The organism is Gordonia sp. IITR100 (assembly GCF_002009645.1).
Taxonomy (GTDB): Bacteria; Actinomycetota; Actinomycetes; order Mycobacteriales; family Mycobacteriaceae; genus Gordonia; species Gordonia hongkongensis.
In genome coordinates, this window is the sequence record NZ_MVKV01000020.1 from 1 (window position 1) to 56,750 (window position 56,750).

Sequence of the window (56,750 nt, forward strand, 5' to 3'; positions counted from 1 at the left end):
TGACGCTTCCGTCCCGCCATGATCCCTATCGTCCCTTCTCCGCCCTCAACAGGGCAATCAGGACTCTAGAACCACCCAGACCGGTTCACGGGGGACACGCCACCAACACCAGCGAGACGACTGCGACGGGGCGATGGTCGTTGCGCTTCCGACAGGTGAACCTGCTCGACCGTACCGAGACGGTCATGCTGGGGGAGTACGACGACGAGTACGTCGTCGAAGACGGCGAGTGGAAGATCGCCGCGTCGAAGCTGACTGAACGCTGGCGGATGCGGCAGCCACTGTCGCCTGACGTCGAGATCACTGAGGGGACGTTCGGGACCGCCGACGGCTGATTCGGGTGTCGCTCATAGCTCTTGACGTTGGCATTACAGATGCCTAGCAGGTGACCTCTATGCGGGCCGCAGGATCGCTACGAGGAAATCCGACTTGTCGGTGAACGGGCGGACGTCCCAGGACTCCAGGAGCAGGTCCTGAGCGAAGCCGGCGGTGGCTGCGTTCTCGAGGAACTCGTCGAACGCGTAGTCCCGGCCGGCGCCGAACCCGATTACTGCACGGCCGTCGTTGCGGAGATGTGCGCGCAGTCGCTCGAGGACGGTGACGCGGGTGCTCTGCGCGAGGAACGCCATCACGTTGCCGGCCGAGACGATGAGGTTGAACGGTTCGTCGATGCCGCGGGCGGGGAGGTCGAGTTCGGCAAGGTCGTTCACCAGCCAGCGCGGGCCTGGGTGGTCTTCTTCAGCGGCCTGGATGAGGACCGGGTCGACGTCGACGCCGACGACGTCGTGTCCGACCTCGGCGAGGTACCCGCCCACGCGCCCCGGGCCACACCCGGCGTCGAGGATGCGGGACCCGCGCGACGCCATCGCGTCAATGAGCCGGGCCTCGCCGACAAGGTCGTTGCCCTCACGTGCCAGGGTGCGGAAGCGTTCGACATACCAGCTGGAGTGGTTGGGATCCGCGGCGGACTTCTGCATCCAGATGCTCTGTTCGACCATGCCCGCATTCTGCCAAACGCCGGAATCATCGACCGAGCCGAAACGCAGCGGGGCGTTGGCCGACTGTCAGGTCACTTCTGGCGGAAGTGGGGCGCTGAACGCGGATGCCAAAGGAGACTCAGTACGGCGACTTCGATGACCAACAGCAGGAGGTCGAGCGTGCTGGTCACTGACCTGTCATAGGTTGCTACGGACGTGATCCCGGAGGCGATGCCTACCGCGCCGATGACAGAGGCCGCCACGCGCGCCCAGCGGAAACCGCGCAGGTTGGTGTACGCAAGCAGTAGCCAGAGTCCGGCTAGAGCGAGGCAGGACGCGACGATCAAACCGGTCGCGACGTTGGTCCCGGTCTCGCTAGAGACACCTAGTGCGTCAGAGCTCCGATAAGTCGATCCGTCACTGAGGAGAACGGACTGCCGCAGACGTGCTTCTTCCCTGACTGCGTCGACCAACGAGAGCGCGTGAAACAAGCCGATGAGCTGGATGCTCGCTCCGGTGATCATCAGTCCGGTGGCCAGCCACACTGGGGACGGTGTGGACGCGGAACGTGTTCGCAACACGCGTTGCGCACAATGCGTGTCAGTCGTCATGCGATGACAATAGGGCGGTTCGACGGCAGCGAGAGATTCTGCTGCACAGCGCATTGGCCCATGCTGGTCGGAACCGTGTGGGCGTCCCGAAGCTACGACTGCACGCCGGTGGCGGAACGTCACCGGAGTCCTCATCCGTTCCAGGTGGGTACTCAGGCCAGCATGAGTCTCGTCGATACGTCGGCTATCGCGGCATCGAACCGCTCGCGCCCGCCCGCGGTGTTCAAGCCGCGCATCGAACAGTGCGGAATCTTGCCTGGCGGCACGTAGATGCCGGCGCGCGTGATGGATGCACGACGCCAACCATCGCGAGCGGAACCACCGAGAAGCAGGACGATCTCAAGCTTCGGGAGCAGGTTCACCACTTCCCGGGTCCAACGGGCCCCGCGCGCCCGCTCCGCCGGGGTCGATCCACCGTTCTTCACACCGGCAACCGGGAATGGCACCACGTTCCAGTGGACGACATCACCCCAGTCGACTCCGTGGCGGGCATACGCCTCGCGGCAGTTCCGCGCGGTCCGGTCGTCGTTGTCCAGACTCAAGAGACATGAGCCGCTGGTCGATTCGGCCTTGGTCGACGGGTTGTCCAGCAGGACGAGCATGCGAGCGTTCACACCGCCGGTGTCGGGGTCGACGTAGGGCACCTCACCTCGACGTAGGCCTTCGGTGTCGACTACCCGATCGGCGAGTTCGTTGAGTGGCGCTACGTGGGGTTCCCGAATCCGCGCCATCTTCGCCGCGACCACATTGGGGTCCGCGTTGCGTCCGTTCACCGGCCCCATCGTTGACCCCTACGAGGCGATCGCAGGAAAGACGATCACCGAACCGTCCTTCTCCTGGACCATGTCGATGGTGACCTCCGACTGCCGTCCAGCAATCTGTGCTGTCTGCCCGAGATCGCGCAAGCGACGCGTTGTGTTCAGCAGTTTGTCCACCTCGCCGGAGGAGAACATGATGTCGCGGATGCCGTGAGACCGGTCAAGTTGCAGCGCTGACAGGCGAAGCAAGACGCCGTCAAGGCGGCGATCGATTGCTTCGATATCTTGTTGCTCCTTATGCAGCACCGCAGCGAAGCGTTCGAACGGATTCCCTTCCGACAACTGCGCGTGCTCCACCGCTTGGAGAACGATGACTCGCCGCTTCATCGCGATAGCAAGCTGGGCAAGCTCGACGTGGACGTAGAACTCGCTGTCTGCTGCCTCGACACCCGGGATCGCCTTCGCAAGGTGGTTCAGTTCGACCTTGTCACTGTCAAACGTCTGCAGGGCCTTCTCCCACCTGGCGATTCGGGATGCGGCTTTCGACACGGCGTTCTCGATCGCGAACACCGCGGAGTCCAGTCCCAGGGTCACTCCGATGCGCCCTTCGTCGAGCACGATCGAGGTCGCCTTCTGGATAGCACCCCGGCAGGCCTCCAACGCGTGCCGCTCGGACTCTAGATTGTCGGCGACAAGCTTCTCGAGTAGTTCAGTGATCCGTTCGAGGGTCTTTTGGCGCTGCTGGTCGGCGTATGCGCTCACGCCCACAGCTACAGCCATCAAGACCAGGGGAGCGGCGACGGTCAGCGCACCGGCGCCGGCGGCGGCAACTCCCGCCGTCGTCGCCGATCCTGTCGCGGCACCCGCCGCGGCGGCCTTTCCCGCAGTGACAGGTACGAAGGATGCTTGCGCGGCGATCTTGGACCCATTCGTGAGCGCGCTGTGCACGCCGCCCGCGACGGTCGACGACGCCATCGGCTTGACCATGCCGCCAGCTACCTGTGCCGCAACCTTGGTCGGCAGGACCATGCGGTACAGCGTTTCACCGCCGTCCGTAACGACCTTGGGCGTACTCTTCACCAGCTGAGACAACTGCTGCGCCAAAGGACTCACGCCGTGCAGGTGGATACCCTTCGACCGATCGAGTGACTCGGGCGCCGCATGAGCCTCCAGCGTCGTCAGGGGCGTCTCGCTGAACTCAGCGAGCGCACGGCGAAGGCCCGCGAGCCGATCAGGAGTCAGCGCTGTGTCGCTCAGGACTGCGGGGATATCCGCCTCATCTGTGGCCAGCGTCCACACCGGTACCTGGACGAGTTCGTTGGACATCGGACCTCCATCTGCGTGGGAACGAACCGAATGTATCGGACATGGCCGACACCGTCGCGGTTGGTCCGAACGGACTACAACGCCTCGCGTGTTGGATGGACACCCGTCACCAGGTCGCGGAAGCAGTAGGCCCGCAGACGAATCGAGTTCTGTGCCGAACTTGTGGTTCGAATCCTCGGTTCGCCTCCCGTCGGTTGGCCAACCGCTACAGTGACCGAGTTGTCCGGATGCGCCTTGCGCCCAGGGCCCATCCGCTGGCCGAGGATCCGCCTGCCGGATGCACCGGTCGAGCTGTCGAATGCGGGGTTTGCTGTGTCATCTGTAGGGCGAGGTTGGACGCTTGTCGACGTCGAGACGTCCGGATTGAGTTCGCGTCAGCACCGTGTACTCAGTTTGGCCGCGATCGCGTTGGACGCAAACGGACACGTAGTCGGCGAGTACTCGTCGTTGTTCAACCCCGGGTGCGATCCGGGTCCCGTTCACATCCATCGCCTTACGCGCGAGCGTCTCAACGGTTCGCCGACCTTTGACTCTGCACTGGAGCACCTACGCGAACTACTCGAAGGTCGGACGCTGGTTGCGCACAACGCGGTCTTCGACCACGGCTTCCTCGTCGAGGAGGCGCGACGAGCAGGGGCTACTCTCCCGATCACTCATCGTTTGTGCACCATCACCTTGACGCGGCGGCTCCAATTGGACGTCCCCAACGCCAAACTCTCGACACTTGCTCAACACCGGTCGGTCCCACAACGAGCCGCCCACGACGCCGGCGATGACGTGCGAACCTTGCTGGAGGTGTTTCGACGGAGTACCGGCCTTGCGAGCACTTTGGGATTGCCACTGCCCGTCGTCGCGTGCGGTGCTGCGACTCGCGCGTATCCAGACAAGGTCACCAGAGTGCCTTGTCCGTGGACCGACCCCGGCCGTTATGACTCGGCTGTGGGACTGATCCAGGGCACCAAAGTCGTGATCACGGGATCGACGCATGCGCCTCGCCTCGAGCTGGCTCGCCGTCTGGCCGATGCAGGATTGGACGTGATGAACGCGGTGAGCGGCAAGACGGGGTTGCTAGTCGCCAATCCCGGGGCACCGGACAGCCGCAAGTTGCAGCGCGCCCAAGAACTGGGAATCCCATTGGTTGATGAAGCGACTGCGATCTCGTTGGCCGAGCGCGTCGTGCCCGGCACACTGAAATCAGTTCCGGTGATAGAGGTCATTTCCTCGCCGGCCCGGACTCGCGAGACACCCCCGCCACGGGCGTCGAGTTCACTGCCATGGTCCGGTCGACGGGTTCTCGTGCTGGGAGGACTCCACAGCGACGCGACGGCGGTGCGGGCACGTCTTGTCCAGCTTGGTGCTGTGCCCGCCATCAACTTGACGGCCGCAGTCACGCACGTTCTTGTGCTGAGCGGGGGAGAAGCCGATGGTCGCTTTGCGAGAGCGCGGGATCGGGGTCTCCCGACCCTTGAGGCCCATCATGTCTCGGGTGTCGCGGACACCAGCGACCCTGCTATAGCTGAACCGCAGGGCGTCGATGACGGAAGCACGGAAACGAGTCCCGCGCCGACTTCGTTGTCCTCTGGCGCAGTCGTCGACATCCCGCAGGAGATGGATGGGTTTACAGTCAACGTCGCGTGGACGTCTACGCACGGCATCTCGTCCCGCGGCCCCGAAGTCGACGTCGTCGCATTCGAGTTGGCGGGTGACGGGAGAGTCCCGTCAGACGATGAGTTCGTCTTCTATAACCAACCGGCCAGTCCAGATGGTGTCGCACGACTGTCGATCGACGGTGACCGCGAGCAAGGCCTCAGCATCGACCTCGCCGCGGCTCCAGACGAGATCGAGCGAATCACGATTGGTGCCGCAATCGACGGCGACGCAACCTTCGGGGATGTCGGCGCTATCTCAGTGACTGTTGACGCAGCCGAATTCACCTTCGCAACAGCAGTTTTAGACGCCGCGACGACTGAACGATCGATGATCATCGCGGAGATCTATCGACGAAATGGCCTGTGGCGCTTTCGCGCAGTCGGCCAGGGCTACGACGACGGCCTCGCCGAGTTCGCAATTCGGCATGGGGTGGAGATTGAGGAGTGACAGCAATGGAGAAGGGCGATCCCGGCGCGCGTACGAGTTACTGACTGCCGCTAGAGCGACCACTCGCCCCCAGGCTCTGAACACCAGGGCCGCTAGGGCGGAATCTGATTCATCGTTGCTCTTAGGAAGTCTGTCGCGACTTCGCATACGGCCTGTGTAGGGGGCGGTTCCAGATCAAACCTGCTAACCGTAGTTACTACTACCGCGCTACCCGACTGAATGTAGACCGAGCAAGCTCCGGCACCGATCGAACTCACAAGGACTCGTCGCCCGTTCAGGGAAGTATCTGGAAACCAGGTCTTGCCTGCCAGATTCAGCGCCTTGTGCCCCGTCAACCCTTCGGAGCGACGAATGATGTCCCCCACGAACTGTGCAACGAAGGACATGTCGTCGTCGCTGTACTTCCATCGGCATCCTCTAGCCGTCTGGAAGTCGGATCCGGCCATGTCAGCTGCGGAATCTACAACTAGACCGAACTGACGCAGCGTTTTATTCGAAACCTGAGTACAGGGCTCGTAGGGTGACCCGTCATTATTGATGCTCCAGCGATTGGGAAACTTCGTTTCGAAGGGCAGATGCCTCCCGGCGTCATCAGTTTGCCTGATTGCCGCGGTCGGGGTTGATTGCACTGTTGACTGAGTGGATACCGATTGAGGTGCCCCACGGGTGGTGCACCCAACGAGGGCGGCACCAAGCATCAGGAGACAAATACTCCGGTACATACACCTACGCCTTCAGATCGCCGGCGCTTGCGCGTCGGTCTCGTCTATCGCCTGACCCGCGATCTGACACTGTTCGCCGAGAGCTCGAGCGAGCGTGGCCTGGCGCTTGCACTGGTCAGCGAGTGATGCGACCGCTGGAACCAACAGCCCATAGAACCGTTCTCCCTCGACGCAGTCACCGAAGTATAATTCCAGCACCTGGCGCTAGACATTTCTGCGACTTTTTAAGCCGGTCGTCCCTCGTTTTGTCAGCAAGAGCTCCCAAGGGCGACCGAATAGTTGCTGCGCAATCGGGTGGCCGGAATGCCTCAAATCGGAATCTGGTCGAGTGTCGCACGGAGGAAATCGACGGCAATGTCGCAAGTTTGGCGAGTCGGCGGCGGCGGGTCGGCTCCTAGCCGAAGCACCGAGGTAATGACGACGGCGTCTCCCGAACGAACTATGGCCCCGCACTCTGCGTCCATATATGACCCAACTAGGACGGGTCGGCCATCAATCTCCGTGTCCATAAACCATGTCGTGCTCGATGAGTACATCCCCTTGTATCCACCGAGACCCTCCGGTGGCCGGATCAAGTTGCCCACAGACTGGGCGAGTGAAGAACGACGATCATCTTGGAACCTCCACCGACATCCGCGGGCGGTCTGGAAGTCCGACGCAGCAACGTCCGAGACGGTCGACTCCTCTAGACCGAACTCACGGACAACGGTCACGGGAATCTGAGTACACGGTTCGTATGAACTGCCGTCGTTATTAATGTTCCATCGGTTCGGGAAATTCGTCTCGAATGGCAGCGTGCGTCCGAAGTTATCGGTTTGTCGGATCGGCGCAGACATGCTGGATGACGACGAGTCGGCGGACGATGGGACGGGCACCGGTGTTCCATTTACCGCGCAGGCGCCGAACATCGGACCGGCCAGTGCAACGATCGCTACTGCTACCGCACCCTCTCTAAGTTGCAAAGTCGGCCGCACCCTCCATATCAACCTGCTCGATTGATGTCGCGGCCGCACGGCATCGTTCGCCGAGCGCTGAAGCCCTGTACACGCCGCGGGTAAGGTCGCTCGACAGCTGAGCCGTCGCACGTGTCAGACCGTCGAAAACACCCTCACCTTCGCGACAGTCGCCAAAATAGTTCGAGCGAAGAATGCCATTAAGCCCCTCAAGGGCGGAAGTCAGATCGCTAGTTACCTGCTCAGCCACAGCAGCCCGACGCTCCCAGTCAGCTCGCTCTGATCGCAGTACAGTTCCTCGACCGTGCGGGCTGACGGGCGTTTCCGGGACGGCCTGGGGCAGCAGAGAGTCGTCGGCGAATGGCGTGCTCATGGGTCCCCCTCCCGGTGACGGACCCTTGCTGGGGCCGACTCGTCGAACAGACTAGTACGACGCGGGGTCATTGTGACGGGGGCCGCCGAGTTGTGGACGAACTCGCGACATGTGCGTAGTGGGGGGTTCTCGTCCACTCAACACAGGGGCTTAGAGCAGAAACGAGATTCCGGAGTCTTCGCGGACAGAAATGGGACGGCACCCAACCTGGCGTGTCACCGCGAATACGGGTTCAGCCGACCTGTGGACACCACCGCGAGAACTCCAGCTTCATGATCTAGCATCAACCGGCACACGGTGATGACTGCGGGGGAGTCCGGTGATGACGACATATGTCGATGAGGTGCGGGCGTATTTGTCCGGTTTCGGCGATCCACCTCGGCTTTACGATGCCCTCCGCGATGCCACACTCGCCGTTCCTCTCGACCTCCACGGACGACTGTTCACGCTGGTGGAGGCCGGTATCCCCTGGATGCTGGCGTTCACGACGCCGGAACGCCTGCGTGACTTCGCCGAGCTCACCGACCGCAGCCTGGACGAGGTCCGCTACCTCGACGTTCTCGGTCATGTGCTGATCGACCGAGTCCTCGACCAAGCCCCCGAACCCACCGGCCTAGTCGTCGATCCTGCGACACCTTCGGCGATGACGTTCCCGCCATCCCGCGAGCTAACACCGCACTGCTACTACGACGATGAGGGCGAGGTAGTCCGATGATTGAGAATCTGCGCGTCGACCCCGAAGTCCTGACAACGGCCAGCGCTGGTATCAACGGCGTGATCAACGGCCTCGCCGATACGGGCGTCGGTTCGGACTACAGTGCCGCGATCGGCCGCGGATACGGCGACCTCGACCTCAACGGTGGGACGATCGGCCATGCCGACCCCAAGAGCGGCCTCGAAGAGTACTGCTCCCGTTGGGAGTGGGGTGTTAGAGCGCTCGTGATTGGCGCGGCCCAGATCTCGATTGGCCTCGAACTCGGCGCTAGCTACTACGAACGCGAGGAGAAGTGGTCGGGTGACCAGCTCAAGAATTACGCGATGGATCTGTTCGGCGACCCCAGTCTTCAGCCGGAAGACATCGAAGGAAAGTCGTGGGACGAGCTCATCGAGCACAACCGCGATGCTCTCACCGACCCGAAATGGGCATTGACGCCGGAGGAGATGGAGAATCACAGGAAGTTTGCCGAGGAGAACAGAACGTCCTTCATCGAGGACCTGAAGACCTTCGGTCACCACTGGGTCGATCCGTCGTCGCTTATAACCGACACGATCGACGGCTTCGAGCGCGACGGGTTCACCGCAGACTCACCTAGCGGCCCTGGCGCCGAGGGTCATTCCGATCCTGCGCCGGACGGCAACTAGATGGGCCTGTTCGATCCACTCGAGGGCGGCAAGGAGTTCTTGGGCGGGTTAGTCGACGGCGCCACGGACATCATTGGCGGCGGCCTCCGCGCTATCGGTCTCGACAGCATTGCGACCGGCGTCGAGGACCTCGGGGACGAAGTCGCGGACTCCCTGGGCGCAATGCCCGACGAGGAGGAGCTGGGGAGAACAAAGGACCCCAGAGAACTGGTCCTCGGCGAACCCGCCGCGATCGCCTCTATGGCAGACAGGTTCAGTGGCTTCGCAGATAGCTTTGGCGCTGCTGGTGCAGGCTTAAGAGGGGTGTCGGTCGGGGACTGGTCCGGCACCGGCGAATCAGGGTTTCGTGACGCGATAGCGAGCCAGGTACCACAATGGTTCGCTGCAGCCGACGCCGCGAACAAGGCAGCTGCAGCACTGACCGGTTGGGCCGGCGTCGTCACCTTCGCGCAGCAAAAGGCCGCCGAGGCCATCCGAATCTGGGAAGAGGGCGAGCGCAAGCAGGACGAATGGGCCAAGAAGGCCACGATCTACAACGAGGAACTGGACGACTACCAGCACGATCGACGTGACACGCCGCCCACTCATCCGGGACCAAACCCGTTTCCCGGTTACAAAGCCGAGGCACAGCGAGTCCTGAAGATCGGACGAGACCATCGCAACTCGTCCGCCCCGGGCGTAAAGGCCGAACTAAGCGATGCGGCAAACATGGCGCCGCCGATGCCGTCGGCGTTGGACCAGGCCAAGATGGGCGCGAAAGACATTGCGACGGCAGGAATCACAGGTGTCGTCCATTACGGAGGCGGTCTAGCCGGCTCCGCGACCGAGCTTGTCAAAGGACTCACCATGCTGAGCCCGCAGAATCCTTACAACATCGCCAACCCGCATCAGTATCTGCGCAATTCGGCGAGCGTGATCATGGGCATCACCGACCAGGTTGCCAACCCTGACGAGTTCGTCCGAAGCCTCGCCGGAGGGGGATGGTCAACTGATCCAGCCGAGTCGCTGGGGAACTTGATCGGGACGGTGGCTGGATCTGTGGCACCGGTGCCGAAGGGTGCCAACGTCTTGTCCGGGCTGACGAAACCCGGTCGTCACGCGACCCCGTCACCCAGCCCCTCGCCGTCCAGACCAGACGCGCCCGCCGGGCGTCCGCTCCCGTCGCCCGTGCCGCAGGGATCGTCGCCGAACACGCCTGGCGCCAGCCCCAGTGCCGACCTACCTGGACGACAAGGTCCCGACCTCGCCGTCGACCACAATGCGCCTCCGGTCCCCAGAGCTGACGGTCCCGCGCCGGACGCTCCGGCCCCCGAACCACCTGCGCCCGCCGGCTCACCGAATCCAGCTACCACTCCCGACGCCGGCACACCATCGCCGGGCGCCGTCGACACTCCGCCCAGCGGGGGAGCGCCTGAACCGCCTGCACCACGCCCTGACGCAGCATCCCCGGACCAGCCCGTTGCCGGCGGACCTGTCGGCGGCCCCGGCCCGCACACACCCGGTCCCGAGACCCCCGCGCCCACTCCGAATCCCGAGCCCACTCCCTCGCCCGTTTCCGACGGACCGGGATCACCCACGCCGGGACCCACGGACAATCCCTCTGGACCACGAAACCTGGGCGACGACGACCCGCCCGGACCCAACCGCGGCGACACCACCACTCCCGCAGCCGCACCCGGTGGCGACCACTCACCCGGCCAGTCCACTCCCGGACACAACGCCGTCGACCGCGATGGCGCACCGAACCCGACGCACCATGAACCGTCGGTGCCCAAGCCCGACGAGCCCGTCGTCGACCGGAACCCGACCCGGCACGACGAGCCGACGAGCGGGCACCCGCCTAAAGCCGACGAACCAGCAAGTCCGACAACACCTCACACGCGACCCGACCCAGACGCGCCTGGTCCACGCCCCACGCCGGGGTCGATCCATCCCGACGCGCCGACGACTCGACCCGACGTCGTCGAGACCCCGACGCGCACGCCCGAACACGCTGACACCCCTGCAACCGGACCCGTAGCACCGGTCGCCGGGCACCCTCCGGTGTCGACGCCACATGCCACACCCGATCCCGCGCAAACGAAACCCGCTCCGACGCCGGCTGGTCCCGTCGCCCCGGCGCGTGCGGATGCTCCCACGACACCTCCGCGCGCACCCGATCACACCCCGGACCGCACGCCGCCTGCGCGCACCACACCGGAATCGACGACACCGCGCGACGCAGACCGCGGCCGCCCGGTTCCGTCGAACACCCATCACGTGCCCGAACCCGCCGCGCGGAACACGCCGGATACAACACCCAACCCGCCGCGCACCGGACCTGACGACCGGCCAATCCCGCCGACAGTGATTCCCGACCGCCCGTTCACACCGGAGCGCCCGTCACCGGCCGGCCCACGCCCGGCGAGCCCCGATGCACCGTCGTCTCCGCGCGACCCCGCCCCAGGTAATCGACCCGACGGCGACAACCCGGACGTCGATAACTCCGCCCCGGACAACGACACCGGCGAACCGATCGACCCCGCTCACCCCGAACGCACCGACGCGGGCTCGACGGAACGTGCCGACACCAGCGAGGGCAACGAGACGCCCGAGCAGTGTCGGAGCAACGGCGAACCCGTCAACGTCGCGACCGGCGAATACTTCCTTCCCCTGACCGACGTCGACCTTCCCGGCGTCCTGCCGCTCCGACTGACCCATCGACATCGGTCGCGGTATCGGTGGGGTCGATGGCTCGGACCGACGACACCGTCGACCTTCGACGCCCGCGCCATCGTCTCCGACGACCTGGTGACCATCGTCGACGCAGACGGCACGATGACGAATTTCCCGAAGCCGCAGAATGACTCCGTGTCGCGGAGCGTGAACGACACCGACTGGGAACTGCGAGCAACGGCGACAGACGGCTACCAGCTGACCCATGTCCGCACGCTCATCAGCTGGTTCTACATCCCCATCCCGGAGCTCAACGGCGTCGACGTCGCGGCCGGGAGCATCGCCGTCTCCGCGATGACCGACCGGCATCACAACCGCATCCGCTTCGTCTTCGACGAGCACGGAAGACCCTCGGCGGTTGAGCATTCCGCCGGTTACCGTATCGATGTGCAGTGCGACGGCGCTCGAATCCTCGGCTACCGCCTGGTTGCCGGGGTGGACGGCGTTCCGGCCGACCAGCAACTGTGCACCTTCACCTACCACCGCGGCCATCTAGCCGCGTCGACCAACGCCGTCGGAGCGACAACGCGTTTCGGCTATGACGACGCCGGGCGGATGACCTGGTGGCGCGACTCGATCGGGATGGAGTACTGGAACCGGTACGACGACCTGGGTCGTGTGACCATCCAGTCCGGCATGAACGGGGTGTGGTCCGGGCGGTTCGACTACCAGCTCCGGACGGCGGGCCCCGGGTCGATGACGACCTACACCGACGCCGTCGGCGCGACGACGCTGTACGGCATCGATGCCGACAATCGGGTGCGGCAGGAGATCGACGCGCTGGGTCGGATCACCAGGATCGACTACAACGACAGTCGACAACCTATGGTGCTCTCCGGTGCAGATGGACTCTCGACACGACTGCACTACAACGCTTTCGGTGATGTCGAGCGGATCGTCGGACCCGACGGCGCAGCGACGGAAGTGAGTTACGCGGGTCCGGGACGGCCGGATCGGATCGTCGAACCGGGCCCGGTCACCACGCGTATCGCGTACACCGACAGTGGAAGTCCGCTGACGGTGACCGACAATGCCGGCGCGGTCACGTCGTACACCTACGACGAACACGGCGCACTGACGTCGCTCACGGATCCCGACGGCGTGATGGTTCGCTACCGCAACAACGCGGCCGGACTACCCACCGAGATCATCGACATGCTCGGCAACACGACGCGGATCGCGTTCGACGCGTTCGGGCGGCCGGTCGAGGTCGTCGACGCCGAGGGCGCCAGAACCACCGTCGGGTACGACGCGATGGGCAACCGGACCAGTCTCATCGCTCCCGATGGTGGACAGTCGCGGTGGGAGTACGACGGCGAGGGCAATTGCGTCGCCTACGTCGATCCCGTCGGCGCGACCACGCGTTGGGAGTACGGCCACTACGACCTGCCGGTCGCGCGGATCGATGCGGATGGTTCGCGAACCGCGTTCACCTATGACACCGCACGACGGCTCGTCGCTGTCACCAACCCCGACGGTCTGGTGTGGAGCTACTCGTACAACCCGGACGGCTCGCTGCAGTCCGAGATCGACTTCAACAACGCGACAACGACTTACACTTACGACGCGGGCGGACGGCTCGCTACGCGGACGAACGCGGCCGGGCAGACTGTAGCGTTCGAGTACGACGCAGCCGGTCGTGTTGTCGCTGAACGCAGTTCGGACCCGGTCAGCCCCGACTTCGACGGGGAAGTCACCGAGTACAGCTACGATTCCGCCGGGCGACCGGAGAGTGTCGTCGGCGCGTTCGGGCGGTGGCACTCGACGTATACGTCGGCGGGAATGCCGCTATTGACCGGCGTGAACGACGGATCCGCGGACTGGGTGATCGAGTCTGGTTGGACGGGCGCGGGGCGTTCGGCATCGGTGACGACGCCGACGGCGGTACACACACGCTACGGGTACGACCCGCGCGGCGTGCTCGACTTCATTTCGACGGCGGGTCGTACGTGTGACATCACCACCGACGCGTCCGGTCGCGAGCAGCGCCGACGCTTCGAGGGCACGGCCATCGATTCGTCGTGGGATCCGGTCGGACGGCTCATCGGGCGGTCGATTGCGACGGTCTCTGTCAATCCTTCGACGCTGAACCTCGGTTCGAGTGGATCGGCCGGCGGGAGACCGGAACGCACCGTCGCACGAGCCGAGTACACCTACCGCGCCGACGGCATCCTGACCGCTTCGACGACGACGCTCGCCAATCGCGGCCGGACCGACTACCAGGTCGATGTACTTGGACGGATCACTGCGGCGGTCGGTGTGTCCAACTCGGAGCAATTGACCTACGACGCGACCGGCAACATCACCGATTACGGGATCACGGGCTCGCGTCCAGCGACCGCTCAGCCCGCGTCCCCTGAGGTGCTAGGCGCTAGCCGAGCCTCGAAGGGCCCCCGCTGGCAATACTCCGGCACCCTGCTCGTCGACGACGGCCGGACGTCGTACCGGTACGATCGCGCCGGCCGCCTCACCACGATGAGTCGCAGGCGATTGTCGCGCAAACCCGATGTGTGGCATTACGTCTGGGACGCTCACGATCGGCTACGCAGCGTTACCACTCCCGACGGGACGACCTGGACGTACACGTACGACCACTTGGGACGTCGACTGAGCAAGACCAACACGGCAACCGGAGCGGTCACCCGGTTCCACTGGCACGGCGAGCAGCTGGTCGAACAGACGGAGTCAGTGCCGGATGCACCGGACGCCGGAAGAAACGCTGGAGTAACGGCGACTACCTGGACGTTCGCGCGCTACGCGTACACACCTATGGCGCAGACACGCAGTACAGAATTGATCACCGCCACGGAAGATGCTGACTCAAGAAACCGCGCACCCGACGCCGACGTGAGCCTGAGCCTCGGGTCACCTACGGTCGCGCCGTCCAGGCCGGTCGAGTGGACCCAAACCGAAGTCGATCGAGAGTTCTTCGCGATCGTCACTGATCAGATCGCGACACCGACAGCACTTATCGACCCGCGCACCGGGGAAGTCGCCGGGCACGCGGCGCGAACGCTCTACGGCGAGAGCACGTGGGTTGGCTTGTCAACGCCGTGGGCGTTCCCCGGTCAGTACGCGGATGATGAGAGCGGCCTTCACTACAACCGGTACCGGCACTACCATCCCGGAAGTGGGCGATACATAAGTCCAGATCCGCTGGGATTGGCACCTGCGCCGAATCCGCACACCTATCCCGCGAACCCAGCGTCAAACTGCGACCCAACAGGCTTGACGCCTTGCGATGGTGCCGAGACTGTACGTAAATATGGACCGCACGAGGTTGGTCCCCTTCCACCAGACACGGTTCAGACGTTTCGTGGAGGTGTGTACACGGAGAAGATCACAACGGAACCCCTGATCCTGCACCGCGCCCACACCGCTGGGAAGAGCCGTGTCGGCGGTTTCTGGTCGCGAGATATGCCACAAGGGCCAATGCAGACGCAAATGGACAGCGCCTTGAATCCGAAGTGGGGAAACCAAGCAAACGCGGTGAGCTCGATCGAAGTTCCCGTCGGCACAAGGTTCTTCGAGGGTTCAGTCGAGTTGCAAGAGTTGGGTTCGACCGGAACCCATATTCCTTCCGGGGGCGGCGTGCTACTGGGTGGAGGCAACCAGATCGTATTCGCGCCACGCTTCCACGTGCCTGAGGCATGGTTGCAGTAAAGTGATTGGTCGAAGTACAGGAGAGTGCAAATGACAATGACGCTGGCTGATGCCGCAAAGAGAGCGATTGAAAGTTTCTTTTCGGCATACGAATCCGTGGTTATCAACATGAAGTTGCCGGATGGCAACTTCGGAAAACCTTTTGACAATTACTACAAACTTGAATCAGTAGACACTGATAACAACCAAGTTAACGTCGGCTTGGGGTACGGTCTGGTATTGCATCTCACCCCTACGGGCATTGCTTTCGGTCATGGATTTTTCGATTTGAAGGTAGTTGCCAGCAACATTCTCTTAGAATCAGAAGATCTACGACTCCGATACGATTCAGGAATTGTGACTTTTGAGGTGTATCCCGACGATTCGTCGTCGATCGGAGCGAGAGACGCAGCTCTGTCCACCCTGGAAGATGCGGCTTCGAACTTCCAATAGTCTGGGGGCCGGGTGGTGATGTAGAAGCAGATCATGGATCAATCCGCGTCGCGTGTCAATCTGTCTGTGGCACGAGCTGATTGCCGACCAAGACATCGAGTGGGGGCGCGAACGGACCCGCTGAAAAGGCTACGCTGGAACGTGTCGGTTCCGCCTTGGGCAACGCGACATGCTCCGCGGTCCCGGCGCGCGACCAGACGAGGTAGCGTGCGGAAACGCTAGCGTGCTCACCTATAGGACGGTCACCGACTGCGACGTGGCCGCCACGTCACATAAGAAGGCGTGATCACATAGCCGAGAACAAACCACCCCCAGACCTTCAACTCATCCAGGCGATGAGCGACGTAATGCTGGACCCCGAAAGCCCAGCTGCGGTCGCCAACCTCGAAGCCGAGATACTAAAGCGCAAGCTGTACGAAAACGACGTCTACGAAGACCTCATCTTCATCCTGTCGCTGTACGAGATGGGCGGCACCACCCCATACTCGTGCATTGAGCAGGTGCGCGACGAAGTTCGCAAGTTTCTCGACTGAATTCGGCCGGAAGGCGGATAGGAACCCTTCGCGCTATGCGCGACTAAGTCCTACGAATCTGGCTGTGAGACAAACAATCCCACCGAAAAAGTCGGTGGGATCGTTAATAAGACCAGACGAGTAATCGTCACGGGTGAACGCCACGCTTGTTGAGCCAGGCCTGGGGATTGATCTTGGTGCCGTTGGCATCCCAGACCTCGTAGTGCAGGTGGGGTCCGGTGGACTGGCCGCGGTTGCCGACGGTCGCGATCTTCTGGCCGGCGCGCACATGCTGGCCGGGGTGGACGAAGCTCTCGTTGACGTGTCCGAAGACGCCGACGGTGCCGTCGTCCTGCTTCACGCGGACCCACTGGCCGAAGCCGGATGCCGGGCCGGACTCGAGGACGACGCCGTCGGTCACGGCGTAGATGGGCGTTCCGATCTTGTTGGCGATGTCGACTCCGTTGTGATGGGTGCCCCAGCGCGGGCCGTAGCCTGAGGTCACGGTGCCGCTGACCGGCTTCACTGCCTTCTTGATGCCGGGGAGCTCCAAGCTGCCCGGGCCGAACGCCGACGGGGGCAGAACGTCGCGAGCGAATTTGTCGAGCTCAGGCGGCAGGACCACGCCGGCCGGCAGCTTGACGTTCTCGGGCAGCGCGATCTTCGGCGCAGGCGGGGGAGCGGGCTGCGCCGCTGCCTGCGCGGCGGTGCCGGCACTCAGGCCGACCGCGCCGACGAACGCGGCGAACGCGCCCGTTCGCAGGGCCGTGCGGGTGGTGGAGTGCGACGTGGCACGATGGCGGCCGGGCCGCCGGGTGCGCGAGGTCGAGTCGAGCAGGGCGCGAGTGGCGGGGCGCGTCGAAGAGTCGGCGTTCAGTTGGTGAAGAGGCAAAGCGTTGTCCATCTCAGATTGGGTAACATTTTGGTATCGGCAAGGACACGGCGAAGTTACCTTCCCTGACATAAGCAGACACTGAGAGTCGGCCCAGGACTCCTACAAAGCCCCAGGTGAGACCCCGAACGAGATCCCGGTCACAGGGGTCGGCGAAACGGCGTGGCACCGTGGAACCATGCCCGAGCCCGAACACACTCCCGACGGCCACCACATCATCGTCAACGGCCGCAAGTGGCGGGCGACGGATCCGCTGATCCCGGACGACCGCCGATCCGAATTGCAGTCGATCCTCATGGCGTGGCGCCGCGACGTGAAGCGAACCAAGGGCGCACCCGAGTCTCGCCAGGGCGTCCAGGCTGCGAAGGTCGCGTTGGGTGAGCGCGGAACCCCGTGGTGGGAGCAGACCGACGAGGAACGCCGCGAACGGTGGGAGACCGAGGTCGAACGTCCCGGCGACTGACCGGCCCTACCGCGGCAGCAGCGACTCCGCGGCGTAACGGCCGGCGCGTTCGAAATTCTCGCTCACGTCGAAGCCGGGGTCGATCTGGAAGTACCGCATGCTCGACACGTAGATCGCCGCGACCATCTGGGCGAGAAACTCCGGCGGATGATCGGTGCGCACGTCCTGCTGTTCGATGCCGCGCTCGATGAGCCGCAGCACCTCCGAGGTGAACACATGGCTGCGTTCGCCGAGCGTCCCCGACATTGATGAGATCCGCTCGATTTCGCTCGTCACCGTTCGCATGTAGTCCGGGTCGGCGACCGACGACCGTGCGAAATCGACGAACACACCCACCACCCGCTCGTACGTACTCAGCGGTTTGTCGAGCATCGCGTCGACAACATGCGAGAACGTCCCCATCAACTGCGCGTAGAGATCGGTGAGCAGGTCGTCCTTGCTCGGGAAGTAGTTGAAGAACGTCGCCCGCGACACCTCGGCACGCTCGGCGATCGACTCCACCGTCGCGGCGCTTCCCTCAGACGCCAGCAGTTCGCGCGCAGCGGTCAGCAGGCGCTCACGCGTCTGCTGCTTGTTACGTTCTCGGCGGCCGAGGGCCGGCGCTTCGGTCACTGTGGTGCCTTCCGTACGGGCGGGGCGACCCCGACCGACCAATTCTTGCATTCCGCCACCAAAGTTTGGATGGTCGTCTAACTTTTGCCTCTGAGTCCAGTGTGAGTTCGTCGGCTGCACGCCGGTGGGGTCACGCGAGTCGACCGCGGGGGGGTCTTCCGGCACCGGGCCGACAGTTCGTGCTGCCGTGCGAACCGTCGACCTACCAGCGCCGAGACTCAGTGCAGGACAGAATCTTTCGAAACCATCAAGCAACGACGACCAGCCGGTTACAGTCGCCACCGAGTCATCAAATCCGACATTTCGACCGACCTCCACGCCCGGGGGCGGCGGCTCGTCGTATCTCGATCGAAGGGGATCGCATGAAATCACCAAGTGCACTCAGGCGTGTGCTTCGGACCGCGACAGTGATCGGCTGTTCCGGGGTGCTCGCGCTCGGGGCGCTGACGGCCTGCGCCGACGACAGCTCCGAGAGCCCCACCGCGGGCGAGACCAGCCAGCTCCCCAGCAATCCGGCGACCGGCGATCCGGTCAAGGTCGGGCTGATCGTGCCCGAGGGCGGTGCGGTGACCACGCCGATGGTGCGCGAGGGCAGCGAAGCCGCCGTCGAATATCTGAACAACAACGGCGGCGGCATCGGCGGCCACCAGATCGAACTGGTGGTGTGCAAGCAGCAGGAAGAGCCCGCCTCGGCCACCAAGTGCGCGAATCAGATGGTGGAGCAGCAGGTTTCGGTCGTCGTCTCACCGCTGGGCGCGCAGGGCGCGGTCATGCTGCCGATCATCGCCGGCGCGAAGATCCCGTTCGTCGCACAGGCCCCCGTGTCACAGGCCGAGATGGCCACCCCCGGCTCGTTCATGCTCTCCGGCGGAATCGTCGCCGTTCTCGCGGGACAAGCCGCGACCGCAGCCAAGGACGGACTCAAGAAGGTCACGCTGATCATCGGCGATTCCGGTGACGCGGCCGCGTCGGTGAAAGCCCTGGGCGACCCGATGTTCCAGCGTGCCGGCGTCACCCTCAACGTCGTCACCGTGCCGGTCGGCGCCGCCGACCTGACCCCGCAGATCACCGCCGGCCTCGCCGACAACCCGGATGCCGTCAGCATCCTCGGCGACACCCGCCAGTGCATCTCGGTCCTCAAGACCCTCCAGACCGTCGCACCCGACGCTTCGAAGTACCTGATCGCCAGCTGCCTCGACAAGCCCGTCCTCGACGCCGTCGGCAACGAAGCGGTCTCCGGCGCCAAGGCGTTCACCACGGTCAACCTCAGCTCCGACGACCCGAGCGTCACCCAATACCGCAGCGTGATGGCGCAATACGCGCCCGACACCGACCCGGCCGGCCTCGCCTACATCGGATACCAGGTCATGACCGCACTCGGCGAACTGAACGGACTCGAGGGCACCGTCGACGCGCAGACGTTCACCACGGCACTGTCGCAGGCGAAGGATGTCCCGCTACCGGCCGCACCCGGCATCACCTTCACCTGCAACGGCCAGGCGTTCCCGCCGCTGACGTCGCTGTGCAGCAAGGCGATCCTGGTCAGCGACGTGACCGCCGACGCGAAGCTCGAGAACACCGTCGTCACCAACAACTAGTTCCTCCACAGATCGGGGGCCGCATCGACGCGGCCCCCGATCGCCGCACCTCCATGTGGGAGTTCCATGACCGACCATCTCGCATTCCTGGTTCTCGGCCTCGGCAACGGTGCCGTCTTCGCCGCCCTCGGCCTGGCTCTGGTGATGACGTTCAAGAGTTCCGGCGTCGTCAACTTCGCCACCGGCGCCGTGGCGCTGTACGCCGCCTACACCTACGCCTTTCTGCGCCAGGGGGAACTCCTCAACCCGATACCCGGCTTCCCGGCGACGATCTCACTCGGCTCCGACCTGGGAGTCGGTGCAGCGCTGCTCATCTCCGTGGTCGTCGCCGCAATCCTCGGTGTCATCCTCTACCTGCTCGTGTTCCGTCCGATGCGTGCGGCGCCGGCTCTGGCGAAGGCGGTCGCCGCGATCGGTCTGATGCTCGTGATCCAGGCGCTCATCGCGCTGCGGGTCGGCGAGAACGCACCGAGCGTCGGACCTATCTTCAAGGTCGACACGTTCACGATCGGTTCGAGCGCCGTTCCGACGGACCGTCTGATGCTCGCGGTGGTCATCGTGGGACTCGCGATCTGCGCGGGACTCGTGTTGCGCTACACGCGCTTCGGCGTGGCGACCGAGGCAGCCGCCGAATCCGAGAAGGGTGCACTCGTCACCGGCCTCTCACCGGACCGGATCGCGGTCGCCAACTGGGCGTTGTCGTCGGCAACTGCCGGTCTCGGCGGCGTGCTCATCGCACCGATCGTTCCACTCAATCCCGTGGCCTACACGATGTTCATCGTGCCGGCCCTCGCGGCGGCGCTGGTCGGCAACTTCACCGCGATATCGATCACCGTCGGTGCCGGACTCGTCATCGGCATGCTGCAGTCCGAGGCCACGAAACTGCAGACCACCTGGGACTGGATGCCCGACGCCGGTGTGGCCGAGGCGGTCCCGCTGATCCTCATCATCGGCTTCCTCCTCATCCGCGGGCGTCCGTTGCCGGGCCGTGGCGCGGTCACCCGCAACGACCTCGGCCGGTCACCGCGTCCGAACAGTCTGGTAATCCCGGGGATCGTCGGTGTCGTCGTCGCGGTACTGGCACTCGTCACCACCTCCGGCAGTCTCCGGCTCGCCGTGATCGCCACGATGATCTACGGCATCATCGCGCTGTCCCAGGTCGTCGTCACGGGTTACGCCGGACAGGTCTCGCTCGCCCAACTGACGCTCGCCGGCGTCGGTGCCTATGCCCTCAGCCGGCTCACCGAAGACCTGAACATCCCGTTCCCGCTTGCCCCTCTGTTGGCGGCCTGCGTGGCGATGGTCATCGGCGTGATCGTCGGCCTGCCCGCTCTTCGGGTGCGCGGGCTGCCGCTCATGGTCGCGACGCTCGCCCTCGCCGTGTTCTGCGAGGCGTTCTGGTTCCGCAATCCGTCACTCAACGGCGGATTACAGGGTGCGCCTGTCGAATCCCCGTCGTTGTTCGGCATCGACCTGGGGATCGGTGCCGGCGAAGGCTATCCGCGCATCGCGTTCGGCATCCTGTGCCTCGTCGTGCTGACCGCGGTGGCGTACGGGGTGGCGGTGCTGCGCCGCAGCGGACTCGGCGCGTCGATGCTGGCCGTGCGTGCCAACGAGCGGTCGGCGGCCGCCGCCGGGATCAATGTCGGCGCAACCAAACTCATCGCCTTCGCGATCGCATCCTTCCTCGCCGGCCTCGGCGGATCGCTGCTGGCCTACCAGCAGACGCTCGCCACTGCGGGTAGCTACGCCGTCTTCGCCGGTATCGGACTCTTCGCCGTCTTCTACATCGCCGGCGTGACGTCGATCTCGGGAGCGATCCTCGCCGGGATCATCGCGCCGGGCGGGGTGATGTACTTCGTCGCCGACAAGTACGGATCCTTCGGCGATTACTACATGCTGATCAGCGGAATTCTGTTGGTGCTCACCGTCGTCACCAGCCCCGACGGCGTCATCGGCTATCTGCACAAGATCCCGCTGCCGGGTCGGCGCCGTCCACCGGCACCGCCTCAGGTCGACGATCAGACCGCACCGACGACGCCTGCCAGTCCACCGACCAGCGGCAAGGTTCTGCTCTCGGCCCGCGACGTCACGGTGCGTTACGGGGCGGTCACTGCTGTCGACCGCGTCAGCTTCGACTTGCGATCCGGCGAGATCGTCGGCCTGATCGGCCCCAACGGCGCCGGCAAGACGACGCTCATCGACGCCATCAGCGGTTTCGCAACCGCCGACGGAACGGTGGCCCTCGGTGGCACGACCCTCGACGGTCTGGCCCCACACCGCCGCAGCCGCGCTGGACTCGGTCGGACCTTCCAGGACATCGAGCTGTACGGCGAGTTGTCGGTCGCCGAGAACCTGGCGATTGCCGCGCGTCGCGCGCCGGGCGACACGGCCGACAATGTCCGCAACGTGCTGCGGATGCTGGAGATCAGCCAACTCGGTGACGTTGTGGCCGCTGATCTCTCCCAGGGGCAGCGTCAACTCGTCGCGGTGGCGCGCGTGCTGGCCGGCCGGCCCGAGGTCGCACTGCTCGACGAGCCGGCAGCCGGACTCGACAGCACCGAGAGCCGTTGGCTGGGGGAGAGGTTGCGGGCGGCCCGGGCGCACGGGGTCTCGATGGTTCTCGTCGACCACGACATGGACCTCGTCCTCAGCCTGTGTGATCGGGTCATCGTCCTGGATCTCGGATCCGTCATCGCCGAGGGCACCCCGGACGAGATCCGACGATCCCCGGCCGTCGTCAACGCCTACCTCGGTACGCCCTCGTCGGCGGTGGCGGGGTCCGAGGATTCTTCGCCACCGGACAGCGCTGTCTCCGAGACACATTCGACGACCAAGGAGATGACGCCGTGACGGTCCTCGAATGCCGTGGCCTCGACGCCGGGTACTCGCGCGGCAAAGCCTGCGTCCACGGCCTCGATCTGTCCGTCGAAGCAGGGGAGATCGTCGCTCTGCTCGGACCGAACGGGGCCGGAAAGACGACGCTGCTCACCACCGTTGCCGGTCTTCTGCCGCGACTCGACGGCGAGGTTAGCGTCGGCGGTCACGCAGTTCGGTCAGGGGATGCGCGTGCGGCCGTGCGTTCCGGACTCGTCCTGGTTCCGGACGACCGGTCGCTGTTCAAGCAACTCACGACCCGACAGAACCTCCAGCTGGCCATTCGACGACGCGGGGCGGCTCGGAACAGCGCCGTCGACAGGGTGCTCGACCACTTCCCGGCTCTCAGAGACCGACTCAAGGTCGCCGCGGGCGAGCTGTCCGGGGGAGAGCAGCAGATGCTCGCGATCGGGCGTGCGCTGTTGCAGCAGCCGAGAGTGCTGCTGATCGACGAACTGAGCATGGGACTCGCACCCATCGTTGTCGAATCGATCCTGCCCGTCCTGCGGGATGTCGCCGACACCGAGGGCACCGCGGTGGTTCTCGTCGAGCAGCATGTTCGCCTGGCCCTCGGCATCGCAGATCGGGCAGTGGTGCTGGTCCACGGCGACATCGCTCTGACGGACTCCGCGGCCTCGCTTGCCGGTGACATCGGGAGGATCGAAGAGGCGTATCTCGGGAGTGCGCGGGCGTAGGCCACAAAGGGGCGAGGCGAGCCACCCACAGCCTCTGAGGCAGATCCCTTCGCTCCCTGAGGTGTGAGGAGCGAAAGCGACGAACCACGAAGGGTCATCGCGAGGCGCCTCACCAAGCCCTTCGAGGCTCGTCGCTGCGCTCCTCGCACCTCAGGGAGCATGGGGGGTCGGTCCTATCGGTGCAGGGAGCAAAAGCGGGAGCGATGCGTCCACCATTGACATGCAAGCAGCGACTTGCCTATTGTCAGGTGTGGCCGACGTGTTCCATGCACTCGATGACTCGACGAGGCGAGCAATCCTCGACGAGCTGGTCGAACGGGACGGCCAGACGTTGTTCGAGATCTGCGGTCGTCTCACGTCTCGGCGTGGGCTCAACCTGAGCCGACAGGCGATCTCCCAGCACCTCGGCGTGCTGGAGACGGCCGGACTGGTCCACACCGAGAAACGCGGACGTTCCAAATTCCACTACTTCGACCCCGCACCGCTCGGCGAGATCGCCGAGCGGTGGCCCGCCCCTCGAAAGGACCTCCCATGAGAATGACCCTGATGTCCGTCTTCGTCGACGACCAGCGCAAGGCACACGAGTTCTACACCGAGATACTCGGATTCACGACTCGCCATGACATTCCGATGGGGGAGAACACGTGGTGGTTGACGGTGGTCTCCACGCACGATCCCGAGGGGATGGAACTCCTTCTCGAACCGTCTGGCCACCCCGCAGTCAAGCCTTATCGGGACGCGCTCATCGAAGACGGAATCCCGTTGGCACAGTTCGCCGTCGACAATGTTCAGGCCGAATACGAGAGGCTACGCGGCCTCGGTGTGGAGTTCACCCAGGAACCGACCGATATCGGACCTGCGGTCGTCGCGGTCTTCGACGACACGTGCGGCAATCTGATCCAGATCGCTGCAACGAAAGACGTTGCCCCGCAGTGACTATTACCGGGGAAGCAGCGACTCTGACGCGGGGGATGCCGGTTGTCGGGTAGTCACCGGCGCCTCGAGCGGAGGAATGTCGACCGCGCGGACCGACAAATCCTTGATCAGCTCTTCCCACGCGCCGATGTTCGTCGCCCTCTTCTTGCGTGACCCGATGTCGTCACTCCACCGAGTGAGCGCGGGCGCGGCTATGTACAGCGGCCTTGCTGGATCATTCTTGTTCGCCTCGAGCAATCGCGACTGACCCTTGTGACGCACGGTTTCTCCGCGCATCCGCAGCGGGCCGAACGCGAGCTTGAAGATGTTGACGATGCGGTACGCGGCGTTCATCGACTTGTTGGTCGCGTACTTCTCGTTCGACGGGTCGATGGGGAAGCTGATAGGCGTGAATCGCTTGTAGCAGAACTGTAGGCCGGCAAGTTCCGCCTCACGCACCATCCAGGACAGACTCAGTTCCGAGGGTTCAGTGACCGCCAGACCACCGCCGATGTCGGAGTGGACCCCTTCGAACCACACCTGTTTGACGTCGATCTTTCCCTCATCTGCCTTGTCGACTTCCCAGACGCAGGGATCGAATGTCAGCCGACGTTCGTCGATGGCGAGCGCCTGTCTGGCCACTGCGACGTTCTTGCCGAGCTTCACGTCGTGGAACTTGTGCTTGACGCGGGTGATGCCGGGAACGCCGAGGGCACCAACGGTGTCGAAGACGCCGATGAACTTGACCGGCACCGGGGCGCCTGGGGTCTTCGCCGGGCGATCCTCCCGCTTCATCCGGTAGTACCGCAGGACCGTTTCGAACAGGTTCTCGGTCGGGTGCTGCGCGAGTTCGAGCGGGGTGACAAGGCCGATGTGCCAGATCATGCCCCCGAGACTCCGTGCAGTGTATGCGCCGCGACTGAACCCGAAGACGAAGATCTCATCACCGGGCTCGTAGTTCAGGGCGAGGAATCGGTAGGCATCAATCAGGTTGGCATCGAGGCCGCGACCGAACGCCCCGCCGATGACGCGGTCAGACCAGCCCGACCCGGTTCCCACACCGTTGACGTAATGGACCAGCTGCACGGCGCCGTCGTCGGCATCGGTGGTGACGGCTCGGGCGATCTTCTCGACATTCGAAATTCGTGGGTCCTTCGACGACTTCCACGTGCCGTCGCAACAGACCACCAGACGCTTCTTCATTTTTCCGACCCTCCACAGGCTCGCACGCGGCCCACCCGCAGTAAACGGTAATAGCTCCGACGGATCGATGCGATAGGCGTCGGTCGTACGGTTTACTGCGGTCATGAGGTTCATCGACATCGCGGCCCGGCGAATCACGGTCATCTGTACCGCCGTACTCGGGGCCCTGCTGCTATCCGGACTCGGCGGCGTACCGGCGAATGCCGCGCCGCCCACCGCCGGCCTCGACCCAGCGCTGGCGACGGCCTACCAGCAGGCGTCGAACACCGCACGCGCACAGGGGGTCTCGTTGTGGATCACGTCCGGTAAGCGGACAGACGCGGAGCAGCGGCAGATGTGGCGTGATGCGATTGCGACCTACGGCAGCCCGGAAGCTGCTCGACGGTGGGTCCTGCCGGCGGAGCAGTCGCCACATGTGAGCGGCCACGCCATCGACGTCGGCCCTCGGGAAGGCGCCGCTTGGCTCGAACGAACCGGCTACCGCTGGGGCCTGTGCCGAACCTTCGCCAACGAGTGGTGGCACTTCGAACTCGCGACGGTACCCGGTCTCCGATGCCCTGCGATGTGGCCCGATGCCGCGGCCCGCGCTGACCGGCTTGGCCGTTCGTGATGGCCCTGTTCGATGACCCTTCGTGACGGCCCTCCGCAAGCTCCGGGCCTCCTCAGGGAGCGAGGGGGACACGGCGCTCCGCAAGTTCCGGGCCTCCTCAGTATCTGCGGCCTGGCGGCCATCGTGACCAATAAAAAACACTCGTGAACGTCCCAAAGGAATGCTCCCTGAGGTGCGAGCGAAGCGAGCCACGAAGGGTGTGGCAACTTGTCTCGCCGGGCCCTTCGTGGCTCGTCGCTTGCGCTCCTCGCACCTCAGGGAGCAGGAGTTATGCGCTTCCTTCGGATTAGGGCAGCGGTAATCGAAGAACGACGGGCCGAATGTGTCGAATGGCGTCCGGCACGCTCGTCATCACTGCACACGGACCGACGAGCGGCCCGCTGAACGAGAGGCCTGATCATGCATTACTCGCTGCTGCTGCACTACCCGGAGATGGACGCGTCGACCCTCGGTGCGGAAGCCATCGCTCAGGGCCAGGCCGCCTTCGCCGCCTATACGACGGCCCTCCAGGACGCCGGCGTGCTCGTGAGTGCCGAAGTCCTGCAGCGCTCGGACGTCACGACGACGCTGCGCAAGGTCGACGGCCGGCTCGTCGTTCAGGACGGCCCCTTCGCCGACACCAAGGAACAGCTCGGCGGAACCGTCGTCATCGATGTCGACGACCTCGACGCCGCCATCGAGTGGGCGCGTCACGCACCGCCGATCGAGTGGGGTGTCGTGGAGATCAGGCCCGGCGCGACCTACACCGTCGATGGTGCGTGGACACCCAACGCATGACCCGACGAGAAGCGCACACCGCCGCCGAACATGCTGCCCGCGAGTCCTATTCGCGGCTGGTGGCGCTTCTCGCCGCCGCGTCGGGGGATCTCGCGCTCGCGGAGGATGCACTGGCCACCGCCTTCGAACGTGCGCTCACCTCGTGGCGGTCAGATGGGGTACCCGCGAACCCGGAAGGCTGGCTGCTCACGGTCGCACGCAACCAGCAGCGCGACGTCTGGAAGTCGGCGGCGCACCGTACGTCGAAGATCCTCGACGACACCATCTCTCCCGGAGCAACCACCGTGACCTCCTTTGACGATGTGGACCCCGACGCCATTCCCGACAAGCGCCTCGAATTGTTGTTCACCTGCGCCCATCCGGCCATCGACGCCGCCGCCCGCACGCCGCTCATGCTGCAGTCGGTGCTCGGCTTCGAGGCCGCCGACATCGCCACCGCCTTCACGGTCGCCCCGGCAACGATGTCGCAGCGCCTCGTGCGAGCCAAGCGCCGGATCCGCGACGCCCGCATACCGTTCGTCGTTCCCGACCGCGCGGCGATGCCGGAGCGACTCCCCGCTGTGCTGGAAGCAGTCTATGGGTGTTTCGCGATCGCGTGGAACGACGCCGACGGGACCGATCCCGACACCGTCGAATCGATGGCGGGGGAGTCGCTGCACCTGGCCGTCACGCTCGCCGCGCTGCTCGACGATCCCGAGGCGTGGGGACTCGCTGCGCTGATCGCGCTCTCGTTGTCGCGGGCGCCGGCACGGACCGGCCCGTTCATCCCGCTCGAAGAGCAGGATCCGGCCACCTGGGATGTCGCGCTCATCCGGGACGGGGAAGCGATGCTCCGACGCGCATCGGCGTTCGGCCGGCCGCACGGTCGGTTCCAGCTCGAGGCCGCGATGCAGTCCGTCCATGCCGACCGCGCACGCACCGGTGTCGTCGACTGGGCCGCATTACAGTCGCTGTCGTCCGCGCTCATGGCCGTGGCGCCGACGCTTGGTGCGCGGATCGCCCACGCTGCGATCGTCGGGCGGGCGAGTTCCCCCGCAGATGGACTATCACTGCTTGACGAGTTGGGCGGTGACGCCGCGGGTTTCGGCCCGTTCCACGCGGCGAAGGCAGATCTGCTGGTTCGGGTCGGGCACTCCGACGCGGCGCGTGAGCACTTCGAGCGGGCCGCCGAGCTCACCGGCGACGAGCGAGCGCGAAAGTATCTGCGACGACGTGCGCGCGAGGTTGAGTAGCCATCGTCGCGAGCCCGACGAAAAACGACGCACGGTCGAGGGTGGCGCCGGCCTGGTGTCACCAAACGGCGGGAATGCCTGATTCTGGCAACACCGACGACCTAATGTGTGACTCGGGACACAACAGTGCCGGACCCTCACCGAGGGCTTCACAACGGGTCGAGCCTCGCTCGACGAATGGAGGCAGTCATGACTGCAAGTGCCGAGGTCACGAACGATCTGACCACCGAGCCGTACCGCTCGCGCCGCAATCACTGGAACAACCAGGTCCGCCGGCACGCCATGATGACCCCGGACAACACGGCGATCACCTACCTCGACAAGAACACGACCTGGAAGGAACTCGACGACCGGTCGCGCGCCTTCGGAGCCGCACTCCATCGGCGGGGTGTCCAGTTCGGTGATAGGGTTCTGATGGCCCTGCTCAACCGCACCGAGTACATCGAGGCGATTCTCGGGGCCACTCTCATCGGCGCCATCCCGGTACCGGTCAACATCCGCATGAGCCCCGCCGAGGTTGCCTATCTCGTCACCGACAGCGGTGCGAAGGTCGTCGTCACCGAGACCCTCCTCGCTCCGATCGCGGACGCAGTCGCCGGGTCGACCGGTCAGATCGAGACCATCATCGTCGTCGACGGCAGCGACAACGCCGACCATCTCGACTTCGAGACCCTGCTGGCCGAGGGAGCGTCGGACCTGCCGGAGGTCGACGTGCCCGAGGACACCGTCGCCGCCATCATGTACACCTCGGGCACCACCGGAAAGCCCAAGGGCGCCATGCTCACTCATCAGAACATCCAGGCGCAGGCGGTGACGACGATCGCCACGGCCGGGGTACAGTCCGGTTCCGATGACGTCGCCTCGATCGTGCCGCCGCTGTTCCACATCGCGGGGATCGGCGGCTTCGCACCGATCTTCTACCGCGGGATCCGCGCGGTGCTCCACCCGCTCGGGGCTTTCGATCCCGACACCATGCTCGACACACTGGAGCGCGAGGGCGTCACGTCGGTCTTCATGGTCCCGGCTCAGTGGCAGGCCGTGTGCGCGGCGCAGAAGGCGCGTCCCCGGAAGCTCAAGCTGCGCACGATGAGTTGGGGCGCGGCCCCGGCGTCGGACACCGTGCTGAACGCGATGAACGAATCCTTCCCGGAGGCCGCCAACATGACCGCGTTCGGTCAGACCGAGATGTCACCGGTGACGACGATCCTCGAGGGCAAGGATGCACTGCGCAAGCTCGGATCGATCGGCAAGGTCGTCCCGGCGGTCACCGCGCGCATCGTCGATCCGCTGATGAACGACGTCAAACCCGGTGAGGTCGGCGAGATCGTGTATCGCGGACCCAACATGATGATCGGCTACTGGAACAAGCCCGAGGCGACCGCGGAAGCCTTCCGCGGCGGCTGGTTCCACTCGGGCGACCTGGTGCGTCAGGACGAGGAGGGTTTCCTCTACGTCGTCGACCGCGCCAAGGACATGATCATCTCGGGCGGCGAGAACATCTACTGCGCCGAGGTCGAGAATGTCCTGTTCAGCCATCCGAGCATCACCGAGGCCGCGATCATCGGTCGCGCAGATGAGAAGTGGGGCGAGGTGCCGGTCGCCGTGGTCGTGCTCGCCGAAGGCGTCGAGGACCTCACCCTCGCCGATCTCGAGCCGCACCTCAACGAGAACCTCGCGCGGTTCAAGCACCCCAAGGACCTGGTGATCATCGACGAACTCCCACGCAACGCCGGGGGGAAGGTCGTCAAGCCACGGCTCCGAGATGCCTACGGCAGCAAGGACGCCGGTCTGTCGAACTGATCACCGCCCGCTCCATGAGGTGAGCGTCCGATTTCTATGCTCCCTGAGGTGAGCGTCCGATTTCTATGCTCCCTGAGGTGCGAGCGAAGCGAGCCACGAAGGGTTTGGCGACGCATCTCACCAGGCCCTTCGTGGCTCGTCGCTAACGCTCCTCGCACCTCAGGGAGCGGGGGTGGGTCGCTTGCGCTCCTCGCACCTCAGGGAGCAGGGGTTAGGTCGTTCTCACGGATTTGGAAGCAGAGGGGGCGCAAGAGCGAAAGCGACGAGCCACCACGGGCTTCCGATCACTCCGGGTCGGCGAAGCGCGCTTCGCGTCGCGCCATCCCGGCGTGTACCGCCTCCATCTGATTGGGGGATCCCATCAGTCCGACCTGGAGTTCGCTCTCCAGCATCAGCGCCGCGGCCGGATCCCTGCCCGCCCACGATTCGTCGTAGAGACGCTTGGCGGCACGGACCGCGTGCGGCGACTTCGATGCGATCTCGTGCGCGAGATCCAGTGCGGCGGTGAGCGGATCGTCGACGACGCGGGTGACCAGCCCGAGTCGTTGGGCCTCGGCGCCGTCGACGATGCGTCCGGTGAACGTGAGTTCCTTTGCCACATCGGCGGACACGAGTCGCGGGAGGGTCTGGGTGATGCCCATGTCGGGCACCAGTCCCCACTTGACCTCCATGATGGACAGGCGCGCGTCGGGGGTCGAATAGCGGATGTCGGCGCCCAGCGCGATCTGCAGGCCACCGCCGAAGCAGTTGCCGGTGATGGCCGCGATCACCGGTGCCGGGATGCGGCCCCAGTCCAGTGACACCCGCTGCGCGTGGTTGCCGAGTACGCCCGGTTCGCGCTCCAGCAGCGAGTTCACCCCGCCACCCTGACCCAGGCTCGACACGTCCAGGCCGGAACAGAAACTCTTGCCCGCACCGTGTACCACCACAGCCCGGACGCGGTTGTCCTCGGCGAGGGTGCCCGTCACGTCGATAAGCGCATTGAACATCGCCGGATCGAGCGCGTTGTGTTTGTCGGCCCGGTTGAGCGTCGCCGTGGCGACACCGGCGTCGTCGATGTCCACGACGATCCGCTGCTCGGTCATGTATCTACTTCCGATCTGTTGTGGGTGGGTGTTTGATCTCGCGGAGCTGACGTCCGCGGCGCTGGTAACGCCAGATGAAGTAGCCGACGCCGATCGCCAGAACGACCCCGATGATCACGCCCCAGGCGGTGGCGGCGCGGAAGCCGGGCGCTTCGACGTCGAAGATGCGCTCGCCGGCATGCGCGCCGTTCCCACCGCCGGCGACCACCGTGAGGGTCAGCAGGTTGGGGATCGCGACGAGCACGCCGAGAACGGCGAACATGATCGTCGGGACGTTCTTCATGCGGCTTCGGTTGACGAACGCCAACGTGAAGAACAGCACGGGCAAAAAGGTGCACACGATGCCGAGAACCAGGCCGGTGCCGATGCCGCGGCTGAACGATCCTTCGACGCGCTGCCCGATCTGACCGGCCCACCAGCGCGGCAGGAACGCCTCGAGGATGAAGTAGGTGACGACGAGCAGCGCGGCGATGACGAGCCCGATCACCACCTTCTTCACCACGGAGTTCGCGCGTTCGGCGGCGGTCGGCTTGACCGGGGTCGTCCCATCGGTCGTCGAGTCGGTCGGCGCGACGCCGGGCGTGGCTCCGGCGGAATACTGGGAGGCTTCCGGTGGCGGCGCGGCGGGAGGCACCGCTCCCGTCGGGTACGCGCCGGAGGGCGTCTGTCCGGGCCCGCCCGGGGTCGGCGGCTGTCCGGATGGATTGGCAGAGAACGGTTCGTTGCTCATGGGCCGAGTGTATGCGCGGACCGCCGCCCGCCCGCCCGGAAAAGCACCCGTGCACTCACCGCTTCCGGATGCCGCCGTAGATTCCGCGACGGACGATCCACGGTTGCAGGATCGTGTCGACCGACCACGCCGGGAATCGGAACGGTCGCCCGTTGGGCGCGAACACCTGCAGACCGTCGGCCTGGACACCGAGCACCGAACCCCAACGCCGCCGTGGGGGAGCGTAGCGCCGCGCACGGCCCGGCCGCCCGGTGAGGTCGGACCGGATGTTGTGTGCGAGCAGACGATCGGCACGATTCCGAGCGGAACTGCGGAGGTCGTCGGTCGCCGCGACGTCGCCGATCGCGTAGACGAGATCCGCTCCGGGTACGCGCAGTTCGGCCGTCACGCGCACGAAGCCCGACGGATCGAGCACCTCCCGCGGAAGCCACTCCGTGTTCGGTCTCACCCGGCCGATGGCCCAGAGCACGGCATCGGCCTCCACCGGCGACTGCCCTGTCGAGAAGTTCACCGGCCCCGGAGTGATCTCGTCGCAGCCGAATCCGTCGGGCACGACCGCACGATGGCCGCCGTGCACGCCGACGCCGAGCCGGCGCAACCGCGCAAGGACGATGGCCCATGTCCGCGGATGATGCTGCGGCAGAGCACGTTCGCCCGGGTGATACAGGTCGATTCGCTTGCCCGGCCAGGTCTGCGCCAGGTTGGCGGCGGCACTCACCGCCGCCGCACCGCCACCGATCACCGCGATGGTCTCGGCATCAGCGAACCGTGCATGAGCCGAGCGCAACTCGGCGTCGACGTCGGCTTCCGACTGCAGTTCCGGATGTCTCCAGAACCCATTCCGCACGCCGGTGGAGATGACCAGCGCGTCGAAACGCTCGACCCTCTCGGTGCCGTTGGCGTCGGCGACGGTGACGGTGCGGTCACCGAGGTCGGCACCCGTCAGTGTGCCGTGGACGGTCCGGATGTCGTCGAGCTTCCGGAAGCGCCTGAACGGAATCCGGTAGTCGCGCGCCCACGCATCGGGCCGGCTGATCCGCAGCCCGAGTTCCTGCCCGCTGACAAGCCCCGGCTTCGACGAGATGCCCACGACGTCGGCATGCCGGGCGAGATGGATCGCGGTCAGCACCCCGGAATCACCGAGACCGGCGACGACGACGCGTGGTCGGCTCACGCAGTGACCTGATCCGGCGGATGTGCGGCCGAGCGCGGGGGTCGGGGGACGAAGCGAGGCACCCGGTCGATGACGTCCTGGTAACCGGGGCGCCGCTCCAGACTGCGCTTCTCCATCATGGGGATGCTCGCGCCGAGGAACATCGCCAGCATCAAGACCGCGCCCACGAACAGCCACCACCAGTCACCGGGCGAGGCGGCGAGCCCGAACAGGGCCATCGACACCCAGAACAGGACCTCGCCGAAGTAGTTCGGGTGTCTCGACCAGGCCCACACTCCGGTGTCGAGGACGGCGCCCGGTTTTCGGTGAGCGGCGAACCGTCGCAGCTGCCCGTCGGCGACGTACTCGAGCGCCGTCGCAGCGAGTCCGACGACGGCCGCAACCGCCGTCAGCCACGCGAGCACGCCGCCGGTATGAGTGACCGTGACGTAGATCGGGATCATGCCGAGAAACACCTGGATGGTGGGGAAGACGTGGATCGCCATCAGGTCGACGGGCAGTTCCGCCCGGCCGGCACCGGCCTTCAGCATCGGGTACCGCCAGTCCTCGTGGTGGAGACCCGGCCAGCCGATCGCCCAGTTCGCGGTCAGACGGATCGCCCAGGCACCGATGACGACGGCGATGACCCAGCAGTGCACAGCGTCGATCCCGACGTCACCGGCGGCCCACCAGTAGATGAACAGCGCGGGCGGCACGACGCTCCAATAGGCGTCGTAGAAGCTCGAATTCCCGTAGAACCGGCTGAACGCGAAGATCACGAGGGTGGCGAGCAGATCGGCGATCAAGGTGTCGATCCAGAGGTAGGCGGTGGCCGGACCCCAGACTAGCCAGGCGGCGGCGACCGCGAAGGCCAGCACGTAGGCGATCGTCACGCGGACGAACGAACCGCTTCGGCTGATGGTGCTGTCGGTGCTCACGGGCGTCTCCATCACAGCTGTTCTTCGATGGATCCGGCGAGTTTCTCCGGCTTGGTCGTCGGCGAGTATCGCGCGACGACGGACCCGTCCCGTCCGATGAGGAACTTGGTGAAGTTCCATTTGATCCGGCCGCCGAGCACGCCGGATTTCTGGTCCCGCAACCACGCGAACAGCGGGTGGGCGTCGGGACCGTTCACATCGACCTTCGCGAACATCGGGAAGGTCACGTCGTAGGTCAGCGAGCAGAAGTTCTTGATCTCCTCCTCGTCGCCCGGCTCCTGGTGCCCGAACTGATCGCACGGGAAGCCGAGCACTCGCAGACCCTTGTCGGCGTAATCCCGGTGCAGTGCCTCCAGACCGCGGTACTGCGGGGTGAACCCGCACTGCGAGGCGGTGTTCACGATGAGCAGGGGAGAGCCCTGGAACTGCGAGAGTTCGACGGGATCGCCGTCGATGCCGGTGGCGGTGAAGTCGTACACAGAGGTCATGCCGCTACGCTACGTGCCGATCAAGCACTTGCTTGGGAAAATCGTCGAAGCGTCCCGGGGTCACTCACCGAATCGCTCGGTCCGGATGCGGGTGCGGTCGTGTCCGGCCTCGACCATCCACTGTGCGCAGTTCTCGACGAACCGGTTCGGACCGCAGATGAACACGGTCGGCGAAGTGGCCGGATCCATGGTCAGCGCGGCGAGTTCGTCGGCGGTGAGACGTCCCGCGGGCCGCGTCGCGTCGTCGGGTGCCACCCGGGTGTGGATCAGGTGAACATCCATGCGGCGGTGCGCGATCAACTGCCGGATCTCATCGCGGTAGTAGACGCGTTCGGGACTGCGGACCGAGTACACGAGGGAGAAGGGGGTCTGCGGCGCCTCGACCTCGCGGCTGCGGATCATCGACATGAGTGGCGCGATCCCGGAGCCACCGCCGATCAGTTGGACGGGACGGTCGTCGCCGGACGGCCAGGTGAACCAGTATCCGTGCGGATCGCTGATCTCCAACGGGTCGCCGACCTCCACCATGTCGACGAGGTAGGGCGACACCTCACCGTCTTCGAGTCGTTCGACGGTCACCTCGATCGACCGGGTCTCGCGGACGTCGGACAACGAGTAGGCGCGTGCGGTGGAGTAGCCGTCCTCGGCGGTCAACCGGATGTCGACGTGCTGGCCGGGCAATGCGTGGACGGCCTCGGGGAGAGCGAGGCGCAGCGCTCGCGCGGTTGGGGTGAGGTCGACGACCGCGGTGACCGTCGTGAGATGCCAGGTCGTCACGAGTAGCGCTGTTCGCGCCAGGGGTCGCCGTACATGTGGTACCCGCGTTCCTCCCAGAATCCAGGCGCGTCTTCGGCCATGAAACGAAGTCGCCGAACCCATTTGGCGCTCTTCCAGAAGTACAGGTGTGGCACGAGGAGGCGAGCCGGGCCGCCGTGCTCGGCGGACAGGGGTTCGCCGTCATAGGTGTCGGCGATCCAGCCGCGGCCGTCGACGAGATCGGCGAGCGGCACGTTGGTGGTGTATCCGCCGTGGCAGTGCGCCATCACGAACGGGGCCGGTTCCCACGGCAGCGCCTGCAGCAAGGTGTCGAACGAGACCCCCCGCCACCGGGTGTCGAATTTCGACCACCGCGTGACGCAGTGGATGTCGGTGGTGATGTCGTCGTGCGGCAGTTCCTGGAACTGGTCCCATGTGAACGTGGCGGCCCGGTGGTCCGCGGATTGCACGGCCAGCATCCAGTCATTCGGAACGATCGCGGGTGTCGGCTCCGCGGACAGGACCGGGAAATCGAGTGTCGTGTACTGACCGGGAGGGAGACGCCGCGCGTCGCGGTCGCGGCGCCCCACGAACCCTCGGTTGACGATCGCCATGGTCGCGGAGTCTACGCGGCTCGCATGTATTCGGCCCGCCCGCTTCGCTCCCGGCGCCGCCTAGTCGGCGCGGCATTTTGGTGCGGTCAGGCGAAATCGAACAGCATCGGTACCACGACGACGACCGCGGCCGCCCAGAGTGCGAACACCGGCAGGTAGTCGGTCTGCCACCGCTCTGTCGCATCGAACCCGCGGCGGCGGCGGACGAAACCGAAGAGCAGGTACGCCGCCCACGACAAGTTCACCAGCAGGACGAGATTGAGACCGAGCGCCACCGTCTTGTTGGCCGTGAACCCGAACTCCGCGATCCGCGACGCCATGATCGTCAGCATCACCGCGTCGACCGCGAGTGCGGTCACGACCAGAATCAGCTGCAAGCGGTCGAAGAGTTCCGGGCGCAGATGCGGATCGCGCGCCGAGATCGCGTACAGCAGCAAGCCGAGCACGACCACGAGTATCAGGTCCACCAGGATCAGCAGTTCACGGTCGACGTCCACGACGTCGCCACTGGTCACCATCGCGATCAGCAGCACGACGAGCATCACCGCGGTGACGGGCGTGAAGACCTTGGTCAACACCGGTGCGATGTTCTCGACCACGCTCTGCTTCGCCTCCACCAGCCATGCCGCCAGCAGGACGATGCCGGGCGCGGCGATGGGCGCCAGCCACTGGGAGATCACGGTGTCGACGTCGATGTCGAGCGCACCGAATGCCCCCGCGGTCAGGCCGGTGAGGACTCCCGCACCGAGGCCGAGAAGCGTTGCATACACGACCCATTCGCCAGTGAACCGGATGAAGTCCATCCGACGCGGTCCGGACGTCCAGCGGCCACCGACGTAGGTCACCCCCATGAGGAACCACAGGACGATCGGCGCGTGGATCGCGACGATGGCCTGGGTGGTGCCGTCGTCGACGAACGGGTAGACGTTGACGACGATTCCGGTCACGACGAATGCACCGATCACCGTGAGCGCGGTTCGCGTCGAGACGCGGCGCTTCCAACCGAAATACAGTGCCATGAAAGGAAGTACGAGCAACGCGGCATTGCGGACGAGTACCCATTCCGGCATGACCTCGACGGCGACGCGGACGGTCGTGGCGGCCGCGACGACGAGGCCGATCACGACTCCGAGTTCATGACGTCGTCGGCCCAGATCGCCGGATGGTTCCGCGGTCAGCACCAGCTGCTTCCACAACCGGTCGGAGTGCTCGCGGGCGAACTCACGCGACAGCGCATCGACGCGGCCCATGCGCTTGACGGCGACCAGGAACGCTTCGTCGTCGTCGAGGCCACCGGCGGCGAGGTCGGCGATCTGCCCGCGGAGGTGGTCTTCCATCTCGTCGGCGTCGGTGGTGGCGATGGCTTGGTGTCGGAGAACGTATCCGCGCCATCGGTCGATCTGGCTCTCGAGCTCGGTCTCCGCGGTCATGCCAGGCCCTCCGCGGTCGGCGGCAGGGCGACCGTCCGCCACACCTGGTCGAGCGCGTCGGCCACGACCTCCCACTGCGACCTCCGCTCGGCGAGCGCGGCCAACCCCGATGCCGTGATCGAGTAGTGCTTGCGACGCCGCCCGGTCTCGGCCTTGCCCCAGCTCGCCTCGACGTGGCCGGCGCGCTCCAAACGGTGCAGGAGGGGATAGAGCATGCCGTCGGTCCACTCCATCCGACCACCGGACATCACTCTGACCCGCTTGAGGATGGCGTACCCGTAGGACTCGCCCTCGGCGAGAATTCCCAGCACCAGCGGGGTCGCGGACGCGGCCACCAGGTCCTTCTCGATATACATAGCACTCCTATACCTAGAACTGCTATGAGCATAGCAGTTCTAGGTATAGGAGTCCTCGGACCGACGTGGGCCGACTACTTCTTCGACAGAGACGACTCCTTGTGGGCTGCCTTCGAGCCCGTCTTCGACGACTTGACGATCCAGTACGGCTCGTCCTCGCTGGCCTTGAACTTCTGCCCCTCGAAGGTGAATTCCTTGGTGTGCTTCTCTTCCGCAGTGCCCTCGGTCTCGCCCTGAGAGGTGTTCCAGCGGACGGTGTCGTTCTTCTTGATCGCCATGGCGGCAGTGTGCCCCGCCGACATCGACGGTCAAACCTTCTCCGCTGCAACAGTCGCTGTGGAACGATCATCACGTCGTGTCGAGCCGGAGGTACGCATGAGCGTCGAACGTTCCGAGAACCCGCAGAGAACCGAGCCCGCCATCGACGTCCGGGGTCTGCGTAAGTCGTTCGGTAGGTTCGAGGCGCTTCGCGGACTCGACCTCGAGGTCGCGCGAGGGGAGGTCCACGGCTTCCTCGGGCCCAATGGCGCGGGCAAGTCGACGACGATCCGGGTCCTGCTGGGTCTGTTGCGCGCGGACGGGGGAGAGGTCCGACTCCTCGGCGGCGACCCCTGGCGTGACGTCGTCGAGCTGCACCGCCGGCTGGCGTACGTACCCGGCGACGTCGCGTTGTGGCCGACGATGACCGGCGGGGAGATGATCGATCTGCTCGGCTCGATGCGCGGCGGACTCGACGAGGGGCGCCGGGCCGACCTGGTTTCCAGGTTCGAGCTCGACACCTCCAAACGTGGACGGCAGTACTCCAAGGGAAACCGGCAGAAGGTCGCGATCGTGGCGGCGCTGGCATCCGATGTCGAGCTGCTCATCCTCGACGAGCCGACGTCGGGCCTGGACCCGTTGATGGAGAACGTCTTCCAGGAGGTCGTGGGGGAGGCCACCGCCCGCGGTACCACCGTGCTGCTGTCGAGTCACATCCTCGCCGAGGCGGAGACCCTGGCGGACCGGCTCAGCATCATCCGCGACGGGGCCGTCGTGGCGACCGGCTCCTTGGCAGAGCTGCGGGGTCACACCCGCACTTCCGTTCGTGCCGAGCTGGATTCGGCGCCGAGCCCGGACCTCGTGGCGCAACTGCACAACGCCGAGGTGCACGATATCGATTCGCACGACCACGACTCCGGCGGGCTCCGACTGAGTGCGACCGTGGACTCGGATCAGATCGGTCCGGTGATGTCAGCGCTGACCGCCTGCGGCCTGCGATCGCTGACGGTCGAACCGCCTTCACTGGAAAGCCTGTTCCTGTCGCTGTATGAGAAGAACGACGTGTCCGCCGGAGAACGGTGAGGCGATGACTGCATCGACGATCGGTACGCCGCCGCTGTTACGGGCCTCCCTGCACCATGAAGGTCGCAGCTTCGCGCCGTGGATCGTCTTGCCCACCGCACTGGCCGTGTCGTCGGTCATCGCCTACCCGTTACTGTTTCCCGACGCCGCAGAACGCGCCGCATTCGCCACGACGATCGGCTCGAATCCCGCACTCGGGCTGATCTTCGGACCCGCTTACGACCTGGCCACGGTCGACGGATTCGTCGCGTGGCGCAGCCTCGCACTCGGCGGGTTCATCGCCGCGCTCGGCGCGATCTTGATCGTGGTGAAAGCCGCACGGGGACAGGAGGACTCCGGCCAGGCCGAACTTCTCGCCGCGGGGGTGCTCGGACGTGCCGCCCGACTGTCGACCGCGTTGATCATGGCCGGCGTGTGCTCGATCGCCATCGGCATCCTGGCGGGTCTCGCGACGTCGCTGTGCGGTGGGGCGTGGGGGTCGTCGTTCCTGCTCGGCGCCGGATTCACGGTCACCGGTTGGATGTTCGGCGCGATCGCGGCGGTCAGCGCCCAGGTGGGTTCCGACGCCAGGGCCGCCACCACGATCGCCGTGTCGCTGCTCGGCGTCCTGTTCGTGCTGCGCGGGTTTCTGTTCTCGGTGGACGCACCGACGTGGACCACATGGGTCAATCCGCTGGGATGGATTCAGGAGACCAGACCCGCGACCGGCGATCACTGGTGGCCGTTGCTGATCGGCGTCGCGTTCGCGGTCGTCGTCGGCGCAGCGGCTTTCGCATTGCAGCGTGCACGGGATTTCGGTCAGGGACTCATACCGGCCCGGCCGGGCCCGGCACGGGGCCGCATCGGCTCGCCACTGGCGCTGGCGATCCGCCTCAACCGGGCGCCGATCGTCGCGTGGACGGTCGCGTTCGTCGGACTCGGCGTCATCTTCGGCTACTTCACCCGGTCGGTCCGCGGCCTGCTGACCGCGAATCCCGCCATGGCCCAGATCTTCGCCTCCGGCGCGGCGTCGCCCGCGGACCTGGTATCGGCCTTCGTCACAACGATTCTCGGCCTGGTCGGGATCATCGCATCCGTGGCCGGGGTCCAGATCGTCAATCGCATCCGGACCGAGGAGCTCGACGACCGCGCGGAAGCGGTGCTCGCGACCGGCGTCAGCCGTCCGAGGTACTTCGGCGCCGTCACCGGTGTCGCCCTCGTTGTCCCCGCCGCGCTCGTGACCATTGCCGGGCTGGTCGTCGGCGTCTTCGCCGCCACGGCCGATCTCGGCCTCGGCTTCGGCGACGTGTTCCTCCAGTCCATCGCCACGATCCCCGCCGTGTGGGCGGTCGTCGGCATCGCCGTCGCCGTCATCGGCGCCCGACCCCGCGTGCGGCCCGCGATCTGGCTGGGCGTCCTGGCGTCTTTCGTGCTCACGATCCTGGGCCCGAGCTTTAAACTCCCGGACTGGGCGCTGGGCTTCAGCCCGTTTCATCACGTACCGGATGTGTCTGCTGCCCAGCCGGATTGGTGGGGACTGGTCTGGGTGGGGGTCGTCGTGGTGCTGCTCGTCGCGCTGGGGTTCGCCGGCTTCCGCCGGCGGGACATCCCGTGAAGACGCCGCACCTTACTCATGTGCGAGCCCGACAGCTGCTCCCTGAAGTGCGAGCCCAATAACTGGTCCCTGAGGTGCGAGCGAAGCGAGCCACGAAGGGCTCCGCAACCTGTCTCACCAGGCCCTTCGTGGCTCGTCGCTGGCGCTCCTCGCACCTCAGGGAGCAATGGTCATGTCGTTCCTTCGGATGAGGGAGCAGAGGGTGGCTCGCACCGCAAGGACCGTACGCATCAGCCCAGCGCCGCCGCGAGGCGACGCCACTGCTCGCGCGGGAAGCCCCGGTGGTCGGCTTGGAGCACCTGGACGCACACGTGGTCGGCGCCGGCGGACCGATGCTCGTCGATCCGCTTGAGGATCGCCGCGTCGTCGCCCCAGACGATCAGAGCGTCGAACAGGCGGTCGCTCACCGAGCTCAGGTCGTCCTCGGAGAACCCGAGGCGTCGAAGGTTGTTCGCGTAGTTAGGCATCGCGAGGTAGCCCTTCAGCCACTTGGTGCCGACGGCGCGCGCCTCGTCGCGGTCGGTGGCGAAGATCGCCGTCTGTTCCGGTGCGAGCAGCGGACCGTCGCCGAGGGTCTCCCGGGCGACTTTGGTGTGGTCCGGGGTCACCAGGTAGGGGTGGGCACCGGCGGTCCGGTCGGCCGAGAGTTGCAACATCTTCGGCCCGAGGGCGGCCAGTACTCGTGCATCGGCCGGCACCGGCTGCGGTGCGTCGTCCAGACCGTCGAGGAACGCCTTGGTGGTCGCGAGCGGCTTCTGGTAGCGACCGGCTTCCTGGGCGTCGATCAACGGCGCGTGGCTGATCCCGAGGCCCAGGAGGAAGCGAGGACCGAACTGCTCGGTGAGGCGCACATGCGCGGCCGCGACATCGTGCGGCTCGTGCATCCACATGTTGAGGATGCCGGTGGCGACGACGGCCTTCCGCGTCGCGCCGAGCAGGTTCTCGACCGAGTCGAGCACCGGACCCCCCACATCGGGGATCCAGAGGGCCGTGAATCCCAGGTCGTCGAGCTCGGCAGCCGCTTCGGCGGCCTCCCCGGTGTCTCCGTACCGTAGCGGTGAACTCCAGATTCCTACGCCGTCGAGTTTCATGCCGTCGACACTACCGATCGAGCGATCGGGCCGCGCCGAAGCGTCCGACCCGAGTCAGCTCTGTGTCGGTCGTCCCGCCGTCGCCTCCAGTCGTGCGTCCATGGCGGCCGTCATCCGCTTGAACACGTTGATCGCGACGACGCCCGCGACGATGAGGACGACGCCGGCAACTGTCCCGAGGGAGTCGGTGACCAGTCCGGAGATGCCGATCGCGAGAACGTAGATCGGCACCCAACCGAACAGATGCATGATGCTCTCGGGCTTCTCGTCGGTGGCCCAACCCTCACGAACCGCAGCCCGGTAGGTCGCGTAGTCGGGATAGAACTCGGTGAAGGCGATCGCGAAGATCGTGCCGCCGATCTGGATGATCCATCCGGTCCAGAAGTTGTTCGGGTCGTCGAGCACCAGATCGCCGAATGCGCCCGAGATCGCGGCGACGCCGAAGCCGCCGACCCACGCCCAGGTGATGACGTAGTTGATGTGGATGAACAGCGGGCTGTCCCAGAACTCCTTCTCGGTGCTCTCCCGCGCGTACTGCAGCGTGAAGGGCTGACGGATCACGATCGAGCCGAACGCGAACGCGACGAGGGCGATGTTCGTCATCTCCCCGCCCCACCGCTCCAGCCAGTTGATGACGCCGTCGGAGGCGAACAACGCGATGAGCGCCATCGAACCGAAGTACGTGACGTCGAAGACCTCGAGCAGTTTGACGCTCGAACCCCGTTTGTGGCCGCCGATCACCAGCAACAGCGACAGCGCGAATGCCGTCGCCGCGGCTTCCTCGAACCTACCGGGTCCGGCGAGCAGCGCCATCAGGATCCACGGGGACATACCCGCGAACGGCGAGTTGAGGAACAGGGTCAGTGCCCGACGAGCGCCCGACGTCGGCGGCGGATCAGTCCGCGTCGAATCGCCCACCGGAGGATCGGGTTCGTTGCTCATTGCTGAATTGTGGGACGCGACGCGGTATTCCGCAGCATTTCCGGTTCGATGCGGCCCGAGCGGCGAGCCCGGGCCGCATCGAGGTCGGCGGTTCGTCACACCATTCACGCATTGGGCGCGAGGACGACCGCCGCGTTGTGTCCGCCCATTCCGAGGGAGGTCTTGAGGGTCAACCCGCTGACCAGATCGGTTCGTCCGTCGAGCAATTGCGGGATGATCGCGTCGGCGGTGCGCGGGGTCGCCGGTACCTCACCCCGCTCGTATCCGAGCAGCGAAGCAGCGAGTTCGACGGCCCCGGCAGCGCCTTGACAGTGCCCGGCCAGCGGCTTCACCGAGAACACCTCGGCGTTGGGCAGCATGGTCTCGGCGATGGTGGCCTCGGCGTGATCGCACTGGCGGGTCCCCGGGCCGTGCGCGTTGAGGTAGCGGATGCTCGCGCCGTCGACACCGGACATCGACAGCGCCTGCTCCACGCACGACCGCACGTTGGTCAGCTCCGGGTCGATGGATGTGACGTGGAAAGCGTCATGGGACATCGCGCCGCCCAGCACGTCGGCGTATCCGTCACCGGACCGGTTCGTCATCGTGAACGCGATGGCGGCCTCACCGAAGGTGAATCCGCGGCTGCCCTCCTGGAACGGGCGGCAGGCGCTGAGCGCATCGGTGTCGGTGATCGCCACGCCGAGTTGCACGAACATCGCGACCACCTCGGGCTTGGCCGACAAATCGGTGGCCACCACGACGACGTCGTCGACGAGATCGGAGTCCAGCCACGACTTCGCGGTGACGATCGCTGCCGAGCCCGAGGTGCACATCGCCGACACGTTGATCGCGGGTCCGCGAAATCCGTACTCCTGCATGAGCAGGGAGACCGGCGTCGACGGGGTCACCGAGAGGTACTGCCGTCCGGTGTACCGGCCGACGCCCGAGGTCACCATCGGATACATGTCGAGATCGCCGAGCACGCAGGCGTGTACGAGTCCCACCCGCACACCCGGCTTCCAGCCCCGAGCCATGGCGTCCTCGATGGCCTCTCGTGCGGCAGCACGCATCGCGCGTGAGAAGCGCGTGCGTCCGTCGAACGGGTCGCCGCCGTCGGGTACCCGCACGATCCACCCGGGCTCATCCCGACCGGATTCGCCGACGCCCTCGCGCGTCTCGGAAGGCTGCCCGCCGACGAAGCCGAAACCGTGGTGCAACGCGGCTGCCGACTTCCCGGACGTGAGACCGTTCCACAGTGCATCGCGGCCCCATCCGTAGCCACTCACGGCTCCCAGGCCTGAAATGGTCGAGCGCTGAATCGTCATGATCGTGAACTTTCTGTGCGATATGCGATGGAGTGAGATCCATCGCGGCAGCCCTCGTGGGCGACCCGCCCTCAGGATCCCGCGCAAACCCGACATTTGACCAGTTCACGCAGGTATTCGACGCTCGAATACCCAGTTGGCGCACACTTGCATCACGCAGCGCCCATATTTCGAAGCCGCGTGGGGGAGGATGGGCATCGGGGGGATGACGATCGGAGGGGGCGGCGCGGTGGGACGACCGAGGGCTGACGGCGATGACCGGCCCGGACTCGTCGCGCCGGATGCCGAACCCATGGCCCGTCCCAGTGACGCCGCCGTCGCCGAGCGGTATCGCCTACTCCTCGAGTTGAGCCCGGACGCCATCGCGGTCCATCAAGACGGCCTGATCGTCTACGTGAACTCGGCAGCGCTGGCGTTCGCTCGCGTCGACGAACGCGACGCCATGCTCGGACGGTCCATCGCCGACTTCGTCCATCCCGACGAACTGCCACATATGCTCGATCGGATCATCGGCATGGGGGAGGAGGCCGGCGCGTCGACCGTGCCCGAAGAAGTGGTGATGGTCGACGCGCACGGGGTCACCCGCCCCATGGAGGTGACGTCGGTGCGCACCGTCTGGCAGGACAAGCCTGCGTATCAGGTGATCTTGCGGGACATCACAGCTCAGAAAGCGATCGAATCGGCCCTGCGACGACAGGCGGCGCTCCTCGATCACGTCAGCAACGCGGTGATCGCCGTCGACGACCACATGACGGTCACTTCCTGGAACCCGGCCGCTGAGCAGATGTACGGCCTGCGGGCGTCCGAGGCGATCGGACAAAATATCGACGACGTCGTCGGAGCGCACGTGGACCCGCACGCGGCGGTGTCGTTGGGCGGCACCGTCGATCAGTTGCACCGCCGTTCCGACACCGGGCGATCGTTTCTCGCCCACACCTCGGTGACGACGATGGATGACGGTTTCCTCATCGTCGCCGAACCCACCCGTCGTCCCCTCATCGAGCGGCTGGGGACGATCCTCGCCGCGCTGCACCAGGCGGTCATCGTCGTTCGCGAGGACGGCGACATCGAACTCGCCAACCCGGCCGCGGGGACAATGCTCGGTTCCGAGGCGGTCCCGGGTGCCCGGGTCCACGAACTGCCGCTGGACTTCGACGGCGACGAATCACCGATCGCACGTTGCCTGCGCACCCGTGAGGCGGTCACCGACGCGACCGCGACGATCACCACGCCCGCCGGCGAGCGTTGGCTCTCGTGCAGTTGCCGGCCGATCGACGACGACGGCGCCGAGGTGGTCGTCCTGGTGTCGTTCGCCGACATCACCGACCGTTACCGCGAACGCACCCAGCTGGCGTGGGAAGCCGTACACGATCCGCTGACCGGTCTGTACAACCGCTCGGGGATCATCCGCGAACTCGAGTCGCACATGGCCGGACTCGACGACGGAAACAACGCCTTCTGCGTCGCGATCTTCTACATCGATCTCGACAATTTCAAGCTGGTCAACGATTCGCTCGGCCATGCCGTGGGTGACGAGGTGCTGCACACCGTCGCACAGCGATTGGCGGCGGCAACGCCCGACGAGGCCTCGGTCGGCCGGATTGGTGGGGACGAATTCGTTCTCGTCGCCACCCTGGGGATCGCCTGTTCGGCCGACGAGATCGAGCAGCAGATCGACAAGATCCGGGGGACGGTGTACGAGCCGATCGCGGTGAGCACCCGCACCGAACCGCTCAAGGTGGAGGCGAGCATCGGCGTGGCGACGGTCAAGGCCGGTGACGACTACACCGCCACCGACCTGCTGCGCGATGCCGACATCGCGCTGTATCAAGCACGCAAGGCTTCTCGTGCGCGCTACGTCCGCTTCCAGACGCAGCATCGGGAGGAACTGCAGCGCCGGCAGCGCATCGAAGAGGAACTGCGGCGCGTTCTCGACACCGACACCGATCAACTCGAGATCCACTATCAGCCGATCGTGTCGACCGTCGACGGCGCCCTGGTGGGCCTGGAAAGCCTTCTACGCTGGCGTCACCCGGAACTGGGGTCGATCTCGCCCACCGAGTTCATCCCGCTCGCAGAAGGATCCAATCTCATCGACCGGGTGGGCAACTATGTGCTGGAGACAGCGGCCGCCGAGGTGGCCGCTGTCGCCGAACTCCGTCGGGTGATGCTGTGCGTCAACGTCTCCCGACGGGAGCTCACCAATGGCCAGTTCCCCGACCGGCTCCGGGACACGATCACCCGCTCGGGCATGGACCCCGCCGCGTTCTGCCTGGAGATCACCGAGAGTGCACTGGACCCGCTCGACGGAGACCTGCTCACCCTGTTGCGCAACGTGCGCGAACTCGGAACACACGTGTCGCTCGACGATTTCGGGACCGGTGCGTCGTCGTTGAGCGAGTTCTACCGCCTGCCGGTCAGTGTCCTGAAGACCGCGAAGTCCTTCGTCGACGCTCTCGACGAGCACCCGAGCGCCACATCGATCCTCGCCGGCATCGTCACCATGGCGCACGCGGCCGGGATGCGGGTGGTCGCCGAGGGAGTGGAGACGGAGTCGCAGGCCGCCACGGTCGCCGAGGTCGGTTGCGACCTCGCGCAGGGCTATCACTTCGGGCGTCCCGCCCCGCTGGCCGACGTGATCGGGTCCGGAGTCCGGATCCGGGCGAATCCCGGTGTCTGGGAGACCGGCTGACCTGTCCGCGCCAGACCAACACTGTCACCGAGGCGTCCCACGCCATACCGTGGGGCGTATCTGCGCTATGCATGCGACTGTGTCCGTTACCGTCAGACTCGGCGATGCACGCGAGTAGATTGATCGCCACGTCGATTACCCGGCGTCCATGCAACCGGACAGCGAGGTCACGGACATGACACACATTCTGCGGTGGACTCCTGCAACGCTCTGGACGGCGTCATGACCGACGCGGAGCGGCAAGTCGCCGAGCAACACACGGCGAAGGTCATCGGTGTCACGGTCGCCGCGGCGGTCGGTGGCTTCCTGTTCGGTTTCGACAGCTCGGTCGTCAACGGCGCCGTCGACTCGATCGAAGCGGACTTCGCCCTCGGCAAGCTGATGACCGGCTTCGCCGTCGCGATCGCGTTGCTCGGCTGTGCGCTCGGCGCATGGTTCGCGGGCCGATTGGCCGACGTGTGGGGCCGCAAGCGCGTGATGCTGCTCGGCTCCGCGCTTTTCATCATCAACTCGATCGGCACCGGTTTCACACAGACCATCCCGGACCTGCTCTTGTGGCGTGTGCTCGGCGGTATCGGCATCGGTATCGCATCGGTGATCGCTCCCGCATACATCGCCGAGATCGCTCCGGCCCGCTTCCGCGGCGCCCTGGGGTCTCTGCAGCAGTTGGCGATCACGATGGGCATCTTCGCGGCACTCCTCTCCGACGCCCTGCTCGCCGACAGCGCCGGCAGCGCGTCGAACGACTTCTGGTGGGGCCTCGAGGCGTGGCGGTGGATGTTCCTCGTCGGTGTCGTGCCCGCCGTCGTCTACGGTGTGCTGGCGCTGCTGATCCCGGAGTCGCCGCGATACCTGGTGGGCCGCAACCGTGATGCCGAGGCGGCCCGGATCCTGCAGGAGGTGACGGGCGAGGAGAACCCCCTCGAGCGGGTCAAAGAGATCAAGCTGACGGTCAAGCGCGAGGCGAAGTCGTCGATCAGGGACATCGCCGGACCGTCATTCGGGCTGCACCCGCTCGTCTGGGTCGGCATCTGGCTGGCAGTCTTCCAGCAGTTCGTCGGTATCAACGCGATCTTCTACTACTCGACGACGCTGTGGCAGTCCGTCGGCTTCTCCGAGGCCGACTCGTTCAAGACATCGGTGATCACCGCCGTCATCAACGTCGTCATGACCTTCGTGGCGATCCTGTTCGTCGACCGCATCGGGCGGCGGAAACTGCTGCTCGGCGGTTCGGTGGGCATGTTCATCGGCCTGCTCATGGCGTGTATCGCGTTCACCCAGCAGATCGGCGAGGGCGAGAACATCACGCTGCCCGACCCGTGGGGTGTGGTCGCACTGATCGGCGCCAACCTGTTCGTGGTCGCCTTCGCCGCGACGTGGGGCCCGGTGATGTGGGTGATGCTGGGGGAGATGTTCCCCAACCGCATCCGCGGTGTCGCCCTGGGCGTCTGCACGGCCGTGAACTGGGTCGCGAACTTCACCATCTCGATGCTGTTCCCGCCGATGACCGAAGCCGTCGGACTCGGAATCATCTACGGCTTCTTCGCCTTCTGCGCCGCGGCCTCGTTCTTCTACGTCCTCCGGAAGGTCGAGGAGACCAAGGGGATGGAGCTCGAGCAGATGGATTCGGTGGCAGAGGCGCGACTGTCGCAGTTCACTGCGGTCCGTGCGGCGAAGGACAAAGCCTGAATGTTCGATCTGCGTGAGCTCTCCAGCCGCGTCGTCGCCGCCCCCATGGCCGGTGGTCCGAGCACCCCGGAACTGGTGGTGGCCGCGGCATCGGCCGGCGGTGTCGGCCAGCTCGCCGCGGGGTACCAGACTCCCGACAAGGTGCGCGCCGACATCGCGGCCGTGCGGACGGCCGGCACCGAGGTCTTCGGTGTCAACATCTTCGTTCCCGAGGCGGAGCCGGTGAACCGCGACGACCTCGCCCGCTACCGCGCCGAACTCGTCCCGTATGCGCGAAGTCTGGGCGTGACGCTTCCCGAGGTCGAGGACCTGGGCGAGGACGATGACCACTTCGACGACAAGATCCGGCTGGTGTGCGACGAGCGGATCCCGCTCGTGTCTTTCGCGTTCGGGTGTCCCGCACCCGAGGTCGTCGCCGAATTGCACCGGCACGGGTGCAGTGTCGGGGTCACGGTCACCACGGCCACGGACGCCGAGATCGCCGGTCGAGCCGGTGCTGACTGGCTGTGCGTGCAGGGTCCCGACGCCGGTGGCCATCGATCGGTCTTCGACCGCCGGACCCCTCCTCCCACAGAGCCGCTCGACGACTTGATCCGCGCGGTCGCCGACCGGGTGCCGCTGCCGATCGTGGCGGCGGGTGGGATCTCCACGTCGGCCCGGGCCGACGAGGTCCGATCCGCGGGACCCGTTGCGGTGCAGGTGGGTACGGTTTTGTTGCGGACCACCGAGGCCGGCACCAAACCCGCGCACGGGGCGGCTCTCGCCGATCCGGACCGAACCGACACCGTGGTCACCTGGGCGTTCAGCGGCCGACCGGCACGCGCCCTGCGAAACCTGTTCACCGACAGGTTCTCCGACGCCGCGGTGGCCGAGTACCCGGCCGTCAACACGTTGACCGGTGGCATCCGACGCGCCGCCAGCAACGACCCCGACGGGATCAACCTCTGGGCCGGGAGCGGATACCGCGACGCCGTCGAGGAGTCGGCCGTCGATACCATCGCCCGGCTCGGGTGATCGGGAGCGAAGGGGTCGCGCTCCTCCCACCTCAGTGCGGGTCCTGCTCGTTCAGCGTCGCCACGACGTCGACGTAGTCGCCGCGCGCCTCACCCCACCGCAGGAACTTCACCCGCTCGACGAGCAGTTCGGTGGCGGCGGGCTGTGTGCCGATGAGATGGACGACCTCATCGACGAATTCGTCGAGGGGCATGGCGAAGTCGCTGTCCCGTTGACCCGGCAGCAGGTCGGTGCGAACCGCCGGCGGCACGAGTTCGACGACGTCGACCCCGGTATCGGCGAACTGTAGGCGCAACGATTCGCTCAGCATGTGGATCGCCGCTTTCGTGGCGTTGTAGGTCGGCGTCACCCGGAGCGGGGCGAATGCCAGGCCCGAGGACACGGTCATGATCGTGGCGGACGGTCGAGACCGCAGGTGGTCGATGAACGCGCCGATCAGCCGGATCGGACCGAGGAGATTGGTGGTGACCATTGCCTCCGCGGCATCGAGGAAACCTGCCGGGGACGACCAATCCTCCGCCCGCATGATGCCGGCCATCGCGACGAGCACGTCGAGGTTCGGGTGTTCGGCGATGACCTTCCGTGCGGCGGACTCGACACTGGCCGGGTCGGCGACATCGATCGCGACGGTGTGCAACCCGGGGTGTTGCGAACGGATACGGTCGAGGAGTTCGGTGCGCCGCCCGCCGACGATGACGGTGTTGCCCGTGTCGTGCAGACGGGTCGCAAGTGCCAAGCCGATCCCGCTGGTCGCTCCGGGGATGAAGATGGTGTTTCCGGTGAGGTTCATGTCATCGAGTCTCGGATCCGGCGGGCGAGTCATCCAGAGCGCAACCATCGGGGGATCGCCGATCCCTGGCAACGCGGTACCGACGCCGTGATACTGGCCTGATGGATCGTGATGCGCTGGCCGGGTTCCTCGTGAGCCGACGCAACAGTCTGCAACCATCGGATGTCGGTCTGCCGGGCGGCGCCCGGCGACGCACGACGGGTCTTCGACGCGAAGAGGTGGCGCAGCTCGCCACGATGTCGACCGACTACTACACTCGACTCGAACAACGACGCGGCCCACAACCGAGCACCCAGATGCTGGCGGCGCTCGCTCGCGCACTCCGCCTCACGGCCGATGAGCGGGACTACCTGTTCCGGGTCGCCGGACACAGCGCGCCGGACCGGATGGCGGCCTCGGACCACATCGCGCCCGGACTCCTGCGGGTACTCGACCGACTCACCGACACCCCCGCCCTCATCCTCTCGGCACTGGGGGAGACCTTGGTGCAGAATCATTGCGCGCGAGCGCTGTTCGGTGACATCGACCATCTCGTCGGAATGGACCGCAGTGCCATCTACCGGTGGTTCGTGTACCCCGACGAGGAACGCGGCCGCTACCCGGCGGACGATCACGAGCGGCAGAGCCGTGCGCAGGTCGCCTCGCTCCGTGCCGCTTACGGCGTCATGGGCGCCGATTCCCGTGCCGGAGCAATGGTCACAGAGCTTCGACGCCGCAGCAGCGAGTTCGCCACACTCTGGGACACCCACATCGTGAGCCGACGCTTCGAGGACCACAAGATCCTGATCCATCCCGAGGTCGGCGCGATCGAGGTCGACTGTCAGGCGCTCTTCACCGAGGACGAAACCCAGGTGTTGCTCGTGCTGACGGCAGCGCCGCGAACGGACGCAGCGGGAAAGATCGAATTGCTCAACGTGCTCGGCACACAAGAACTCGGACTCGATCCGCGCTGACCGTCTGGCTCCGGGGGACTATGTCGAACCGGTGCCACGAGTGTTGATCCGCCTCCCGATCGCGGATACCTGGCGAAGCTGCGCACGCGTGAGGCGGTCGATGACGAGCTCACGCACGTTGGTCACATACCCGGGAGCGGTGGCCACCACTTTCTCCCAACCCGACTCGGTGAGAACGGCATTCGTGAATCGCCCGTTCTCGGGGCACGGATGGCGCCGAACCCATCCCCGCTTCTCGAGTCTGCCGACCACATGCGAGAGCCGGGACAGCGAACCGTAGGACAGTTCGGCGAGCTGGCTCATACGCAGGGTGCGGTCAGGGGCCTCGGACAGCGCTGCCATCACCTCGTACTCGAAGTGGGTGATCTGGGCGTCACGGAGAAGCTGGGCGTCGAGGGCGTGGGGGAGACGGGCGAGCGCGGTTGCCACCTGGATCCAGGCGTCCATTTCCTCGTCGTCGAGCCAGTTCGGCTCTGGGGCAGTGGACATCTGCGCAGTGTATACGAAGTGAACACGTCCGTGATCAGGTTGACGCATCAAGTGTCAGCACCTAGCCTTCACTTGATACTTCAAGTCACAATCATCTAGTGAGGCGGCTCAGTCATGACCAACCCCATCGTCCGCAACGCGGGCATCCTCATCGGACGCGTCGCACTCGGCGTCATCTTCTTGGCTCACGGCCTGCAGAAGTTCCAGCAGAACGGCTGGACCGGACCGCAGACCGGGTTCGACATGATGGGTGTTCCGGCCGCGTCCTTCTCGGCGTTCGTCGTCACGTGGCTCGAAATCCTCGGTGGCATCGCCCTGATCGTCGGGCTGTTGACCCCGATCGTCGCCGCCCTGTTCACGCTGGACATGATCGGCGCGCTGTTCATCGCCCACGTCGACAACGGCATCTGGGTCTCCGACGGTGGTTACGAGTTCGTGCTCGCCCTCGGTGCCGGCGCACTGCTGCTGGCCGTGATCGGCGCCGGACGTTTCAGCGTGGACGCCGTGCTGGGGTCGAAGCTGCGCTGGCTCGCCGCCGACGACACCCGGTCGCGCGACTTGGTCGGCACCTCGCGCTGACCCATTCGCTCCGCTCCCGGAGCCCGGTTCATGCGCCCCGGTCCGCCCACCCTGCGGACCGGGGCGTTCGCCGTCCGCGGTCCTCGCCTACAGTCCCAGCAGGGCGTCGAGTGGAATGAGAGATATGACCTGGCTGATGCTGATCGCGGCGATCGCCTCGGAGGTCGCGGCGACGTTGTCACTCAAGGGTTCACAGACCGAACCGATGCTGTACGCGGTGGTCGCCGTCGGTTACACGTTCGCGTTCATACTCCTGGCCGCAGTCCTGAAGCGCGGCATGGGCATCGGCGTGGCCTACGGCATCTGGTCGGCGTCGGGCGTCGCACTCACCGCGGTACTGGCGACCTGGATCTTCGACGAGCCCTTCGGATTCCTGATGGGAATCGGCATCGTGTGCATCATGATCGGGGTTCTCCTCGTCGAGACCGGCCACCGGCCACCCGTCGACGAGGGCACCGACTCCGCCGCTTCGGGGGTCTGACCGTGGGATATGTCTTCATCGTCGCTGCCATCGTCGCCGAGGTCACCGGGACCCTCGCGCTGCGTGCCGCCGCGACCGGTCGACCGGCCTTCTACGGAGTCGTCGTCCTCGGGTATTTGACGGCATTCGTCGCGTTGACCCTCGGGCTGCGGCACGGCGTACCCCTCGGTGTGGCGTACGGCATCTGGGCGGCGGCCGGGGTCGCAGCCACGGCCGTTGCCGCGCACTTCCTGTTCCGCGAACGCCTCAACCGACGCATGGTCGCCGGCATCGGGGTGATCATCGTCGGTGTGCTGCTCGTCGAACTGGGCGCGATGCACTGAGTTCCGGCTTCGCTGATGTCGCGCCGCGAGCGCCGACGGTCAGCCGCGTTCTGGACCGGGGGAGCGCGGGCCCGCCTCAGCGCCGGACTCGACGTCACGCGGATTGTCGAAGGAGACGTCGATCTCCTGAAAACCCTTGTTGCGCTGCGCGAGAACCTGCGCCGAGTACGCCGCCTCGTCGCCCTTCGTCAGACTGACGTTGTCGGTGAACGGGGTGAGCAGCGAACGTGGATAGAGCCGGTCGACGCGAACCGCGTTGGTCTCGAGACAGATGACGATCACGATCGACGACACGTAGAGGAAGGCGAGCAGGCCCAGCACGATTGCGAAGACGCCGTTGGTGGAGCTGGCGTTACCGATGACGTGCTGCACATAGACCGCGCCGAAGGTCTGGATGATCTGCCAGCAGACCGCCGCCCCGAAGGCGCCCGGCAGTACGTCCCGGATCGACACGTCGCGGGCCGTGCCGATCCGAAAAGCCACGGTGAAGACCAGCGTGCTCAACGCCACCGATCCGAGGATCGCCAGCCAGCGTCCGACGATGCCGAGTTCGAAGGCGGCCGAGACGCCGTTGACGACGGTCAGGCCGATGACCGCAACACCGATCGTGGACAACAACAGAAGGCCACGCAAACGGGCGAAGATCGGGTCGGGACGCTCGTTGCGCGGCACTGCCCAGATCGTGTTCATCGCGTTCTGGGCGGCGACGGCCACTCCGAGGCCGCCATACAGCGACACGACAACCCCGATGATGATGGCGGTGGCCCCGCCGCTGAGCTTCTCGGGTTCGCCCAACTGCCCACCGATCACCGGGATCTGGCTCATCGCCGAGTCCAGGATGCGGTCTTGGAGGTCGGGGTTGTCGGCCAGGACGATCCCCAGCACGGTCGCGAACAGCAGCAACAGTGGGAACAACGAGATGAACGCGTAGTAGGCACAGAGCGCGGCCAGATAGGCGCCCTGATCGTCGACGAACTTGTAGATGACGGCAAGCGGAAAGCCGGTCGCCGGATGACGCCGCTGAAAACGGTCGACCCGCTCAGTCAACGACACCCGATCATCCTTCTCCTCGCCGGACCGTGCCTGTTCCCCGTTCCGTTGAACGAGTCGTTCACCGGGGGTACCACGGTCGTGCCGACTTTAACCCGAGCACGAGACGATTCGGGACACGTCATCGGATCGGATGTTCACCGGAACGGATCGAAACCCGGGATGCCGAGGGCGCGGAAGGGTGTTCCCAGACGCCAATAGGCCAGCCCCGCCAGCCCGCGCGGGAAGTAGCGGTCGGTGGTCGTGACCGTCACCGACCCGTCCGCGTCGTCCGCATCCTGGAGGCGGTACTCGCGATACGATCTGCCGAACCGGTTGTCGCGCAGACGAATACGAACTCGATCCGGTCGTTGCGCGAGCACGATCTCACCGCGGTGCCGCGCATCCCGCTCGAGCCGCTCCCAGACCGTCGCACTACTCGCGCGCTCACTGACCCGGGTCTCCGATTCGAACATCTCCTCACCGGCCCACTGTGGATCGGTCGGAAGAGGTTCGGCCGGCGACACGTCTACGGACGCGTTGGCCCACGAGGCACGGCCATCGCCGCGCGCCGAGCGTTCGAGCGTGTGGGCAACCGCCTCCGAGTAGGAGGTCAACCCCCCTTCCGGACGATCGATGATCGCGTCGACGGCCCGGTCGCGACAGACGGCGTCGCATTCGAGGGACTCGATCAGCGGTCGAGCGATCTTGCCGCGAATCGGCGTGACGAACCGGACCCAGCGGCTCGCCAGCGCCGGCGTGAGATACGGCAGCACCACCATGACTCGGGGGCGAAGACCCGCGACCTCGGCATACACCTGCATCATGTCGCCGTACTCGAGGACGTCGGGACCGCCGATGTCCCAGGTCCTCGACGACGGGACGGCGGCGGTGGCGGCTTCCACAAGGTAGTGCAGGGCGTCGTCGACCGCGATCGGTTGGATCTTGTTGTGCACCCACCGCGGCGTCGTCATCGCGGGCAGTCGCTCGGTGAGGTGCCGGATGAGTTCGAACGAGGCCGACCCCGAGCCGATCAGCGTCCCGGCCTGCAACGCGATGGTCTCGATCGGTGAGTCGATGAGGATGTCGCCGACCTCGGCGCGTGAGGCCAGATGTTCGGACAGGTCGGTGCCCGACGGATGGAGACCGCCGAGGTAGACGATGCGCGACACGCCGTTCTGCTGAGCCGCGGCCACCACATTCTCCGCGGCACGCCGCTCTTCGGCCGCGAAGTCCGCGTCGGTGCTCATCGAGTGGACCAGGTGGTAGACGACATCCACACCCGCGAAGGCCTTGACCAGCGAATCGCGATCCGACAGATCACCCCGAATCACCTCGGCCGTCGGATCAGACAACCACGGTGCGTCGGCGAGCTTCTCCGGTGTCCGCGCCAGTGCGCGCACACGGTGCCCGCGTGCCAACAGCCGGGGCGCCAATCGGCCGCCGACGTAACCGGTCGCTCCGGTGACCAGACAGGTTCGCGACTCGTCCACCTGACTCCTCCGCTCTGGGGTGTTCCTCCCAGGCTATGGAGCGAAGCCGCTCGGCGCCGTCGCCTCGGCGCGGTCGGTGCCGGATCGTTCTCCGTGGCCACGATTCGATAACGGCACGTTTGGCCGAGACCGAACCCAGACCACCAGACCTGAATCCGACAGCCAGACCTTGATCGAAGTCTGGCGGTCGAGTTCAGGTCTGCCCGTCAGCTGTCGTTCGCGCCCGCCGGCGAATTCTCGAACCACAGGCACTCCTCCAGGAGGCCCGCGCTCTTCCAGCCATCCGCGGTCCGGACCATCGAATGGTGGTAGTTGCCGCCGCAGGTGCTGAGTTCGGGCATGCCGACGAAACGCATCGGGTTGTAGAACATGGCGCGCACGTCGGCCCGTTCTCCGTCGAACGTGTACTCGATGTTGGTGATGAAGTGCTGACTCACCGACACGAACGCGAAACTCTCCTCCAGCCACGCGGCGATCTCGTCCCGAGTGCCCGCCTGACCGTAGGGCGTCGACGAGTAGTCGACCACCGCCTCCGGGGTGAACACCGAGCGCCAGAGTTCCCAGTCCTTGGTGTCGACCGCTCGTGAGTACCGGTACAACGTGTCCGCGATGCCGAACCGGTCGCTGATCTCCTGCAGGTCCATCGTTCTCCCGTCCACCGGTATCGGTACGGGCAGCCCGTCGTGGCAGCGCCGAGACCGGCCGTCGCCGCCGACTATAGACACCAGTCCAGACGCTTGTCAGCGAAACCGCACCGGAGCGGGTGCCGCAAGTCAGGTCGATGCTGCGAGGTCGCGGACGACGCGGAGGTCGGCGACGAAGGCGTCGAAGGCCCGCTCGCGCTGATCCGTGGGTCCGCGGAGAATCGACGACGGGTGCACGGTCGCCACCACGGACTCGGAATGGTCGGGGCCGAGGTCTCCGTCGGCGCCGAGATCGAAGCGCTCGCCACGGTGTGGGGTGAGCCGGAAGTTGGTGCCCAGCAAGGCCTGTGCGGCCGTGGCACCCAGACACACGACAGCGGCCGGCCGGACCGACGAACGGTTCGTCGGCACGATCCTTCTGGTCACCGGGCTGTTCGCCGATGAACATGATCGTCGAACCGGGCGCGCCCACCCCACCGCGACACCCGCCGCGGCCCCGGTGATCACCCGCGGCCCGCCCACCAGCAACGGGTCGAACCGGGAGTGGTTGCCGTCGACGCGTTTCCGGCCACGG

At 65.8% G+C, this 56,750-nt stretch carries 52 protein-coding genes and 5 pseudogenes (1 of these 57 running past the window's edge); 28 read left to right on the forward strand and 29 right to left on the reverse strand.

The annotated features are described in order from the left end of the window. Positions 1–107: 107 nt before the first annotated feature. Positions 108–335 (forward strand): annotated as a pseudogene (locus tag B1818_RS20565) (nuclear transport factor 2 family protein); the annotation flags it as partial. Positions 336–392: 57 nt separating this feature from the next. On the opposite strand, the gene B1818_RS20570 reads toward B1818_RS20565, so the two are convergent. From B1818_RS20570 to B1818_RS20585, 4 genes are all read right to left on the reverse strand, one after another. Beyond that, positions 393–998, reverse strand: a complete 606-nt coding sequence (locus B1818_RS20570) for a trans-aconitate 2-methyltransferase (protein ID WP_058250487.1) — start codon at positions 996–998, stop codon at positions 393–395. A 71-nt stretch (positions 999–1,069) separates the two neighbouring features. After that, positions 1,070–1,588 (reverse strand): hypothetical protein, encoded by a 519-nt coding sequence (locus tag B1818_RS20575; RefSeq protein ID WP_139114189.1) that lies wholly within the window; start codon positions 1,586–1,588, stop codon positions 1,070–1,072. Between the two features lie 152 nt (positions 1,589–1,740). Beyond that, positions 1,741–2,370: a uracil-DNA glycosylase gene (locus B1818_RS20580; protein ID WP_058250489.1), complete on the reverse strand. Its 630-nt coding sequence runs from the start codon at positions 2,368–2,370 to the stop codon at positions 1,741–1,743. Between the two features lie 9 nt (positions 2,371–2,379). Beyond that, on the reverse strand, positions 2,380–3,672 hold the full coding sequence (locus B1818_RS20585; protein ID WP_058250490.1) for a hypothetical protein: 1,293 nt from the start codon (positions 3,670–3,672) through the stop codon (positions 2,380–2,382). 312 nt (positions 3,673–3,984) lie between these two features. On the opposite strand from B1818_RS20585, the pseudogene B1818_RS24775 reads away from it, so the two are divergent. Both B1818_RS24775 and B1818_RS20590 read left to right on the forward strand, forming a co-directional pair. Then, positions 3,985–4,413 (forward strand): annotated as a pseudogene (locus tag B1818_RS24775) (exonuclease domain-containing protein); the annotation flags it as partial. 198 nt (positions 4,414–4,611) lie between these two features. Further along, a complete protein-coding gene (locus B1818_RS20590; protein WP_331456747.1) occupies positions 4,612–5,769 on the forward strand; it encodes a TerD family protein in 1,158 nt (385 codons plus the stop codon). 92 nt (positions 5,770–5,861) lie between these two features. Here the strand turns inward: B1818_RS20590 and B1818_RS20595 are convergent, their stop codons facing one another. Further along, on the reverse strand, positions 5,862–6,491 hold the full coding sequence (locus tag B1818_RS20595; RefSeq protein WP_078113838.1) for a DUF3558 family protein: 630 nt from the start codon (positions 6,489–6,491) through the stop codon (positions 5,862–5,864). A gap of 308 nt (positions 6,492–6,799) precedes the next feature. Continuing rightward, positions 6,800–7,399: a DUF3558 family protein gene (locus tag B1818_RS20605; protein WP_078113839.1), complete on the reverse strand. Its 600-nt coding sequence runs from the start codon at positions 7,397–7,399 to the stop codon at positions 6,800–6,802. Between the two features lie 740 nt (positions 7,400–8,139). On the opposite strand from B1818_RS20605, the gene B1818_RS20615 reads away from it, so the two are divergent. From B1818_RS20615 to B1818_RS20630, 6 genes and pseudogenes are all read left to right on the forward strand, one after another. Further along, on the forward strand, positions 8,140–8,532 hold the full coding sequence (locus tag B1818_RS20615; RefSeq protein ID WP_058250493.1) for an SseB family protein: 393 nt from the start codon (positions 8,140–8,142) through the stop codon (positions 8,530–8,532). After that, a complete protein-coding gene (locus tag B1818_RS20620; RefSeq protein ID WP_058250494.1) occupies positions 8,529–9,179 on the forward strand; it encodes a hypothetical protein in 651 nt (216 codons plus the stop codon). Before B1818_RS20615 ends, B1818_RS20620 begins: the two co-directional genes overlap by 4 nt. Continuing rightward, positions 9,180–9,893, forward strand: a pseudogene (locus tag B1818_RS24780) (putative T7SS-secreted protein); the annotation flags it as partial. It abuts the gene before it with no gap. A 1,632-nt stretch (positions 9,894–11,525) separates the two neighbouring features. After that, positions 11,526–15,557, forward strand: coding sequence for an RHS repeat-associated core domain-containing protein (locus tag B1818_RS24535; protein ID WP_231742273.1), 4,032 nt, complete (start codon positions 11,526–11,528; stop codon positions 15,555–15,557). A gap of 30 nt (positions 15,558–15,587) precedes the next feature. Further along, positions 15,588–15,989 (forward strand): hypothetical protein, encoded by a 402-nt coding sequence (locus tag B1818_RS24020; protein ID WP_139114190.1) that lies wholly within the window; start codon positions 15,588–15,590, stop codon positions 15,987–15,989. A 335-nt stretch (positions 15,990–16,324) separates the two neighbouring features. Further along, on the forward strand, positions 16,325–16,522 hold the full coding sequence (locus B1818_RS20630; RefSeq protein ID WP_139114191.1) for a hypothetical protein: 198 nt from the start codon (positions 16,325–16,327) through the stop codon (positions 16,520–16,522). A 127-nt stretch (positions 16,523–16,649) separates the two neighbouring features. Here B1818_RS20630 and B1818_RS20635 read toward each other — a convergent pair whose 3' ends face one another. Next, positions 16,650–17,405 carry a M23 family metallopeptidase gene (locus B1818_RS20635; protein ID WP_058250497.1) on the reverse strand — a complete coding sequence of 252 codons (756 nt, stop codon included), beginning with the start codon at positions 17,403–17,405 and terminating at the stop codon, positions 16,650–16,652. Positions 17,406–17,571: 166 nt separating this feature from the next. Here B1818_RS20635 and B1818_RS20640 point away from each other — a divergent pair, with 166 nt between their 5' ends. Next, entirely contained in the window at positions 17,572–17,856 is a 285-nt protein-coding gene (locus tag B1818_RS20640; protein ID WP_078113841.1) for a hypothetical protein, read from the forward strand. A gap of 6 nt (positions 17,857–17,862) precedes the next feature. Here the strand turns inward: B1818_RS20640 and B1818_RS20645 are convergent, their stop codons facing one another. Next, positions 17,863–18,468, reverse strand: a complete 606-nt coding sequence (locus B1818_RS20645) for a TetR/AcrR family transcriptional regulator (protein ID WP_078113842.1) — start codon at positions 18,466–18,468, stop codon at positions 17,863–17,865. A gap of 362 nt (positions 18,469–18,830) precedes the next feature. On the opposite strand from B1818_RS20645, the gene B1818_RS20650 reads away from it, so the two are divergent. The 5 genes from B1818_RS20650 (at position 18,831) to B1818_RS20670 (ending at position 24,574) form a co-directional block, all read left to right on the forward strand. Continuing rightward, positions 18,831–20,066, forward strand: coding sequence for an ABC transporter substrate-binding protein (locus tag B1818_RS20650; protein ID WP_078113843.1), 1,236 nt, complete (start codon positions 18,831–18,833; stop codon positions 20,064–20,066). A gap of 66 nt (positions 20,067–20,132) precedes the next feature. Further along, positions 20,133–22,919 (forward strand): branched-chain amino acid ABC transporter permease/ATP-binding protein, encoded by a 2,787-nt coding sequence (locus B1818_RS20655; protein WP_078113844.1) that lies wholly within the window; start codon positions 20,133–20,135, stop codon positions 22,917–22,919. Further along, the gene (locus B1818_RS20660; RefSeq protein WP_078113845.1) at positions 22,916–23,638 is read left to right on the forward strand and encodes an ABC transporter ATP-binding protein; all 723 of its coding nucleotides are present in this window, start codon (positions 22,916–22,918) and stop codon (positions 23,636–23,638) included. Before B1818_RS20655 ends, B1818_RS20660 begins: the two co-directional genes overlap by 4 nt. Positions 23,639–23,858: 220 nt before the next feature. After that, the gene (locus tag B1818_RS20665; protein ID WP_068971633.1) at positions 23,859–24,173 is read left to right on the forward strand and encodes a helix-turn-helix transcriptional regulator; all 315 of its coding nucleotides are present in this window, start codon (positions 23,859–23,861) and stop codon (positions 24,171–24,173) included. After that, complete coding sequence (locus tag B1818_RS20670) at positions 24,170–24,574, forward strand: VOC family protein (protein WP_078113846.1); 405 nt, start codon at positions 24,170–24,172, stop codon at positions 24,572–24,574. The genes B1818_RS20665 and B1818_RS20670 overlap by 4 nt, the downstream gene beginning before the upstream one ends. 3 nt (positions 24,575–24,577) lie before the next feature. Here the strand turns inward: B1818_RS20670 and B1818_RS20675 are convergent, their stop codons facing one another. Further along, positions 24,578–25,756, reverse strand: coding sequence for a DUF2235 domain-containing protein (locus tag B1818_RS20675; RefSeq protein ID WP_078113847.1), 1,179 nt, complete (start codon positions 25,754–25,756; stop codon positions 24,578–24,580). 103 nt (positions 25,757–25,859) lie between these two features. On the opposite strand from B1818_RS20675, the gene B1818_RS20680 reads away from it, so the two are divergent. The 4 genes from B1818_RS20680 to fadD5 all read left to right on the forward strand — a co-directional run bounded on the left by B1818_RS20680 (position 25,860) and on the right by fadD5 (position 30,175). Next, positions 25,860–26,366: a M15 family metallopeptidase gene (locus B1818_RS20680; protein WP_078113848.1), complete on the forward strand. Its 507-nt coding sequence runs from the start codon at positions 25,860–25,862 to the stop codon at positions 26,364–26,366. 399 nt (positions 26,367–26,765) lie between these two features. Further along, a complete protein-coding gene (locus B1818_RS20685; RefSeq protein WP_078113849.1) occupies positions 26,766–27,143 on the forward strand; it encodes a YciI family protein in 378 nt (125 codons plus the stop codon). Continuing rightward, a complete protein-coding gene (locus tag B1818_RS20690; protein WP_078113850.1) occupies positions 27,140–28,375 on the forward strand; it encodes an RNA polymerase sigma factor in 1,236 nt (411 codons plus the stop codon). Before B1818_RS20685 ends, B1818_RS20690 begins: the two co-directional genes overlap by 4 nt. A 189-nt stretch (positions 28,376–28,564) precedes the next feature. Further along, on the forward strand, positions 28,565–30,175 hold the full coding sequence (gene fadD5 / locus B1818_RS20695) for a fatty-acid--CoA ligase FadD5 (RefSeq protein WP_078113871.1): 1,611 nt from the start codon (positions 28,565–28,567) through the stop codon (positions 30,173–30,175). 284 nt (positions 30,176–30,459) lie between these two features. Here the strand turns inward: fadD5 and B1818_RS20700 are convergent, their stop codons facing one another. The 10 genes from B1818_RS20700 to B1818_RS20745 all read right to left on the reverse strand — a co-directional run bounded on the left by B1818_RS20700 (position 30,460) and on the right by B1818_RS20745 (position 38,003). Then, on the reverse strand, positions 30,460–31,260 hold the full coding sequence (locus tag B1818_RS20700) for a crotonase/enoyl-CoA hydratase family protein (protein ID WP_058250510.1): 801 nt from the start codon (positions 31,258–31,260) through the stop codon (positions 30,460–30,462). Between the two features lie 4 nt (positions 31,261–31,264). Next, a complete protein-coding gene (locus B1818_RS20705; protein WP_058250511.1) occupies positions 31,265–31,990 on the reverse strand; it encodes a hypothetical protein in 726 nt (241 codons plus the stop codon). A 55-nt stretch (positions 31,991–32,045) separates the two neighbouring features. Next, on the reverse strand, positions 32,046–33,164 hold the full coding sequence (locus B1818_RS20710) for an FAD-dependent oxidoreductase (protein ID WP_058250512.1): 1,119 nt from the start codon (positions 33,162–33,164) through the stop codon (positions 32,046–32,048). Then, positions 33,161–34,093, reverse strand: a complete 933-nt coding sequence (locus B1818_RS20715) for a DUF1295 domain-containing protein (RefSeq protein WP_078113851.1) — start codon at positions 34,091–34,093, stop codon at positions 33,161–33,163. The genes B1818_RS20710 and B1818_RS20715 overlap by 4 nt, the downstream gene beginning before the upstream one ends. Further along, positions 34,093–34,569, reverse strand: a complete 477-nt coding sequence (locus B1818_RS20720; protein ID WP_058250513.1) for a glutathione peroxidase — start codon at positions 34,567–34,569, stop codon at positions 34,093–34,095. The genes B1818_RS20715 and B1818_RS20720 overlap by 1 nt, the downstream gene beginning before the upstream one ends. A gap of 60 nt (positions 34,570–34,629) precedes the next feature. Then, complete coding sequence (locus B1818_RS20725; RefSeq protein WP_058250514.1) at positions 34,630–35,346, reverse strand: ferredoxin reductase; 717 nt, start codon at positions 35,344–35,346, stop codon at positions 34,630–34,632. Beyond that, complete coding sequence (locus tag B1818_RS20730) at positions 35,343–35,939, reverse strand: sulfite oxidase-like oxidoreductase (protein WP_058250515.1); 597 nt, start codon at positions 35,937–35,939, stop codon at positions 35,343–35,345. Before B1818_RS20730 ends, B1818_RS20725 begins: the two co-directional genes overlap by 4 nt. Before the next feature lie 86 nt (positions 35,940–36,025). Further along, entirely contained in the window at positions 36,026–37,369 is a 1,344-nt protein-coding gene (locus B1818_RS20735; protein ID WP_058250516.1) for a permease prefix domain 1-containing protein, read from the reverse strand. Further along, positions 37,366–37,725: a PadR family transcriptional regulator gene (locus tag B1818_RS20740; RefSeq protein WP_058250517.1), complete on the reverse strand. Its 360-nt coding sequence runs from the start codon at positions 37,723–37,725 to the stop codon at positions 37,366–37,368. Before B1818_RS20740 ends, B1818_RS20735 begins: the two co-directional genes overlap by 4 nt. A gap of 74 nt (positions 37,726–37,799) precedes the next feature. Continuing rightward, complete coding sequence (locus tag B1818_RS20745; protein ID WP_058250518.1) at positions 37,800–38,003, reverse strand: DUF2945 domain-containing protein; 204 nt, start codon at positions 38,001–38,003, stop codon at positions 37,800–37,802. 97 nt (positions 38,004–38,100) lie between these two features. On the opposite strand from B1818_RS20745, the gene B1818_RS20750 reads away from it, so the two are divergent. Then, positions 38,101–39,066 carry an ABC transporter ATP-binding protein gene (locus B1818_RS20750; protein WP_058250599.1) on the forward strand — a complete coding sequence of 322 codons (966 nt, stop codon included), beginning with the start codon at positions 38,101–38,103 and terminating at the stop codon, positions 39,064–39,066. Positions 39,067–39,070: 4 nt separating this feature from the next. Next, complete coding sequence (locus B1818_RS20755) at positions 39,071–40,660, forward strand: ABC transporter permease (RefSeq protein WP_058250519.1); 1,590 nt, start codon at positions 39,071–39,073, stop codon at positions 40,658–40,660. A gap of 230 nt (positions 40,661–40,890) precedes the next feature. Here the strand turns inward: B1818_RS20755 and B1818_RS20760 are convergent, their stop codons facing one another. From B1818_RS20760 to B1818_RS20770, 3 genes are all read right to left on the reverse strand, one after another. Continuing rightward, positions 40,891–41,751: an LLM class F420-dependent oxidoreductase gene (locus B1818_RS20760; RefSeq protein ID WP_058250520.1), complete on the reverse strand. Its 861-nt coding sequence runs from the start codon at positions 41,749–41,751 to the stop codon at positions 40,891–40,893. Between the two features lie 54 nt (positions 41,752–41,805). Beyond that, positions 41,806–42,693, reverse strand: coding sequence for a hypothetical protein (locus tag B1818_RS20765; RefSeq protein ID WP_231742282.1), 888 nt, complete (start codon positions 42,691–42,693; stop codon positions 41,806–41,808). A gap of 104 nt (positions 42,694–42,797) precedes the next feature. After that, entirely contained in the window at positions 42,798–44,000 is a 1,203-nt protein-coding gene (locus B1818_RS20770; RefSeq protein ID WP_058250522.1) for a beta-ketoacyl synthase N-terminal-like domain-containing protein, read from the reverse strand. A gap of 292 nt (positions 44,001–44,292) precedes the next feature. On the opposite strand from B1818_RS20770, the gene B1818_RS20775 reads away from it, so the two are divergent. From B1818_RS20775 to B1818_RS20785, 3 genes are all read left to right on the forward strand, one after another. Next, a complete protein-coding gene (locus B1818_RS20775) occupies positions 44,293–46,692 on the forward strand; it encodes an EAL domain-containing protein (protein ID WP_231742292.1) in 2,400 nt (799 codons plus the stop codon). A gap of 222 nt (positions 46,693–46,914) precedes the next feature. After that, positions 46,915–48,381: a sugar porter family MFS transporter gene (locus B1818_RS20780; RefSeq protein ID WP_058250601.1), complete on the forward strand. Its 1,467-nt coding sequence runs from the start codon at positions 46,915–46,917 to the stop codon at positions 48,379–48,381. Continuing rightward, positions 48,382–49,395 carry a nitronate monooxygenase family protein gene (locus B1818_RS20785; protein WP_058250523.1) on the forward strand — a complete coding sequence of 338 codons (1,014 nt, stop codon included), beginning with the start codon at positions 48,382–48,384 and terminating at the stop codon, positions 49,393–49,395. Between the two features lie 31 nt (positions 49,396–49,426). On the opposite strand, the gene B1818_RS20790 is transcribed toward B1818_RS20785, so the two are convergent. Beyond that, complete coding sequence (locus tag B1818_RS20790) at positions 49,427–50,185, reverse strand: SDR family oxidoreductase (protein ID WP_058250524.1); 759 nt, start codon at positions 50,183–50,185, stop codon at positions 49,427–49,429. Between the two features lie 101 nt (positions 50,186–50,286). On the opposite strand from B1818_RS20790, the gene B1818_RS20795 reads away from it, so the two are divergent. Next, positions 50,287–51,138 carry a helix-turn-helix transcriptional regulator gene (locus B1818_RS20795; protein ID WP_068972500.1) on the forward strand — a complete coding sequence of 284 codons (852 nt, stop codon included), beginning with the start codon at positions 50,287–50,289 and terminating at the stop codon, positions 51,136–51,138. 18 nt (positions 51,139–51,156) lie between these two features. Here B1818_RS20795 and B1818_RS20800 read toward each other — a convergent pair whose 3' ends face one another. After that, positions 51,157–51,627 (reverse strand): MarR family winged helix-turn-helix transcriptional regulator, encoded by a 471-nt coding sequence (locus B1818_RS20800; RefSeq protein WP_068972501.1) that lies wholly within the window; start codon positions 51,625–51,627, stop codon positions 51,157–51,159. Positions 51,628–51,741: 114 nt separating this feature from the next. On the opposite strand from B1818_RS20800, the gene B1818_RS20805 reads away from it, so the two are divergent. From B1818_RS20805 to B1818_RS20815, 3 genes are all read left to right on the forward strand, one after another. After that, a complete protein-coding gene (locus tag B1818_RS20805) occupies positions 51,742–52,206 on the forward strand; it encodes a DoxX family protein (protein ID WP_078113852.1) in 465 nt (154 codons plus the stop codon). Positions 52,207–52,330: 124 nt separating this feature from the next. After that, positions 52,331–52,687 (forward strand): multidrug efflux SMR transporter, encoded by a 357-nt coding sequence (locus B1818_RS20810; RefSeq protein ID WP_078113853.1) that lies wholly within the window; start codon positions 52,331–52,333, stop codon positions 52,685–52,687. Between the two features lie 2 nt (positions 52,688–52,689). Continuing rightward, on the forward strand, positions 52,690–53,010 hold the full coding sequence (locus tag B1818_RS20815) for a multidrug efflux SMR transporter (protein ID WP_078113854.1): 321 nt from the start codon (positions 52,690–52,692) through the stop codon (positions 53,008–53,010). Between the two features lie 39 nt (positions 53,011–53,049). On the opposite strand, the gene B1818_RS20820 is transcribed toward B1818_RS20815, so the two are convergent. From B1818_RS20820 to B1818_RS20840, 5 genes and pseudogenes are all read right to left on the reverse strand, one after another. Continuing rightward, entirely contained in the window at positions 53,050–54,063 is a 1,014-nt protein-coding gene (locus B1818_RS20820) for a YihY/virulence factor BrkB family protein (protein WP_078113855.1), read from the reverse strand. A gap of 134 nt (positions 54,064–54,197) precedes the next feature. Continuing rightward, the gene (locus B1818_RS20825) at positions 54,198–55,532 is read right to left on the reverse strand and encodes an NAD(P)H-binding protein (protein WP_078113856.1); all 1,335 of its coding nucleotides are present in this window, start codon (positions 55,530–55,532) and stop codon (positions 54,198–54,200) included. Positions 55,533–55,738: 206 nt separating this feature from the next. Beyond that, complete coding sequence (locus B1818_RS20830) at positions 55,739–56,176, reverse strand: nuclear transport factor 2 family protein (RefSeq protein ID WP_078113857.1); 438 nt, start codon at positions 56,174–56,176, stop codon at positions 55,739–55,741. A gap of 129 nt (positions 56,177–56,305) precedes the next feature. Then, positions 56,306–56,648 (reverse strand): annotated as a pseudogene (locus B1818_RS20835) (uracil-DNA glycosylase family protein). Between the two features lie 17 nt (positions 56,649–56,665). Further along, a pseudogene (locus B1818_RS20840) lies at positions 56,666–56,750 on the reverse strand (hypothetical protein); its annotated part runs 384 nt beyond the window's last position; the annotation flags it as partial.

Excerpts from the sequence above, each read along its gene's own strand:
- B1818_RS20570 (WP_058250487.1), bottom strand. The coding sequence starts at position 998 with ATGGTCGAACAGAGCATCTGGATGCAGAAGTCCGCCGCGGATCCCAAC.
- B1818_RS20575 (WP_139114189.1), bottom strand. The coding sequence starts at position 1,588 with ATGACGACTGACACGCATTGTGCGCAACGCGTGTTGCGAACACGTTCC.
- B1818_RS20580 (WP_058250489.1), bottom strand. The coding sequence starts at position 2,370 with ATGGGGCCGGTGAACGGACGCAACGCGGACCCCAATGTGGTCGCGGCG.
- B1818_RS20585 (WP_058250490.1), bottom strand. The coding sequence starts at position 3,672 with ATGTCCAACGAACTCGTCCAGGTACCGGTGTGGACGCTGGCCACAGAT.
- B1818_RS20595 (WP_078113838.1), bottom strand. The coding sequence starts at position 6,491 with ATGTACCGGAGTATTTGTCTCCTGATGCTTGGTGCCGCCCTCGTTGGG.
- B1818_RS20605 (WP_078113839.1), bottom strand. The coding sequence starts at position 7,399 with ATGTTCGGCGCCTGCGCGGTAAATGGAACACCGGTGCCCGTCCCATCG.
- B1818_RS20615 (WP_058250493.1), top strand. The coding sequence starts at position 8,140 with ATGACGACATATGTCGATGAGGTGCGGGCGTATTTGTCCGGTTTCGGC.
- B1818_RS20620 (WP_058250494.1), top strand. The coding sequence starts at position 8,529 with ATGATTGAGAATCTGCGCGTCGACCCCGAAGTCCTGACAACGGCCAGC.
- B1818_RS24020 (WP_139114190.1), top strand. The coding sequence starts at position 15,588 with ATGACAATGACGCTGGCTGATGCCGCAAAGAGAGCGATTGAAAGTTTC.
- B1818_RS20630 (WP_139114191.1), top strand. The coding sequence starts at position 16,325 with ATGAGCGACGTAATGCTGGACCCCGAAAGCCCAGCTGCGGTCGCCAAC.
- B1818_RS20635 (WP_058250497.1), bottom strand. The coding sequence starts at position 17,405 with ATGGACAACGCTTTGCCTCTTCACCAACTGAACGCCGACTCTTCGACG.
- B1818_RS20640 (WP_078113841.1), top strand. The coding sequence starts at position 17,572 with ATGCCCGAGCCCGAACACACTCCCGACGGCCACCACATCATCGTCAAC.
- B1818_RS20650 (WP_078113843.1), top strand. The coding sequence starts at position 18,831 with ATGAAATCACCAAGTGCACTCAGGCGTGTGCTTCGGACCGCGACAGTG.
- B1818_RS20655 (WP_078113844.1), top strand. The coding sequence starts at position 20,133 with ATGACCGACCATCTCGCATTCCTGGTTCTCGGCCTCGGCAACGGTGCC.
- B1818_RS20665 (WP_068971633.1), top strand. The coding sequence starts at position 23,859 with ATGCAAGCAGCGACTTGCCTATTGTCAGGTGTGGCCGACGTGTTCCAT.
- B1818_RS20670 (WP_078113846.1), top strand. The coding sequence starts at position 24,170 with ATGAGAATGACCCTGATGTCCGTCTTCGTCGACGACCAGCGCAAGGCA.
- B1818_RS20675 (WP_078113847.1), bottom strand. The coding sequence starts at position 25,756 with ATGAAGAAGCGTCTGGTGGTCTGTTGCGACGGCACGTGGAAGTCGTCG.
- B1818_RS20680 (WP_078113848.1), top strand. The coding sequence starts at position 25,860 with ATGAGGTTCATCGACATCGCGGCCCGGCGAATCACGGTCATCTGTACC.
- B1818_RS20685 (WP_078113849.1), top strand. The coding sequence starts at position 26,766 with ATGCATTACTCGCTGCTGCTGCACTACCCGGAGATGGACGCGTCGACC.
- B1818_RS20690 (WP_078113850.1), top strand. The coding sequence starts at position 27,140 with ATGACCCGACGAGAAGCGCACACCGCCGCCGAACATGCTGCCCGCGAG.
- fadD5 (WP_078113871.1), top strand. The coding sequence starts at position 28,565 with ATGACTGCAAGTGCCGAGGTCACGAACGATCTGACCACCGAGCCGTAC.
- B1818_RS20700 (WP_058250510.1), bottom strand. The coding sequence starts at position 31,260 with ATGACCGAGCAGCGGATCGTCGTGGACATCGACGACGCCGGTGTCGCC.
- B1818_RS20705 (WP_058250511.1), bottom strand. The coding sequence starts at position 31,990 with ATGAGCAACGAACCGTTCTCTGCCAATCCATCCGGACAGCCGCCGACC.
- B1818_RS20715 (WP_078113851.1), bottom strand. The coding sequence starts at position 34,093 with ATGGAGACGCCCGTGAGCACCGACAGCACCATCAGCCGAAGCGGTTCG.
- B1818_RS20720 (WP_058250513.1), bottom strand. The coding sequence starts at position 34,569 with ATGACCTCTGTGTACGACTTCACCGCCACCGGCATCGACGGCGATCCC.
- B1818_RS20730 (WP_058250515.1), bottom strand. The coding sequence starts at position 35,939 with ATGGCGATCGTCAACCGAGGGTTCGTGGGGCGCCGCGACCGCGACGCG.
- B1818_RS20735 (WP_058250516.1), bottom strand. The coding sequence starts at position 37,369 with ATGACCGCGGAGACCGAGCTCGAGAGCCAGATCGACCGATGGCGCGGA.
- B1818_RS20740 (WP_058250517.1), bottom strand. The coding sequence starts at position 37,725 with ATGTATATCGAGAAGGACCTGGTGGCCGCGTCCGCGACCCCGCTGGTG.
- B1818_RS20745 (WP_058250518.1), bottom strand. The coding sequence starts at position 38,003 with ATGGCGATCAAGAAGAACGACACCGTCCGCTGGAACACCTCTCAGGGC.
- B1818_RS20750 (WP_058250599.1), top strand. The coding sequence starts at position 38,101 with ATGAGCGTCGAACGTTCCGAGAACCCGCAGAGAACCGAGCCCGCCATC.
- B1818_RS20755 (WP_058250519.1), top strand. The coding sequence starts at position 39,071 with ATGACTGCATCGACGATCGGTACGCCGCCGCTGTTACGGGCCTCCCTG.
- B1818_RS20760 (WP_058250520.1), bottom strand. The coding sequence starts at position 41,751 with ATGAAACTCGACGGCGTAGGAATCTGGAGTTCACCGCTACGGTACGGA.
- B1818_RS20765 (WP_231742282.1), bottom strand. The coding sequence starts at position 42,693 with ATGAGCAACGAACCCGATCCTCCGGTGGGCGATTCGACGCGGACTGAT.
- B1818_RS20770 (WP_058250522.1), bottom strand. The coding sequence starts at position 44,000 with ATGACGATTCAGCGCTCGACCATTTCAGGCCTGGGAGCCGTGAGTGGC.
- B1818_RS20775 (WP_231742292.1), top strand. The coding sequence starts at position 44,293 with ATGGCCCGTCCCAGTGACGCCGCCGTCGCCGAGCGGTATCGCCTACTC.
- B1818_RS20780 (WP_058250601.1), top strand. The coding sequence starts at position 46,915 with ATGACCGACGCGGAGCGGCAAGTCGCCGAGCAACACACGGCGAAGGTC.
- B1818_RS20785 (WP_058250523.1), top strand. The coding sequence starts at position 48,382 with ATGTTCGATCTGCGTGAGCTCTCCAGCCGCGTCGTCGCCGCCCCCATG.
- B1818_RS20790 (WP_058250524.1), bottom strand. The coding sequence starts at position 50,185 with ATGAACCTCACCGGAAACACCATCTTCATCCCCGGAGCGACCAGCGGG.
- B1818_RS20795 (WP_068972500.1), top strand. The coding sequence starts at position 50,287 with ATGGATCGTGATGCGCTGGCCGGGTTCCTCGTGAGCCGACGCAACAGT.
- B1818_RS20800 (WP_068972501.1), bottom strand. The coding sequence starts at position 51,627 with ATGTCCACTGCCCCAGAGCCGAACTGGCTCGACGACGAGGAAATGGAC.
- B1818_RS20805 (WP_078113852.1), top strand. The coding sequence starts at position 51,742 with ATGACCAACCCCATCGTCCGCAACGCGGGCATCCTCATCGGACGCGTC.
- B1818_RS20810 (WP_078113853.1), top strand. The coding sequence starts at position 52,331 with ATGACCTGGCTGATGCTGATCGCGGCGATCGCCTCGGAGGTCGCGGCG.
- B1818_RS20830 (WP_078113857.1), bottom strand. The coding sequence starts at position 56,176 with ATGGACCTGCAGGAGATCAGCGACCGGTTCGGCATCGCGGACACGTTG.